Annotated in this window: 52 protein-coding genes (2 of these 52 only partly in view); 19 read left to right on the top strand and 33 right to left on the bottom strand. The window is 63.0% G+C overall.

What is annotated here, in order from left to right:
- Window positions 1–1,622: the 5' portion of an NAD(P)H dependent flavin oxidoreductase family protein gene (locus HV793_RS17240; protein WP_175213648.1), read on the bottom strand. The gene continues 79 nt to the left of window position 1, outside the view; the window shows 1,622 of its 1,701 coding nt (coding positions 1–1,622); it begins with the start codon at window positions 1,620–1,622; its stop codon lies beyond the left edge, outside the window.
- Between the two features lie 90 nt (window positions 1,623–1,712).
- Between HV793_RS17240 and pdxR the strand changes: the two genes are divergently transcribed.
- Window positions 1,713–3,740 carry a MocR-like pyridoxine biosynthesis transcription factor PdxR gene (pdxR, locus tag HV793_RS31245; protein ID WP_175213647.1) on the top strand — a complete coding sequence of 676 codons (2,028 nt, stop codon included), beginning with the start codon at window positions 1,713–1,715 and terminating at the stop codon, window positions 3,738–3,740.
- The gene (locus HV793_RS17230; RefSeq protein ID WP_119451287.1) at window positions 3,737–4,153 is read left to right on the top strand and encodes a VOC family protein; all 417 of its coding nucleotides are present in this window, start codon (window positions 3,737–3,739) and stop codon (window positions 4,151–4,153) included. Before pdxR ends, HV793_RS17230 begins: the two co-directional genes overlap by 4 nt.
- Window positions 4,154–4,181: 28 nt before the next feature.
- Here the strand turns inward: HV793_RS17230 and HV793_RS17225 are convergent, their stop codons facing one another.
- Window positions 4,182–4,613, bottom strand: a complete 432-nt coding sequence (locus HV793_RS17225) for a VOC family protein (protein WP_054456277.1) — start codon at window positions 4,611–4,613, stop codon at window positions 4,182–4,184.
- 112 nt (window positions 4,614–4,725) lie between these two features.
- Window positions 4,726–5,064 (bottom strand): hypothetical protein, encoded by a 339-nt coding sequence (locus HV793_RS17220; RefSeq protein ID WP_175213646.1) that lies wholly within the window; start codon window positions 5,062–5,064, stop codon window positions 4,726–4,728.
- A 162-nt stretch (window positions 5,065–5,226) separates the two neighbouring features.
- Here HV793_RS17220 and HV793_RS17215 point away from each other — a divergent pair, with 162 nt between their 5' ends.
- The gene (locus HV793_RS17215; RefSeq protein WP_054456279.1) at window positions 5,227–6,372 is read left to right on the top strand and encodes an alpha-hydroxy acid oxidase; all 1,146 of its coding nucleotides are present in this window, start codon (window positions 5,227–5,229) and stop codon (window positions 6,370–6,372) included.
- A 253-nt stretch (window positions 6,373–6,625) separates the two neighbouring features.
- Here HV793_RS17215 and HV793_RS17210 read toward each other — a convergent pair whose 3' ends face one another.
- Entirely contained in the window at window positions 6,626–7,141 is a 516-nt protein-coding gene (locus HV793_RS17210; protein WP_244958661.1) for a hypothetical protein, read from the bottom strand.
- A 166-nt stretch (window positions 7,142–7,307) separates the two neighbouring features.
- Here HV793_RS17210 and HV793_RS17205 point away from each other — a divergent pair, with 166 nt between their 5' ends.
- From HV793_RS17205 to HV793_RS17190, 4 genes are all read left to right on the top strand, one after another.
- Entirely contained in the window at window positions 7,308–7,691 is a 384-nt protein-coding gene (locus tag HV793_RS17205; protein ID WP_054456281.1) for a hypothetical protein, read from the top strand.
- Window positions 7,692–7,938: 247 nt separating this feature from the next.
- A complete protein-coding gene (locus HV793_RS17200; RefSeq protein WP_175213645.1) occupies window positions 7,939–8,583 on the top strand; it encodes a hypothetical protein in 645 nt (214 codons plus the stop codon).
- Between the two features lie 67 nt (window positions 8,584–8,650).
- Window positions 8,651–9,031, top strand: coding sequence for a hypothetical protein (locus tag HV793_RS17195; protein ID WP_119451295.1), 381 nt, complete (start codon window positions 8,651–8,653; stop codon window positions 9,029–9,031).
- Window positions 9,032–9,076: 45 nt separating this feature from the next.
- Entirely contained in the window at window positions 9,077–9,649 is a 573-nt protein-coding gene (locus HV793_RS17190; protein ID WP_125472351.1) for an HD domain-containing protein, read from the top strand.
- A 25-nt stretch (window positions 9,650–9,674) separates the two neighbouring features.
- Here HV793_RS17190 and HV793_RS17185 read toward each other — a convergent pair whose 3' ends face one another.
- The 9 genes from HV793_RS17185 to HV793_RS17145 all read right to left on the bottom strand — a co-directional run bounded on the left by HV793_RS17185 (window position 9,675) and on the right by HV793_RS17145 (window position 18,667).
- Window positions 9,675–10,559: a DMT family transporter gene (locus HV793_RS17185; RefSeq protein ID WP_125472350.1), complete on the bottom strand. Its 885-nt coding sequence runs from the start codon at window positions 10,557–10,559 to the stop codon at window positions 9,675–9,677.
- A gap of 60 nt (window positions 10,560–10,619) precedes the next feature.
- Entirely contained in the window at window positions 10,620–11,543 is a 924-nt protein-coding gene (locus HV793_RS17180) for a bifunctional helix-turn-helix transcriptional regulator/GNAT family N-acetyltransferase (protein WP_175213644.1), read from the bottom strand.
- A gap of 127 nt (window positions 11,544–11,670) precedes the next feature.
- Window positions 11,671–12,531, bottom strand: coding sequence for a hypothetical protein (locus HV793_RS17175; protein ID WP_175213643.1), 861 nt, complete (start codon window positions 12,529–12,531; stop codon window positions 11,671–11,673).
- Window positions 12,532–12,759: 228 nt separating this feature from the next.
- A complete protein-coding gene (locus HV793_RS17170; protein ID WP_175213642.1) occupies window positions 12,760–13,983 on the bottom strand; it encodes an LLM class flavin-dependent oxidoreductase in 1,224 nt (407 codons plus the stop codon).
- The gene (locus HV793_RS17165) at window positions 13,980–14,738 is read right to left on the bottom strand and encodes an LLM class flavin-dependent oxidoreductase (RefSeq protein ID WP_175213641.1); all 759 of its coding nucleotides are present in this window, start codon (window positions 14,736–14,738) and stop codon (window positions 13,980–13,982) included. The genes HV793_RS17170 and HV793_RS17165 overlap by 4 nt, the downstream gene beginning before the upstream one ends.
- The gene (locus tag HV793_RS17160; protein WP_175213640.1) at window positions 14,731–15,768 is read right to left on the bottom strand and encodes an aliphatic sulfonate ABC transporter substrate-binding protein; all 1,038 of its coding nucleotides are present in this window, start codon (window positions 15,766–15,768) and stop codon (window positions 14,731–14,733) included. The genes HV793_RS17165 and HV793_RS17160 overlap by 8 nt, the downstream gene beginning before the upstream one ends.
- Window positions 15,761–16,615, bottom strand: a complete 855-nt coding sequence (locus tag HV793_RS17155) for an ABC transporter ATP-binding protein (protein WP_244958660.1) — start codon at window positions 16,613–16,615, stop codon at window positions 15,761–15,763. The genes HV793_RS17160 and HV793_RS17155 overlap by 8 nt, the downstream gene beginning before the upstream one ends.
- Window positions 16,612–17,439 (bottom strand): ABC transporter permease, encoded by an 828-nt coding sequence (locus HV793_RS17150; protein ID WP_244958659.1) that lies wholly within the window; start codon window positions 17,437–17,439, stop codon window positions 16,612–16,614. Before HV793_RS17150 ends, HV793_RS17155 begins: the two co-directional genes overlap by 4 nt.
- A gap of 277 nt (window positions 17,440–17,716) precedes the next feature.
- A complete protein-coding gene (locus tag HV793_RS17145; RefSeq protein WP_175213638.1) occupies window positions 17,717–18,667 on the bottom strand; it encodes a GlxA family transcriptional regulator in 951 nt (316 codons plus the stop codon).
- 151 nt (window positions 18,668–18,818) lie between these two features.
- Between HV793_RS17145 and HV793_RS17140 the strand changes: the two genes are divergently transcribed.
- Window positions 18,819–19,436 carry a cysteine hydrolase family protein gene (locus HV793_RS17140; protein WP_175213637.1) on the top strand — a complete coding sequence of 206 codons (618 nt, stop codon included), beginning with the start codon at window positions 18,819–18,821 and terminating at the stop codon, window positions 19,434–19,436.
- Between the two features lie 43 nt (window positions 19,437–19,479).
- On the opposite strand, the gene HV793_RS17135 is transcribed toward HV793_RS17140, so the two are convergent.
- Genes HV793_RS17135 through HV793_RS17120 form a run of 4 tightly spaced genes read right to left on the bottom strand, consistent with a single transcriptional unit; the run spans window position 19,480 to window position 24,251 of the window.
- The gene (locus HV793_RS17135) at window positions 19,480–20,373 is read right to left on the bottom strand and encodes an NAD(P)-dependent oxidoreductase (RefSeq protein ID WP_175213636.1); all 894 of its coding nucleotides are present in this window, start codon (window positions 20,371–20,373) and stop codon (window positions 19,480–19,482) included.
- A complete protein-coding gene (ilvD, locus tag HV793_RS17130; RefSeq protein ID WP_175213635.1) occupies window positions 20,370–22,112 on the bottom strand; it encodes a dihydroxy-acid dehydratase in 1,743 nt (580 codons plus the stop codon). Before ilvD ends, HV793_RS17135 begins: the two co-directional genes overlap by 4 nt.
- Window positions 22,113–22,146: 34 nt before the next feature.
- The gene (locus HV793_RS17125; protein ID WP_175213634.1) at window positions 22,147–22,926 is read right to left on the bottom strand and encodes an SDR family NAD(P)-dependent oxidoreductase; all 780 of its coding nucleotides are present in this window, start codon (window positions 22,924–22,926) and stop codon (window positions 22,147–22,149) included.
- On the bottom strand, window positions 22,923–24,251 hold the full coding sequence (locus HV793_RS17120) for an MFS transporter (RefSeq protein WP_175213633.1): 1,329 nt from the start codon (window positions 24,249–24,251) through the stop codon (window positions 22,923–22,925). The genes HV793_RS17125 and HV793_RS17120 overlap by 4 nt, the downstream gene beginning before the upstream one ends.
- A 286-nt stretch (window positions 24,252–24,537) precedes the next feature.
- On the opposite strand from HV793_RS17120, the gene HV793_RS17115 reads away from it, so the two are divergent.
- Entirely contained in the window at window positions 24,538–25,509 is a 972-nt protein-coding gene (locus tag HV793_RS17115; RefSeq protein ID WP_175213632.1) for a LysR family transcriptional regulator, read from the top strand.
- Between the two features lie 12 nt (window positions 25,510–25,521).
- Here the strand turns inward: HV793_RS17115 and HV793_RS17110 are convergent, their stop codons facing one another.
- Window positions 25,522–27,789, bottom strand: coding sequence for a PHP domain-containing protein (locus tag HV793_RS17110; RefSeq protein WP_175213631.1), 2,268 nt, complete (start codon window positions 27,787–27,789; stop codon window positions 25,522–25,524).
- A gap of 92 nt (window positions 27,790–27,881) precedes the next feature.
- On the opposite strand from HV793_RS17110, the gene HV793_RS17105 reads away from it, so the two are divergent.
- From HV793_RS17105 to HV793_RS17095, 3 genes are all read left to right on the top strand, one after another.
- Entirely contained in the window at window positions 27,882–28,808 is a 927-nt protein-coding gene (locus HV793_RS17105; protein WP_119451312.1) for a LysR family transcriptional regulator, read from the top strand.
- A gap of 113 nt (window positions 28,809–28,921) precedes the next feature.
- Window positions 28,922–29,902 carry a Bug family tripartite tricarboxylate transporter substrate binding protein gene (locus tag HV793_RS17100; protein ID WP_175213630.1) on the top strand — a complete coding sequence of 327 codons (981 nt, stop codon included), beginning with the start codon at window positions 28,922–28,924 and terminating at the stop codon, window positions 29,900–29,902.
- A 97-nt stretch (window positions 29,903–29,999) separates the two neighbouring features.
- Entirely contained in the window at window positions 30,000–30,800 is an 801-nt protein-coding gene (locus tag HV793_RS17095) for a hypothetical protein (protein ID WP_175213629.1), read from the top strand.
- An 82-nt stretch (window positions 30,801–30,882) separates the two neighbouring features.
- On the opposite strand, the gene HV793_RS17090 is transcribed toward HV793_RS17095, so the two are convergent.
- Window positions 30,883–31,212, bottom strand: a complete 330-nt coding sequence (locus HV793_RS17090) for a YciI family protein (protein ID WP_175213628.1) — start codon at window positions 31,210–31,212, stop codon at window positions 30,883–30,885.
- Window positions 31,213–31,599: 387 nt separating this feature from the next.
- On the opposite strand from HV793_RS17090, the gene HV793_RS17085 reads away from it, so the two are divergent.
- The 3 genes from HV793_RS17085 (at window position 31,600) to HV793_RS17075 (ending at window position 34,142) form a co-directional block, all read left to right on the top strand.
- On the top strand, window positions 31,600–32,685 hold the full coding sequence (locus tag HV793_RS17085) for a type I restriction endonuclease (RefSeq protein ID WP_175213627.1): 1,086 nt from the start codon (window positions 31,600–31,602) through the stop codon (window positions 32,683–32,685).
- A 200-nt stretch (window positions 32,686–32,885) separates the two neighbouring features.
- Complete coding sequence (locus HV793_RS17080; protein WP_175213626.1) at window positions 32,886–33,539, top strand: hypothetical protein; 654 nt, start codon at window positions 32,886–32,888, stop codon at window positions 33,537–33,539.
- 129 nt (window positions 33,540–33,668) lie between these two features.
- Window positions 33,669–34,142, top strand: a complete 474-nt coding sequence (locus HV793_RS17075; protein WP_175213625.1) for a hypothetical protein — start codon at window positions 33,669–33,671, stop codon at window positions 34,140–34,142.
- 364 nt (window positions 34,143–34,506) lie between these two features.
- Here HV793_RS17075 and HV793_RS17070 read toward each other — a convergent pair whose 3' ends face one another.
- Window positions 34,507–35,172, bottom strand: coding sequence for a hypothetical protein (locus tag HV793_RS17070; RefSeq protein ID WP_173147534.1), 666 nt, complete (start codon window positions 35,170–35,172; stop codon window positions 34,507–34,509).
- Window positions 35,173–35,401: 229 nt separating this feature from the next.
- Between HV793_RS17070 and HV793_RS31125 the strand changes: the two genes are divergently transcribed.
- On the top strand, window positions 35,402–35,542 hold the full coding sequence (locus HV793_RS31125) for a DUF2280 domain-containing protein (protein WP_244958658.1): 141 nt from the start codon (window positions 35,402–35,404) through the stop codon (window positions 35,540–35,542).
- Between the two features lie 118 nt (window positions 35,543–35,660).
- Here HV793_RS31125 and HV793_RS17060 read toward each other — a convergent pair whose 3' ends face one another.
- The 4 genes from HV793_RS17060 to HV793_RS17040 form a co-directional block, all read right to left on the bottom strand.
- Window positions 35,661–40,169, bottom strand: coding sequence for an NACHT domain-containing protein (locus tag HV793_RS17060; protein WP_175213624.1), 4,509 nt, complete (start codon window positions 40,167–40,169; stop codon window positions 35,661–35,663).
- Window positions 40,170–40,909: 740 nt separating this feature from the next.
- Entirely contained in the window at window positions 40,910–41,344 is a 435-nt protein-coding gene (locus tag HV793_RS17055) for a hypothetical protein (protein WP_175213623.1), read from the bottom strand.
- Window positions 41,345–42,425: 1,081 nt separating this feature from the next.
- Window positions 42,426–43,001 carry a hypothetical protein gene (locus HV793_RS17045; protein WP_175213622.1) on the bottom strand — a complete coding sequence of 192 codons (576 nt, stop codon included), beginning with the start codon at window positions 42,999–43,001 and terminating at the stop codon, window positions 42,426–42,428.
- A gap of 109 nt (window positions 43,002–43,110) precedes the next feature.
- Complete coding sequence (locus HV793_RS17040; RefSeq protein WP_175213621.1) at window positions 43,111–43,971, bottom strand: class I SAM-dependent methyltransferase; 861 nt, start codon at window positions 43,969–43,971, stop codon at window positions 43,111–43,113.
- A 230-nt stretch (window positions 43,972–44,201) separates the two neighbouring features.
- Here HV793_RS17040 and HV793_RS17035 point away from each other — a divergent pair, with 230 nt between their 5' ends.
- Both HV793_RS17035 and HV793_RS17030 read left to right on the top strand, forming a co-directional pair.
- Window positions 44,202–44,606 (top strand): VOC family protein, encoded by a 405-nt coding sequence (locus HV793_RS17035; RefSeq protein ID WP_119451224.1) that lies wholly within the window; start codon window positions 44,202–44,204, stop codon window positions 44,604–44,606.
- A 34-nt stretch (window positions 44,607–44,640) separates the two neighbouring features.
- Window positions 44,641–45,270, top strand: a complete 630-nt coding sequence (locus HV793_RS17030) for a LysE family translocator (protein WP_175213620.1) — start codon at window positions 44,641–44,643, stop codon at window positions 45,268–45,270.
- Window positions 45,271–45,357: 87 nt separating this feature from the next.
- Here HV793_RS17030 and HV793_RS17025 read toward each other — a convergent pair whose 3' ends face one another.
- The 9 genes from HV793_RS17025 to HV793_RS16985 all read right to left on the bottom strand — a co-directional run bounded on the left by HV793_RS17025 (window position 45,358) and on the right by HV793_RS16985 (window position 55,815).
- Window positions 45,358–46,527, bottom strand: coding sequence for a CMD domain protein (locus HV793_RS17025; RefSeq protein ID WP_175213619.1), 1,170 nt, complete (start codon window positions 46,525–46,527; stop codon window positions 45,358–45,360).
- A gap of 18 nt (window positions 46,528–46,545) precedes the next feature.
- Window positions 46,546–47,841, bottom strand: a complete 1,296-nt coding sequence (locus HV793_RS17020) for an acyl-CoA thioesterase/bile acid-CoA:amino acid N-acyltransferase family protein (RefSeq protein WP_175213618.1) — start codon at window positions 47,839–47,841, stop codon at window positions 46,546–46,548.
- 3 nt (window positions 47,842–47,844) lie between these two features.
- Window positions 47,845–49,416: an ABC transporter substrate-binding protein gene (locus HV793_RS17015; RefSeq protein WP_175161502.1), complete on the bottom strand. Its 1,572-nt coding sequence runs from the start codon at window positions 49,414–49,416 to the stop codon at window positions 47,845–47,847.
- Between the two features lie 65 nt (window positions 49,417–49,481).
- A complete protein-coding gene (locus HV793_RS17010) occupies window positions 49,482–50,495 on the bottom strand; it encodes an ABC transporter ATP-binding protein (RefSeq protein WP_175213617.1) in 1,014 nt (337 codons plus the stop codon).
- Complete coding sequence (locus tag HV793_RS17005; protein WP_054456313.1) at window positions 50,492–51,499, bottom strand: ABC transporter ATP-binding protein; 1,008 nt, start codon at window positions 51,497–51,499, stop codon at window positions 50,492–50,494. Before HV793_RS17005 ends, HV793_RS17010 begins: the two co-directional genes overlap by 4 nt.
- On the bottom strand, window positions 51,496–52,410 hold the full coding sequence (locus HV793_RS17000) for an ABC transporter permease (RefSeq protein WP_042793948.1): 915 nt from the start codon (window positions 52,408–52,410) through the stop codon (window positions 51,496–51,498). Before HV793_RS17000 ends, HV793_RS17005 begins: the two co-directional genes overlap by 4 nt.
- The gene (locus HV793_RS16995; RefSeq protein ID WP_054456315.1) at window positions 52,407–53,381 is read right to left on the bottom strand and encodes an ABC transporter permease; all 975 of its coding nucleotides are present in this window, start codon (window positions 53,379–53,381) and stop codon (window positions 52,407–52,409) included. The genes HV793_RS17000 and HV793_RS16995 overlap by 4 nt, the downstream gene beginning before the upstream one ends.
- Window positions 53,378–54,841, bottom strand: coding sequence for a flavin-containing monooxygenase (locus HV793_RS16990; RefSeq protein WP_175213616.1), 1,464 nt, complete (start codon window positions 54,839–54,841; stop codon window positions 53,378–53,380). The genes HV793_RS16995 and HV793_RS16990 overlap by 4 nt, the downstream gene beginning before the upstream one ends.
- A complete protein-coding gene (locus tag HV793_RS16985) occupies window positions 54,838–55,815 on the bottom strand; it encodes a LysR family transcriptional regulator (RefSeq protein ID WP_175213615.1) in 978 nt (325 codons plus the stop codon). The genes HV793_RS16990 and HV793_RS16985 overlap by 4 nt, the downstream gene beginning before the upstream one ends.
- Before the next feature lie 296 nt (window positions 55,816–56,111).
- Between HV793_RS16985 and HV793_RS16980 the strand changes: the two genes are divergently transcribed.
- Window positions 56,112–56,225 carry the start of a putative phage tail protein gene (locus HV793_RS16980; RefSeq protein ID WP_175213614.1) on the top strand. It continues 1,356 nt past the right edge of the window, so 114 of the gene's 1,470 nt are visible here — the first part of the coding sequence; its start codon is at window positions 56,112–56,114; the stop codon falls past the right edge of the window.

The raw sequence follows: 56,225 nt of genomic DNA, 5'->3' as shown, positions 1-56,225 counted from the left end.
CCGTCGGCGGGTACGAAGTCCGCCTGCGCCAGCAGATGTTTGCCGTACAGCGCATGCGGAAAATCCGATACCCGGTGCCCGGGAATCTCGCGCACCAGTTCGCAGCCCAGCTCGCGCGCATATTCCGAGGCGCGGTCGTACAGGGCGGCGCCCGTCAGGCCTTCCAGCCACGCCAGGCGGGCGCGCCGGAAGACCTCGCGCGCGGCTTCGGCGCAGCGCAGGCGGTCTGCATCGGCGCCCAGCACGAAGGTGTCGCCATAGTCGCCCTCATGGCCGTCCCACACCGGGCCGATGTCCAGCACGAAGATGTCATGTTCCTGCAGCTTGCGGTCATAGTCGGTGCGCTGGATGGGCGGGGACTGCGTATCCGGGCCGAAGCGCACATAGGTCGGGTGCCAGTTGTTGGATGCACCCATCCGGCGCAAGTGCTCGTCCGCCACGGCGATGGCCTCGCGCGTGGTCATGCCGGGGCGCATCAGCGCGGCGATTTCCGCCACCGCCTGCATGGAGCGCTGGCGCGCGTCGAGGATGCCTGCGAGCGTGTAGCGCGGACTGAGGCGCTCCCAGGGATGCGCCTCGCGCCGCGGCGCGGCGCCGGCCGTGCCTCCCGCCGCGGGGTGGAAGGCCTCGGACCGGTAGCGGTCGGCGGGCAGGCCGGCCGCCAGCAGCCGGTCGCGGGCCGCCTGCACCATTGCCGGATTGCCGCAGGCGTAGACCAGGCTGCGTGACCAGTCGTGGTCCGCGGAGATGGCTGCGTCCTGCACGTGGCGGGGCTGGCCATCTGTGCGATCGGCCTGGGACAGCACCGCATGCCACTGGAACCCGTCGCCCTTGCCCTGCAAGGCATCCAGCATCTGCCCGGCGTAGCAATCGTCCGGCGTGCGTCCGCCCCAGTACAAGGTCACCGTCTTCAGCGCGCGGCTTTGCAGCGCTGCCATAAGGATGGGAGCCACGCCCGCATAGCCCGTGCCGGTGGCCAGCAGCACCAGGTGGTCGATGCCGGCAGGCATCTCCGCAGGCCAGGTGCAACTGCCTTGCGCGCCGTCCAGGGTCAGCATGTCGCCGGGCTGGAGGCCGGGCAGGATGCCATCGGTGAAGGCGCCGCCGGGCATGCGGCGGATGTGGAACTCCAGCCGGGCAGGCCCCGCCGCGCCGGGCGCATTCGCAATCGAGAAGTTGCGGCGGGCGCCGCCGTCCAGGATCAGTCGGGCATGTTGGCCGGGCAGGTAGCCGTAGTCGTCCTCGCCCTGCATTTCGACGATGAGCTGGGTGACGTCGGGGGCCAGCGGCAGGCGCGACGCGACGCGGGCGCGGCGCGGCGGACTGGGTTCTTCGGGGGCGCGCCAATGCGGGAAGCGCAGCGTCAGGTCGCTGGCGGCGCGGCACTGGCACATCAGCAGTTCGTCGCTGGCCGTCTGGTAGCCGCCGTCCGCGGGCGGCGCCATGCGTTCATAGCTGCCATCCATGACCACGGCGCGGCATGAGCCGCAGGCCCCGCGCTGACAGGAGAAGGGTACGGGTATGCCCTGGGCCAGTGCCGCCTCCAGGATCGAGGTCGTGCCGTCCGTGAAGAAGGGGCCGGTCTCCAGGGTGATGGTGTGGCAGGGCGTAGTGGCGGTCATGGCGGGTTCCAGGAAATTTGCCCCGCATGGGGCTCAGGCAGCCAATCTACCGATAGAATGGCTACATGAAATAGAGCCATTTCTCTCAATATGAACAAGCCACTTTCCGCAGGGCAGCCAGGAGCGAAACGCCAGGAAGCCAGCCTGGACCTGCCGATGGACGCCGCGCGGCCAGGGGAGTCCAAGCAGGCCTGGGTCTACCGCGAGATCCGCGAACGCATATTGAAGGGCGCGCTGCCGTCCGGCGCGCGCCTGCCGTCCACGCGCAGCCTGGCCGCGCGCTGGCACATTGCGCGCTCCACGGTCGAGGCTGCCTACGACCAATTGCGCAGCGAAGGCTATACCGCGGGCACGGTGGGTTCGGGCACATACGTGGCGGCGGTGATTCCGGACAACTTTTTCCGGGCGGGGTTGCCGGGCGAGAGTGCCGCAACGTCCAAGGCCCCGGAGCCGCGGCCGGCAACGCAAGCAGGCGAGCCGCAGCCCGCGCCCGCTGTCAGCCCGCCTGGGGCCGCGCCGCATATGGCCGCGATCTACGCGCCGTTGCAGCCCAACTCCCAGTTCTACTCCCGCAGCGCCGACGCCGCGCTCTTCCCCATGGAACGCTGGCGCAAGGGGCTGATGGCCAGCGCGCGGCGCGTCACGCCGGCCCAGCTTGCCAACGATGAACCGCAAGGCTGGCGCCCCTTGCGCGAGCAGATCGCCCGCTATCTGGGCGCGGCGCGCGGCATCAGCTGCGATCCGGAGCAGGTCATCGTCCTGGGCGGCATCCGCGACGGCCTGGACCTCTGCGGCCATCTCCTGCTGCAGCCGCAGGACAAGGTGCTGATCGAGGATCCGGGCTACCTGAATGCCGAACCGATCTTCGGCCAGTACACGCGGCACATCGTTCCCTTGGCCATCGATGCCGGCGGCTTTCCGGTTGCGCAGGCCCGGCGCCAGCGCGGCGTAAAGCTCGTGCACGTCACGCCCGCCCACCAGGCGCCTACCGGCGCCACCATGCCCGTGTCCCGCCGCCTGGAGCTGCTGGACTGGGCCGCGCAGGCCGGCTGCTGGATCGTCGAGGACGACTACGACAGCGAATTCAGCTACGACGGCGCGCCGCTGGCCGCCCTGAAAAGCCTGGATACGGCCGATCGCGTCATCCATTGCGGCAGCTTCAACAAGACCTTGTTCAACGCGCTGCGCATCGGCTATGCGGTGGTGCCCAAGGAATTGGCGCCCGCTTTCGTGCAGGCGCGCCGCCGCGCGGGGCGCTCGCCCAGCATCATCGAGCAAATGACGCTGGCGGCGTTCCTGCAGGACGGCAGTTTCGCGCGCCACGTGCGCAAGGCGCGCGGCGTGTACGCGCGCCGGCGCGACGCCGTGCTGCGCGCCTTGCGCCAGGCCGTCGGCAGCGATGCATTGCGCGTCGGTGGCGAACACGCCGGCTTTCATCTGCTGTGGTGGCTGCCCCCGGGCTGGGATGTGGCGCAGGCCGTGGCGGCGGCGCGGGCCGCGGGCGTGGGCATGCAGCCGGTGGCGGACTTCTGCCGTAAGGTGGAGCTGGCGTCGGGTGTGGTGGTGGGCTATAGCACGGTGCAGGAAGACGCCTTGCTGAAGCTGGGAACGCTGCTGGCACAAGCCGCGCCAGGCGCAGGCGCGCAGCAGGATCCGGGCTTGCTGCGCCGCCTGCTGCGCGTCAAGGACCGGATGGATGCGGCCTCGCACGAAGCCTGGCCGGTGGAGCGCCTGGCCGAGGTCAGCGGCATCTCCAAGGCCCATTTCGCGCACTCCTTCAAGCGCGCCTTCGGCCTGCCGCCGCACCGCTACCTGTTGACGCGGCGTATCGAACAAAGCGTGGCCATGCTGCGGGACACGGAGCAGAGCGTCACTGAAATCGCCTATGCGACCGGGTGGGAAAGCCTCGGCACCTATAGCCGCATTTTCCGCGACGTCACCGGGCTCAGCCCCAGCGCCATGCGGGTGCAGGCGCGGGCGGGGACGCCGCCACTGGACAGCATGCCCGGCTGCGTAGCGAAGGCCGCGCAGCGCCCCGACCTCAACATCGCTGTTTTGGAGAAGCGCCGCCGCGAGACCGACGGTAAATTTCCGCCATCAACCAAGGAGGTCTCATGAACTCAGGCATCAACGTGGCGGGTATATACGTGGACGATCAGGACGCGGCGCTGGCGTTCTACGTGGACAAGCTCGGATTCCGCGTCCATACGGACGTGCGCAACGGGCCGTACCGGTGGCTGACGGTCCAGCATCCGGACCAGCCCTCGTTTCAGCTCGGCCTGTTTGCGCCCGGCCCGCCCATCCACGACGAGGCCACGGCGCAGACGCTGCGTGCCATGGTCGCCAAAGGCGCGATGCCGCCTCTGGTCCTGCATGTGGCCGACTGCCGCGCAGACCATGCCCGGCTGCAGGCGTTGGGCGTCGAGTTCACGCAGGAACCCATCGAACGCTACGGTAGCGTGGACGCGGGCTTTCGCGATCCGGCGGGCAATGGCTGGAAGATGATCCAGGCGCCGCGGGGCGCGGCCTGACGTCCAGCCCCGGGCGCTGGCGGCGCGTTCAGTAGGTGATCCGCACCGAGGCCGCGCTGCGTTGGGCGCCCGCGCGGGTGACGGCTTCGATATTGTTGCCGTCCGGGTCCAGCACGAACGCGGCGTAGTAGCCGGCATGGTAGTTTGCGCGCTCGCCCGGCGGACCGTTATCCCGGCCGCCATGCGCCAACGCCGCCTGGTAGAAGGCATCTACCATGGCCCGGTCTTCCGCCTGGAACGCCAGATGGATGCGGCCGGTCAGTTCGCCCTGCACCTCGGCGCTGCCGCGCGAGGAAATGAACAGCTCGTCCGTCCAGAAGTCCGGGCCGTCGGAACCGCCGATGGGAATCTTCAACGCATTGAAGACCGCCGTGTAGAACGCCTTGCTGGCGGGCAGGTCGCGCACCACCAGCCCGATGTGATCGATCAAGCGGCCCTTATGTCGTTCTTTCTGCGCCATGAATCGCTCCCGGCTATGGCAGTGGGGGAAGAATCAGCGGTGTCAGACTACGCTTGCCGGCGCCATGTTTCAAGGCGCCGCGCAGCCACTTCGGGCGCGTGGCAATGAGGGCTCAGTCCTTGCCGGCCATGGCCCGCATGGGCTGGCAGGTCAGCTCCTTTTCTTCCTCCCCGAAATCCGCCATGTCCTTGCGCGCCTTGGCGTAGGCGCGCAGATACTCCGCATCGAACACCAGCGACGACACGCCGGACTCGCGCGTGGCGGACTGCTGCCGCTTCTTCAGGACCTCCAGCAGTTCGGGGGTCAGCACCTCGCAATACTCCATGATGGCGTGGATCTGGGCCAAGGAGGTGGCGCGCTCCAGGTTCTGTTGCGCCGAGACGGTTGCGGCGGGCAGCGACAGGACGGTGGCCGCGATCAGCGTGGCCGGTTTGAGCAGGAGGTGAGGCATTGCGGAGTACTTCCGTTCGTAGGGCGAAAGCCCGCATTTAACACGATCTGCGCTGGGGTCCATTTTGATGGCCTTGGAAATGTGGCTATCGGTCTACAATTCCTCCCGCTCCATCCGGGGGCTCAGGCTGTCTGCACGTGTAGTTTCGATAAAGGTCCACCCATGCGTCTGCATCAGTGCCAGAACTTCCACGACTTTCGCCGCATGGCCCGCCAGCGGCTGCCAGGCCCCATCTTCAATTACATCGACGGCGCCGCCGACGATGAAACCACCTACCGCCGCAACACCGCGGCCTTCGAATCCTGCGATCTGCTGCCCGACGTGCTGCGCGGCGTGGCGGAAGTGGACATGTCGGTGACCGTCATGGGCCAGAAGCTGGCGCTGCCGGTCTATTGCTCGCCCACCGCCTTGCAGCGGCTGTTCCATCATGACGGCGAACGCGCCGTGGCCGCCGCCGCGGGCAAGTTCGGCACCATGTTCGGCGTCTCCTCGCTGGGCACCGTCAGCCTGGAAGAAGCCCGCAAGATCAGCGGCGGCCCCCAGGTCTACCAGTTCTACTTCCACAAGGACCGCGGGCTGAACCGCGAAATGATGGCCCGCGCCAAGGAAGCCGGCGTGCAGGTCATGATGCTGACCGTGGACAGCATCACTGGCGGCAACCGCGAACGCGACAAGCGCACCGGCTTCGCCATTCCGTTCAGGCTCAATCTTGCCGGCATCGCGCAGTTCGCCATCAAGCCAGCCTGGGCGCTCAATTACCTAACCCACGAACGCTTCCGGCTGCCGCAGCTGGACACCCACGTCGACATGGGCGGCGGCGCCATGTCCATCAGCCGCTACTTCACCGACATGCTGGACCCGGCCATGACCTGGGACGATGTCGCCGCGATGGTGCAGGAATGGGGCGGGCAATTCTGCCTGAAGGGCGTGATGTCGGTGGAAGACGCCAGGCGCGCGGCCGACATCGGCTGCACCGGCATCGTGCTGTCCAACCACGGCGGCCGCCAATTGGACGGTTCGCGCAGCGCTTTCGACCAGCTCGCGGAAATCGTCGACGCGGTTGGCGACCGCATCGACGTGATGATGGACGGCGGCGTGCAGCGCGGCACTCATGTGCTCAAGGCGCTGGCGCTAGGCGCCAAGGCCGTGGGGCTGGGCCGCTACTACCTGTTTCCGCTGGCGGCCGCCGGCCGGCCGGGCGTGGAGCGGGCGCTGGAACTGATGCGGGTCGAGATCGAGCGGGCCATGAAGCTGATGGGGTGCAGGACCGTTGCTGAATTGCAGCGGCGGCACCTGCGGTTCCGCTGATCGTCTCTTCGCCGGTATTATCGGATGCGTTGAGACCACTTGAGTTTCCGATCGGTGAGGTCGCTGACAAACATGTCACCGTGCGGGCGTGGGTGCGATATTCTTTTGGAGATATCGTCTGCAAGGGGCCGTGGCGTCGCCAGAATGTGCAGATTGACGAAAACGATATGACCCGAGAACGAGCCTATCGTTGCGTCCTCGCGCAGCGTGGAGAACTTCTGGAATGGCGCGGCGGGCTTTACTCTCCCTTGATTTAGCGCTCCGGTCTTTCTTCCGGTTTAAGGCCGGCCGCCTGCAGACGCCAGGACGGAATGCGGTACTCGTACCACGCTTCCTCCAGAGTCTGATAGCGCTGAAACCATGGAGCCAGATGGTTTTCGACATCCGCCGCCAAGGTCGACAGCCAGTCCTTCAGGTCCTGAGCACTGCTGATCTTGAGCACCGCGCCGCTGCCCAGGGTCGGGTCCTGGATCAGCCCTTCTCGCGGTTTCAAATAGGCGCGGCGGTACATGCGCCCCTTGTTCCAGACTTCTGCCGGCACGTAAACCGGCCATTCCTTTTCATACGGAAACGACACGTAGACGCCCAAGGATACGTGCTGCGCATCGTCGAACGAGCCCTTGTAGCGGATCAGTTCCACGCCTTGCTGCAATTCGCCGCAGGCTCGCCACAGGCAACGCTTGCCCTTTTTCTTCCAGCCAGCGAACGCGGGCTGTGCGCGCAACAGCTCCATGACGCCTTGCTCCAGATCGGCCAGGGCTATCGGCATGCGAGCCTCCAGGGCTTGCGGGCAAACTTCTGGCTGCAGTATTGCGTAGGTGTGTTCATCGATCGTCCATGTGTGAACGCTTCAGGCTTCAACGGTGCGCAAGGTCGCAAGGTATCATGCGCAGGTTTTCACGGATTGACCTCCTTCACGGTCAGAAGGCTTTTCAATGAAAAAAAGCATTCCGCTGGTATTGCTGTCGTCCATGCTGCTGACGGCTTGCGGTCCCGACAAAATCATCGCCGATCTCCCTTCGCCTGGCGGAAAGTATCACGTCGAGGTCCGCAAATGCCCGCAGCGCGGGTCGCTGACCTGGGACGAGCAGACCCAGGTATCCGTGGTCGAGACCGGCGTGTCGGAAAAGTGCAATGCGTTCATCGTGGCGCTGACGCAGTTCCGGTCGTATACGCCTGATGAGCAACTGCAGCTTGAATGGATTTCCGATACGGAACTCAGGGCCTGGCATCCCGCGTTCGAACCGAAGAATGGCCCCTGGGCCAGCACGGTCAAGCAGGGCGCGCCGGTCAAGGTGATATTCGCGCCTAAGCGTTAATCGGAGGCCGGTCATACGGCGATCTGCCAGGGCCGTATCGTAAACGTGATAATTTGTTGCCCCGCTGGCGCAGTTGTTACTGCTTGAATCCGCGGCTTCCAGTGAATGCGAAGTATCCGCAGGCGTATGCCGGTGAATTACCGATTTTTTGCCCATCCGTGCAGTGCCATCTATGTTTGAATACGCTCCGTTTGCGCGCGAGGTTTGGCCCGCGGCAAAACCCATATTCGACGGAGCCTGATCCAGTATGTATTTCAGAGTTTTGGCCATGGGGCTGCTGATGGCCGGCGGCAATATTGCGCAGGCCGCCACCGTGCAGGAAGTCTTCAATGGAAAAATGCTGGGCAAGAGCCAGGCGCATTTCGAAACGATAGCCGGCGTGCCGCAGGAATCCTACGGCGACGATCGCGTGTTCGATGTGCAGGGTTGCCTGGTCACCGCGACGATCAAGTCGGGCAAGGTATCGGCGCTGAGCCTGGAACCTTCCGAAACCTGCAAGCCCGACCTCGCCAGCTTCATCGGCGAATATGCGCCCAAGCCTGGGCAGAAAATCACCCCCGCCGCCTTTGGCTCTGACCTGACGTATACGGCAGATTGCCTGACCGACTGCGGCAACGCCGCCGATCCCTGGGTGTACGCAAGCTGGACCGCGCCTCGCGCAGCCGGCGGCATGGAAATCATGCTGGGCTTTGTACAGGCCGGAGACCAAGCGCTGGATGCAGCCGAGAAATGGGCCACGCAGATGGAAAAGGCGGAAGGCAAGGATTACCTGCTCAATAACAAATTCAATTGCGACGCCCGCTACAACAGCGTCGCCGACGCAGCTTTCAAGAACGTGATCGCGACCAGCGTCAAGGTCGGGTTCGATCTGCCGAAGGAATCTTGCCGCTAGGCCGCACTGCGAGCTGCTGTCTTTGCAATCCACGGCCATGTCAGGCCGATCCCAGGGGAAAAAATAAATGAAGAAGCTAATCTTGACGGTTCTTGTGGCTCAACTGCTTGCCGGGTGCGCGGGTTCCCCGCTAGGCAATATGATCAACAATGAACGCCAGGAAACCAGGGCTGACATGATGCAATCGTGGGTTGGCGAAAGCGAAGAAAAGCTGGTTTCCAAATGGGGGCCGCCCACCAACAGCTATACCTTGTCCAACGGCGGCAAGATCATTTCGTACGAATACGTCCGTGGCATCATCAACAACACCATCTACCGATGCACGGAGAAGTTCAGGATTGATGACGGCACGGTCACCAAGTGGGGCCTTAGCTCCGGGTGCGACACAAGGATTCAAGACGGCGACCTGATATCGAAGGATATCCCCATTCCGCAGCCGACCTTGTGATGGCCGGCGAGGCCCATGGCTGCGCCACATTGGGTTGGAATTGAAATGAATATCGAGAACATCAAAGGCCGGCTGGCCTTTCTGCAGGAAGCCGAAAAACTCAAGAGCGTGCTGCGTAGCGGATTCACGTCCACCGGCCGCCCCGAAAGCACGGCTGAACACAGCTGGCGCCTGTGCCTGATGGCCATGGCCTTCGAAGACGAGTTGGCCGGCCTGGACATGCTCAAGGTTCTGAAGCTGTGTGTGCTGCACGATCTGGGCGAGGCCATCCATGGAGACGTACCCGCGATCGAGAAACACCATCATCCGGACAAGGCCAAACAGGAGAAAGCCGACCTGCTGCACCTGACCCGCTCCCTGGATGAGCAACAGCGCGCAGGAATCCTGGCGCTTTGGCAGGAATATGAGGATGCCGCCACGCCGGAAGCCAAAGCCGTCAAGGCCCTGGACAAGCTGGAAACCATCCTGCAGCACACGCAGGGTTTGAATCCGCCGGATTTCGACTATGGGTTCAATCTGACCTACGGCCAGAAGCACACCGACGCGGATCCTTTGTTTGCGCTGGTGCGCAGCATCCTGGACGAGAAGACGCGCGCCCGGATCAATCCAGAAACCTGAACGGTTTGATGCTCCAGAGGCAGAGTCAAGCGGCGCTCGCGCGCCGTTCATGCGTGCCGAACCAGACGCCCGATAACACCAGAACAAAAGCCCCCGTCAGGCGCCAGGTCAGCGGATACGAGCCGCTCAGCAGCTCGATCAATACTGCCGTGATCGGCGCCAGCGCCTGAAACGACATTACCCGGCTTGCCTCCAGGCGGCTCAGCGCCCACAGCAGGCAAAAATAGCCCACTGCGCTGGAAAGCCCGATGAACACCACGTTCGCCCATTGAAAGCCGGACAGGCTGGGCAGCAATGGCGCGCTTCGCGCCAGGCAGACGCCCGCCAGGAACAAGACCGACACCAGCATCGCCACCACGCTGACATACATGGATGGATAGCGACGCAGGTACGGACGATATAAAAGACTGCAAGCCGCGCCGATGAAGGTCGCGCCCAACAAGGCGGCCCATGCCCAGCCATCTGCGGCGCTGCCCACCGCGGCGGCAGAGGGTTGCAGCAATAGCGCAATCCCCGAGACCGCCACGACCGCGCCGATCAGCCGCGGCCAGCTGAACTGCTCGCGTCCCGTGGCAATCGCCAGGCACAGCGTTACCAGCGGCAGCGTGGAAAACACCAGCGCGCAAGTGGCGGCCGGCAGCCGGGCCAGCGCGTAGTTCAACAGCAATATCAGCATCGCGAATTGCAGTATGCCCAGGCCCGCCACCGCGCAGAAATCCTTGGCCGTGAACCGTACAGACCATCGCCGCAGCATGGGCGCGGCAAGCACGAGCGCCCCGATGGCATAACGCAGGAAAGCCAGCGTCTCGGGCGACACGTCGCTCGACACCGCGCGGGTGGACACCATCGCGGCCCCCACAAGCGCGCCTGTGACGGCGGCGGCGCATATGGCCTGGGCGCGTTCACTCATCGGAGTCGAGCCTGTCCGTGGAAACGGATTTGATCTGGCCGCAGGGATGCATCGCGTGGCCTACAGATCCCGCGCCCAATACTGTCCCACAAGATCCTTGCCGAAGCTGTGGTGCTGTTCTTCCTCGACCAGTTCGAAGCCGGCCTTTTCATAGATCCGGCGCGCGTCCGTCAGCACGCTATTGGTCCACAACACCATGCGCTTGTAGCCCGCCTGCCGCGCAAAACGCAGGCACTCGTCGACCAGCCGATGGCCTATGCCCAGCCCGCGCGCGGAGCCGTCCACATACAGCAGGCGCAGCTTCGCCGTGGTTTCGTCCTGCCGCACCACGAAGACAGAGCCCACCATCTTCCCGTCCTTCTCCGCGATCCAGCAGCGCTCTCGCTCGCGGTCGAACTCCCGGATGAACTTCGCCACGATCTCGGCCACCAGCGCCTCGTACTCCGAGTTCCAGCCGAATTCTTGCGCATAGACCATGGCCTGGTTTGCCACCACCAGCCCCATGTCGCCCGGGCGCGGATCACGCAGCACATAGGGCATGGGGGCTTTGTCGCCGAGCAGGTTCTGAATTTCGTTCATGGCATTGACCAGCTGCGCTTGCGCTGGCTCCGATAGCTGTTTGAGGATGCCGATGATCTCGTTGCGCGACGCCTCATTGAGCGGAGCAAACGCCGCCCGGCCGGCCTCTGTCAGTTCCAGCAGGCCGACGCGGGCATCCGCGGCCGAGCGCGTCTTGGCGATCAAGCCTTTCTTTTCGAAGCCCGAGATCACGCGGCTGACATACCCGGCGTCCAGGTTCAGTTCCCGGCACAGGTCCGAGGTGCTGAGCGCCGGCCTGTGGGCCAGTTCATAAAGAATGCGGACTTCGGTCAGCGAGAACTCGCTGGCCAGCAGGTGCTCATGCAGGACGCCGATCTGGCGGGTGTAGAAACGGTTGAAATGCCGGACCGCTTCGGCGCGGTCGTAGAGCGATTGCTCTGTCATGGGGGAGTTCCAATTACTTGCTTAAGGCATATTATTGTTTGCTATAAGCAAGTAATTTTATATATTTTGCTATGATTATTTCAAGGCTATAGATGTTTTCTATCAAATGATTGGGCCATTTTCCGCCTTAGTTGTCGGTGTTGGGAGTTTCAATCAACTCTTTCAGCGTCATTGCGGAAAGGCCGTGTAAACGCAAGGAGCTTCCCTCGGTCGGCTCTATCGTCACATTGCCGCTTACCGGATCAAAAAGGATGATGGTGCTTCCGGTTGACGCGACATGTCGGCCTTCTGCAATCATGGAACCGTTTCTCCAGAGAGCGAGGCATGGAGTGGCCTTGCTTTTGTTCTCTTGCTGGGCAGATGTCTTTGGAAGGTCGGAGAGAATCAATCTCTCATTTCTGCTGCCGATTGGGGTGCAATGCTCAGCGGAAACTATCCAGGTTTGGAGCTGTTTCATTGCCCCCACGTATCCCAAATAGGGAAGGAGGGCAAATAGAATCAGCACGATCTTCATGGCGAAAATAAGTAGCCAAGGTGCAATGCTGAGTGCGGCTAGTGGAATGAAGCTGATTATTTCCTTGCGCAGCCATCTCCGGCCTCTTTGAATGAACTGCCAGCCAGGAATTTTGGAGAGCATGAGTGCGATGCCGCTTCCGGCCTTTATCACGGGTTCGCGCACTTTCGGCGTGTGCGAGCCAATGAAAACCAGAGTGATGGCGAGGCCTATGGCCGCCATGACGATGGCCAACAGTTTGAAGTTTTCGAGGGTGTGTATCTCGTCCGCAATTTCTATCCAGCCGGAAAACGCGTGACTGGAGAGATGCAGAAGATCTAGTGGCGTGTCATACGTCAATTCCGTAGGCACGCCAAAGCGGCTTTCAATGGCACTGGCTGCACCGTACCCCAGCATGGAGAGGGAAGCGGCTCCCAAAACCACCAATGAGGGTACGCCGATCACAAGTCCACGGATCAAGCCTTTTTCTGCCACATCAAACTCCTGTTTTCAATAAACCAGACTTATCTAGATTTACGGCAGGAGCGGATGTAAATGTACTGATATGGCGGGATTTTCTTCGTGCCTCTGGAGTAGGGGGGCAGATGCTCGTCGATTGCGGGCGATAGCGCCGCTTTTGTCCCATTTCATAGGCCCTTGGCCTACTGCGGCAGACGAATGCCTTTTCAGACCCTCATCTGGGGGGCATTGCGCAGATATTTCCTAGATTCGCTCGCCCAGCCCTTCCACCGGCAACCCCAAGCGTTCACGCAAGCCCGCTTGCCGCTCTCCATCCCGCAGCAAGCCGCGTCGGCGTAGCAAGGGCACGACTTCGTCCACGAACAACTGGAACTCGCTCGGGAAAGCATGCGGCATCAGCATGAAGCCATCGGCCGCGCCCTGTTGGAACCACTCGGCAATCAGGTCCGCGATGCTCTCCGGCGTGCCGCTCAGGCTGGCATGGCCGCGACTGCCCGCAAGTAACTGGAGCAACGCACGGATGGTCGTCGGGCGGTGGCGTTCGATTACCGAAGCGATCACCCCAAAGCGGCTTTTTATCCCTTCGAATCTATCGATGTCACCCAATATCGGCGGCAGGGGACCGTCCAGGTCGTGGGCTCCTAGATCGATTCCAAAGCCAGCCAGCCACGCCAGCGAAGCTTCCGGCACGATCAACTCGTCAAGGTCGCGCTTTTTGCGGCGCGCCTCTTCAACCGTGCTGCCGATGGCGGGGCTGATGCCGGGTATGAGCTTCACAGCACCAGGCTTGCGTCCATGCGCCGCGGCGCGTGTCAGCAAGTCGTGACGAAACGCATGTGCCTCCCCGATGGTGTTTTGCGCGGTGAATACCAGTTCGGCATAGCGCGAGGCGAAGTCGCGGCCATCCGATGAGGACCCGGCCTGCACCAGAACCGGATGCGACTGGACTGGCGCTGGCACGTCCTGTCCTTTGCGCCAAAGCTGCAGCACGTCTTGAACAGCCTGCGCGCCGATCTGGTAGCGCTGCTGATGCGGTACGGGCTTGTTCTGTCCAAAATTGGCGGCTGCCGCGGGATCGCCATTGGTCACGATGTTCCAGAGGGCGCGTCCGGCGCTGACATGAGCCAACGTGGAAAAGGTGCGCGCAATTTCTTCCGGCGTGCTCAGCGTGGCCGATCCTGTTGCGATCAAGCCCAGCCGTTCGGTCGCCTGCGCGACACCCGACAGGAGCGTCAGCGGATCCAGTTCCCAGCGCGGGCTATGGCGCGCGCCCGGATTGAACACGAAGAAATCCGCGACGAACATGGCATGGAAGCCCCCAGTCTCGGCGAGGCGGGCGATCTCCTGGTGATAGCGGATGTCACGCAGGCGTTCTGGTTGAGCTTGGGGCAGCCGCCAAGCCCCCTCGTGGTGGCCCGCGACAAAGGCGTTCACGAGCAGAATCAACGATCGATCTTGAGCGGTCATGGATTTGGGGCGGCGGCAAGACGGTTGGAGTACTGCGGGGGAATGTCCGATAGGCCTAACTCGCGCCGCAGCGTCCGAGGCGGCCGTCCGGCGGTATCCGCGACGCCCGGTTCGAACCGGGCGCGCAGCTTGCGCCATGCGGTCGGATCTGCCACGACGCCAATCCACTCACTGAAAGAGACATCCACAGTGCTGTCATCGCCCACCCTGGGCAGGCGGCCCTGCGGCGGTCGAGGAATATCGAGCGGGCCTGCCACGCGATAGAACGGCCCTGCGTGGTCCGCTGCCGCGATCCGATCCGTATCGATGTAGACGCCGCTGCGCTTGTCGAATCGATGGGCATCGTCATCCCAACTATCCCAGAGCGCATGCACCGCATCGACGTAGTCCCGAATGCGGCCAGGTTCGCGAGCGCCTGTCAGCGACCAGCCAGTCCTGCCGCCACTGATGTGATCGAGCGCCGCCAGTCGGCGGGCAGCGGTATAGGGATGGGTTTCGGCAGCGTCGACTTCGGCGAGCAGGCCTATGCGTGCGGTCAGCGGCGCCAGCGCGCCTACGACGGTCAAAGGTTCCAGCGCGCCGCGTCCGCCTGTGATCAGCGCCGCGCTTGCGCCCAACGCTTCAGCTTCGAGCACGATGTCGCGAACGGCTTGGAAATCAGGGCGCGCCGCAGGCCGAAGCACCAGCCGCGCCGGCAAGGCCCGGGGTTGATCATCCGTGTTTTGGGGCGCTATGCCTTTGTTTGATTCAGGCATGGGGCACTCCCGCCGGGATCGGGTTGGAGGGGTCACGGGCGGATCCCAAATATCCCGTCAGGTCTGTGGCTGCGGCGTCTGCAGGATCGACAAACTTGTCCAGATCCAGGGGCTTGCGGATCATTCGATTACCCAACAGGAACTCGACTGAACGCCTCAGTTCGGCCAACGCTTGCGCGTCCAGACGCGGGACCCAGGTGGAACGGCTGAATGCGGTCAACGTCTGCGCCGGGCTCAATCCGAAAACAGGAGCCAGCTCGGCGGCCGTTTCCTGGGGCCGGCGTTTCAGCGCGTCGGCGCCGCGGGCGATACCGCGCAGGTAGGCCTGGACATACTCGGGCTTCTGCTGGATGAGCGATGCGGAGGCGATGATGGGAATCAGATTGCTCTTGAGGCCCTTGCCATCGCGCAGCGTGCGTGCCTGGCCTTCGGTCTCCAACTGTGTGAAGACGGGGTCCCACACCAGCGCGGCGTCAATATCGCTATTGAGCAGCGCCGTGTTCATGTCCTGCAGAGACAGGTTGAGAAACTGCACGTCCGACAGTTTCAGGCCGGATTCGGCAAGGATAAGCGCCAGCAGTTCATGCACGTTTCCCCCGCGCAACGTCGCCACCTTCTTACCCTTGAGCTCTGCCACGCTCTGGAATGGCGCATCCTTGCGCACCATCAGCGCCAGCGTTTCCTCTCCCTTGTATGACAGACCGATAATGCGATGGTCGATTCCGGAAGCGCGGCCGATCAATGCGGCAGTGTCACCGAGCGCGGCGATGTCCAGGTCGCCGGAGGCAAACGCCTCATTGATCGACGGGCCGCCGGAAAATTGCGTCCAGATGACTTTGACGTCGTCGTGGCCGGCCTTTTTCAGTTCCTCTTCCACCCAACCGTATTGCCGGGCCAGCAGGCTTGCCGAATACGGCACGAAGGGCATGACGCCCAGGCGCAGCGTATCGGTGGCGTGGGCCGCCATGGAGCAGAGCAAGACTGCGCCGAAGACCGCCGCTGTCATGAGGTTCCGGAATCGTTCATGCATGGGTGCCACCTGCTATCGGGGTGTAAGCCGTATCGCCACGCTCTGGCACGTTGCTTGGCGGCGCTCCGGAGGCATGTTGTAGAAATTGCTCGTAAAGCGATTGGCGCAAGGCCGCGAAGCTGGCGCCTGTCCTCTTGCGCGGGTGAGGCAACTCGACATCGACCACGGCCCGTACCGTGCCCGGCCTGCTCGACAGGACGGCAATCCGATCGCCCAGATAGACGGCTTCCTCGATGTCATGGGTGATCAGCACGGTCGTCACCCGTTCCTTCTCGCGGATTCGGAGCAACTCATCCTGCATCTGCAGCCGGGTGATGGTGTCCAGCGCGCCGAACGGCTCGTCCAGCAGCAGCACGCGCGGCTCATGCGCCAGCGCACGTGCAATGGCTACACGTTGGGCCATGCCGCCCGAAAGCTGTGCAGGATAGGTGTCGCGAAACGCCAATAGCCCAACCAACTCCAGCTTCTGGTCCACGATCTCCCGGCGTCTCTGGGCGGTCTCGCGGTGCAGGCCCAGTGCCACATTTTCCGCAATCGTCATCCAGGGCAGCAGGCGATGGTCCTGGAACACCACGCCGCGTTGGAGCGATGGCCCGGAGAAAGTCTGTGCGCCTAGCGTGACGCTGCCGCCATGATCGCCATCCAGCCCCGCCAGGATCCTGAGCAACGTGCTCTTGCCGCAACCGCTGGTCCCCACTACACAGGTAATGCTGCCTTCGGGAAAGACGAGATCTATGTTCACCAACGCAGCCACATGCTGGCCATGGGGACCCAGGTATTGCTTGCTCACATTCAGGGCTTGCATGCCGTTGCCTGCCCGTTGCTGCGCTTGCGATAGGACGTTCATGTGCGTGTCATCCCCTTGAACTGAGGACGCCATAGGACCAGCGGTTGTTCCACAGCCCGTAGAACGTCGTCAGTGATCTTCCCAAGCACACCCAGGGTCAGCATGCCTGCCAGCACCAAATCTGCCTGGGACATCGCCCGGCCGTCCATGATCAGAAAGCCTACGCCGCTGGGCGCTGCTATCAGCTCGGCGGCTACAACGCACATCCAGGCCATGGCCAGGCCTACGCGCAGACCGCTCATGATCTGCGGCGTAGCGCCCGGAAGCATGATCTTGCGGATGAACAGATGGCGGGGCAGCTCCAGCGTCCGGGCCAGCTCCACGTAGCGCCGGTCCGTCTGGCGGATGGCGTCCACGGTAGTCGTCAGAATCGGAAAAAAGCTGCCGAGCACGATGATGAAAATCTTGGCGCCTTCGTCAATGCCAAACCAGAGGACCGACAGCGGAATCCAGGCGATAGGGGGAACCGGCTTGAGTATTTGAATCAGGAAATCCACGAATCGCTCCAGGCGGTTGAAGATTCCCATGGAGATTCCCAATGTCAGCGCCAGCGCGGCAGCCGCGACGAAGCCCTGTATCACCCGCAGGCCGCTGGCGCTGACGTGGCGCCAGAGTTCTCCGCTGTCGATCAGGTACGCCACCGTCTCGGCGACATGGAGCGGGGAGGGCAAGAGGGTGGGCGAAATCAGGCCTGTGACGGAAGCCGATTGCCAACCCGCGATAATGATGAGCGGCAGGCTGAGGCGTCCTGCAAGGGCGTGTGCGCCGCCGCGCAGCGCACGCATCGCCCGCAAGAAAAAGACTCCCTGTGTCTCATTGGACATTCTTTTCTTCATCGCTTTCCGGTGTGATGCCGCTGGATGATTAATAAGCGCCGCGACGATTGATGGCCATGGGCGGTTTGATCCGGCTCTGTGCGAGGCGCGGTTGATGGAAAAAATATAGCGTGGGGAGAAGGGAGGCTAAATCTTGTTTTTGACTATGCTTAGTTGGCGAGCGCCAGCTTGAAAAGACGAACTCTGTTTGAATTATTTGTTGCCCCGCGCGCATCGATCAAACCTGGCCAGCATCCGAGCCTTGGTTCGTCGATACAAAACTCCATCACCGCTGCCGGAACTGCTTCCGATAAGCGGCAGGCGACACCGAAAACGCCGCCGTGAAATGCTGCCGCAGCGACACCGTCGACCCGAACCCCGTAGCCTCGGCCACCCGGTCCACCGACAGCCCGCCCGTCTCCAGCAGGCGTTGCGCCGCGGCCAGCCTGTGGTTCAGCACCCATTGCGTCACCGTCGTGCCCGTCTTCAGCTTGAAGCGCCGGGTGAAATTGCGGCGGCTCAGTCCGGCGTGGTCGGCCAGGCGGTCCAGCCCCAGCGGCTCCTGCAAATGCTCGATGGCCCATTCCATCGCGACGCTTATCGGGTCGCCGCCGTCCTCCCGCGTCAGCGGCCGTTCGATGTACTGCGCCTGCCCGCCATCGCGGTGCGGCGCCATCACCATGCGGCGGGCCACCCGGTTAGCGAGTTCTGCGCCATGGTCGCAGCGCAGCAGGTGCAAGCAGCAATCGATGGCGGCCGCGGTGCCGGCTGAGGTCAGGATATCGCCGTCGTCCACGTACAGGGCCTTGCGGTCGAGACGGATCTGCGGGTACTTGCGGGCGAAGTCGTCGCTCCAGACCCAGTGCGTCGAAGCCGGGCGGCCGTCGAGCAGGCCGGCCTCCGCCAGCACAAAGGCGCCCAGGCACAAGCCTATGACCCGCGCGCCGCGCGCATGCGCCTCGCGCAGGGCCTGCAGCATGGTTTCCGGCGGGCGCTCGTCCGGATCGCGCCAGGCGGGCACGATCACCGTGTCGGCCCCGGCCAGGGCCGAATAGTCGTGCGGCACATGGATATCGAAACCCGACATGGTCGCGACGGGTCCGACCGCTTCGCCGCAAACCAGCAGGCGATAGCGCGGCACGCCCAGCCGGGCCAGATCGTCGCCGAACACCATGCAGGGCACGGACAGGTGGAAGGAACTGATGCCCGCGAAGGCGACGACGGCGATGGTATGCATGGCGCAAAAGGCAGGAATGCGGATTTGGCCCGATCCTATCACTAATTGGTATTCGGGCCACTTTCGGGTTAATGCCCGATGGCGCATCCTTGATGCCGTTCGCCCTCGTGCGTGAACGGCACACTAAACGCCTACAGATCAAGGACCTACGATGAACCACCCGACCATCCGCGCCATCGCCGGCGCCACCGCCCCGCAGTCCATCGACCCGGCCAGCACCGCCTTGCTGGTGATCGACTTCCAGAATGAATACTTCAGCGGCAGGCTGCCCATCCCTGAAGGCCCCGCGGCCCTGCGCAACGCCGCGCAGCTCGTTGCCCACGCCGATCAGCATGGCATCCCGGTCTTCCACATCCAGCACGCCACGCCCGCCGGCAGTCCGGTCTTCGCTGACGGCAGCACGGGCATCGAGTTCCATTCCGACCTGCGCCCCGCGCCGGGCCATACGGTGTTGCGCAAGTCCACGGTCAGCGTGTTTCCCAGCACCGACATCGACCAGCGCCTGAAGGCGGCTGGCGTACGCACGCTGCTAATCACCGGTCTGATGACGCACGCCTGCGTCGCAGGCGCGGCCCGGGACGCGGTGCCGCTGGGCTACCAGGTGATCGTGGCGGCGGATGCCTGCGCCACGCGCGACCTGGATACGGGCGCGGGGGAACAGTCGGCGTTGCCGCATGCGATGCTGCATCGCGCCGCGCTGGCGAGCATCGATGACACCTTCGGCGACATCATGACGACGAAGCAGGTGCTGGAGTTGCCGTTGGGTTGACGGAGGAGGGGGGGGCGCCAGGCGCTCCCCATCGTGCAGTCCATTACGCGCCGGCCTGGCTCTCCGCTTCACCGATCCGGAAAACTTGAGATAGATCCCAATCTCCCATGCCGCGCTGCGCGGCATCCTGCAGCAGGCGCTGCACTTCCGGCAGCACGCGTTGGATTGTGGCGCTCGCTTCGGCCAGTTCGGCAATCGCGTCCAGATCCTTGAGCAGCACGCGCACCGTGCCGGTGGCTTGCTCGGGCGGGTTCACCATGCGCGGCCACAAGGTTTGCAGCAGCACGGAATCGGCCCAGCCGCCTTGCAGGGCCGACGGCAGGGCGGCGGTATCGATGCCGCTGCGCTTGGCCAGCACGAAGGCTTCGGCCAGGCCGGCTAGCGTGGTCGCGACGATGGCCTGATTGGCGAGCTTGGTGGTCTGGCCCGCGCCGACCTCCCCCATGCGCGTGACGCGCGCGGCGTAGGCGCGCAGCACGGGCGTTACGGCTTCGATCGTGTCGGCCGGTCCGCCCGCCATGATGGCCAGCCTGCCGTTCGCCGCGCCTTCCGTGCCGCCCGAGACAGGAGCATCGATCCACACGCCGCCGGTCGCCGTCGCCCAGCGCCCAGCCAGGGCGCGAGTGAGTGCGGGCGACAAGGTCGAATGGTCGATGAGACAAGCGGGCGGCGTGGCGGCTTGCGCCAGCCCGTGCGCGCCGAACACCACGTCCTCCACGGCTTTGCCGTCGCCCAGGCAAAGCAGGGCGATGTCCACGCTCTCGCCCAGCGCCTGCGGCGTGGCCTTTGCCACGGCCCCGGCAGCGGCAAGGGAGTCGAGCTTCGCGCTGGAGCGGTTCCAGACGGCGACCTCGTGACCAGCGGCCAATAGCCGCTGAGTCATGGGTTCGCCCATGCGGCCGATGCCGCAAAAGCCGATGCGTGGCGTCTTCGTCATTCTTGGCTTCCTTGGGCAGGAGCTTCCCCGAGCGACGCTTCGTAAGGCCAGATCACGCCTCCGGAATGGGTCACGGCGCCCAGCTTGGCCGGACGCACCAGCGCTTCATACTTTTCAAGCACGCCGCCCAGCTTGCCGCGCGCGAACGGCTGGCTGGCCGCTGCTCGTTGCGCGAGTTCCTGGTCGGAGAGTTCGACGTCCAGGCTCCCCTTGATCGCATCGATGTGTATGCGGTCGCCGTCGCGCAGCAGGCGTATCGGGCCGCCCGCCGCCGCTTCGGGGCCGACATAGCCGATGCACATGCCGCGCGTGGCGCCCGAGAACCGGCCATCGGTCAGCAGCGCGACCTTTTCTCCCATGCCTTGCCCGTAGATCGCGGCGGTGACGCTCAGCATTTCACGCATGCCCGGGCCGCCCTTGGGCCCTTCGTTGCGTATCACGAGGACATCGCCCTCTCGATAGGCGCCGGCCGCAACCACCGCCATACAGTCCTCTTCCGTCTCGAACACCCGCGCCGTGCCCGAGAACACCAGCTGCTTGAGGCCGGCGGTCTTCAGCGCGGCGCCGTCCGGGGCCAGATTGCCGCGCAGGACCACCAGCCCCGCGTTGGGCGAGAGCGGTTCGTCATGCGGCTTGACCACGCGGCCGTCCGGGCCGGGGAAGGCGCGCAGCGCCGTTTCCAGCGTTTCGCCGCTTTGCGTGAGCGTGTCGCCGTGTATATGCCCGCCCGCAAGCAGGGCGTTGAGCACCGCCGGCACGCCGCCGACATGATGCAGGTCCACGGCAAGATAGCGTCCGCCCGGCTGCATGTCGCCGATCAGCGGCGTGCGCGCCAGGACTTCCGACACGTCGTCGAGCGTGAATGTGATGCCTGCCTCGTGGGCGATGGCCGGGATGTGCAGCATGGCATTGGTCGACCCCCCGGTGGCGGCGACGGCCGCGCAGGCGTTCTCCAGGCTCTTGCGCGTCACCAGGTCGCGCGGCAGCGGCCCGCCGTTGCGCAGCGCGCGCATGACGTTTTCACCGGCGCGGCGGGCGATCGCGATGCGTTCGCTGTAGACGGCCGGCACCATTGCCGAGCCCAGCGGAGCCAGCCCCAGCACTTCGGCGACCATCGCCATGGTGTTGGCCGTGAATTGCCCCGGGCAGGAGCCGGCGGTCGGCGTGCAGCGCTTTTCTATGCCGCGCAGCGTTTCGGCCGACATATCGCCGCGTTGCGCCGCGCCCACGGCCTCGATGGCCGTCAGGATCGTGGCCTGCGAGCCGTCCGGGGCCACGCCCGGCAACATCGCGCCGCCGAACAGGAACACGCCGGGGACGTTCACGCGCACCATGCCCATCAGGATGCCGGGCAGGGTCTTGTCGCAACCGGCCACGCCGACCAGCGCGTCGTAACAGTGGGCGCGCACGAACAACTCGACGCTGTCGGCGATGGTCTCGCGCGAAACCAGCGAGAACCGCATACCCGAGTGATTCATCGACGTGCCGTCGGAGACCGAGATCGCCGAGCCGCGTATCGGCACGCCGCCGCCCGCCGCGATCCCGAGACGGACGTTGTCCGAGATCTGGTTCAGCGACATGGAACAGGGCGTGTTCTCGCCGAATGTGTCGACGATGGCGACGAACGGCTTGTCGATGGCCTCGTCGTCCAGGCCCGTGGCGCGCAGGAAGGCTCGGTGCGGGGCGCGCGTCACGCCCTCGGTGACCGTGCGGGAGCGGTGTTTGTGCAGATCTTTCATGGATGGAGTTCCTAGTATCAGTATCGGAGGAGGCTCAGGTGTTGAGCATCAAGCCGTTTTCCAGGGCCAGCACCTGGCCGGTCATCGCCGGGGCGCGGGCGGTGATGAACCAAGCCAGGTCCGCGACTTCCGACGGCTGCGACACCCGCTTGAGCGGCGCGTTCTCGCGCATGCCGTCGACCACGCGCGCGTAGGCCTCGTCGCCGAGCACGCGCCGCAGCAGGCCGTCGTCGACCATGCCCGGGGCGATGGCATTCACGCGGACCTGCGGGGCGAGACTGCGCGCGAGCGACAGCGTCAGCGAATTGACCGCGCCCTTGGAGGCCGCATAGGCGATGGACGATCCCGTGCCATTCAGGGACGCCAGCGAAGAGATATTGATCACGCAGCCCGACGCCGCGCCTGCCGGACGCTCGCGCAACAGGGGAGCCGCGGCGCGCGTCATCTGGAACATGCCGATGAGGTTCACGCGATAGACGCGTTCGAACTCGCTGGCGTCGACCGCTTCCAGGTCGCCGTGCGGAATCACGCGCGTCGTGCCCGCGCTGTTGACGACAGCGTCCAGCCGTCCCCACTGCGCCGCGACCGCATCGACCATGCCGCGGCAGGCAGCGTCGTCGCCGACGTCGGCATCGACGACGATGGCCTGGGCGCCGGCCTCGCCGCACTGCGCGGCCACTGCCTCGGCCGCCGCCCGGGTGCCGTGGTCGAAATTATTGATGGCCACGGCCCAGCCTTCACGCGCGAAACGCAGGGCCGTGGCCGCGCCGATGCCGCTGGCGGCGCCGGTTACCAGACAGACGGGTACGCTCATGCCTGCCCCCGCTTCGTGCGCAGCGACAGCGCGATGAAGGCCCCGCCGACCAGCGCGCAGGCCAGCAGGATCATGCCGGGCAGCAGCTGCCCCGTGGTGTCCTTGAGAAAGCCGATGACATAGGGGCTGACGAAGCCGGCCAGGTTGCCCACCGAATTGATCAGCGCGATGGCCGCTGCGGCGCCCGCGCCGCTCATCATCGCCGTGGGAATGCCCCAGAAGACCGGCGCGATCGAATTGATGCCGATGGCGGCGACGATGAGGGCGGCCATCGACCACCACAGGTGCTCGGCAAGCAGCACCGATACCAGCATGCCGACGGCGCCCAGCACGCAGCACACGGCAACGTGGACGCGGCGTTCGTTAGTGCGGTCCGCATGGCGCGCGATGAGTATCATCGCCACCGCGCTGACCAGCGACGGCACCGCCGACAGCAGGCCGATATTGCCCAGGTTGGCCACGCCCGCGGCCCGTATCATCGTCGGCAGCCAGAACACCAGGCCGTAGTTGCCCATGGCGATGCAGAAATAGAGCAGGCCGAGCAGCCACACTTTGCGGTCGCCGAACACCTGCCGCACGCTATGGCGGGCCCGGGTGCTGTCGTCGGCCGCCAGATCCTGCGCCAGCAGGCGCTTCTCGTCCGCGTTCAGCCACTTCACCGTCTCGATCCGGTCCTGCAGCATGAAGAAGGCGGCAATCCCGACCAGCAGCGACCCCAGGCCTTCGACCAGGAACAGCCACTGCCAGCCGGCCAGGCCATGCATGCCGCCGAACCGCTCCATGATCCAGCCGGACAGCGGACCGCCGATGGCGCCCGACACAGGGATGGCCACCATGAACAGGGCGATGATCTGCGAGCGGCGGCTCGACGGGAACCAGGTCGACAGGTACAGCACGATGCCCGGGAAGAAGCCGGCTTCGGCCACCCCCAGCAGGAAGCGCAGCAGATAGAACGACAGCGGTCCCTGCGCGTACATCGTCAGACAGGAAATGATCGACCACGTGACCATGATGCGCGCGATCCAGATGCGCGCGCCCACGCGATGCAGGATCAGATTGCTGGGCACCTCGAAGATGAAGTAGCCCAGAAAGAAAATGCCGGCCCCCAGGCCGTAGACCGTTTCCGACATCGACAGGTCGGCCAGCATTTGCAGCTTGGCGAAGCTCACATTCACACGGTCGATGTAGGCGACGATGAACGACAGGAACAGGAACGGCATGATGCGCCAGGCCAGCTTGCGGTACAGCGCGTCAAGCTGCGCAGGATTCTGCGCGGCCTGCGCGCCGGCATAGGCCGGCGCGCCGCCGGAAAGGGACGAGCTCATGGGTGTTGTCTCCGTGGGTGTGTGCCATGGGGCACATCGAGTTATTCGGCAGTCTGCGAGTTCGGTTATGCGGTGCGGCATCGACGTGGGATCAATCATTGTTCCCGGTTGATCGTCGATGCTTCACGAAAGGCCTGCGCTACAGTGCTGTCCGTTCGAAGGGTACGGGTTGCTCGCATTCGGCGGCAAATCACACTTTGCGCATTTGGCATTACCATTTGGTTATGATTGGCGGCTTGCGCCATTACCCGATGGCGATCGATATCCCCGTCTTTCCATTCACGACATGTCCGCCAGCACGCCGTCCGACAATTCGATAGAACGCTTCTTCCGCAGCGGCCTGAAGCTTGGGCATCTGCGCATCCTGGTGGCGCTGGGCGAGCTGCGTCAGGTGACGCGGGTGGCCGCGGCCTTCCACGTCACGCAGCCCGCCATCTCCAAGCAGATTGCGGAGATCGAGGAGGCGCTGGCCACGCCGGTCGTGCGCCGCGTGGGCAACGCCATTGAATTGACGCGCATAGGACGCGTGCTGGTCGAACGCGGGCGCGAGATCCTGCGCCAGATCGAACTGGCGCGGCGCGACGTCAAGGCGCTGGCCTCTGGCACGGCAGGCCACGTCAGATTCGGCGCCGTGGTGACGATTCCCCAACCCCTGATCGCGCATGCCGTCGAACTGTTCACGCGGCGCGCGCCGAACGCCTCGTTCTCGTTCGTCGAAGCCACGCTCGACCGCCTGCTCAAGATGATGGACGAAGGTAACCTCGACCTGGCCTTGGGCCGCAACCGCGTGACCGGGTATCTGCCGGTGATGCGCCACGAGTCCTTGCATCACGAGCCGTTCGTATTCGTGGTGGGCACGCGCCACCCATTGGGCGGCCCCGACACCCCCGTGACCTGGGCCGACCTGCAGGACGTGCGTTGGATCACGCCCATGCAGGGTTCGCCCGCTTTTGCGACCATGGTCGAGATCCTGGCCGAACATGGCGTGACCCTGTTGCGCCCGACCATCGAGTCCAGTTCATTGGCGCTGAACCTGTCCCTGCTGCGCGACGGGGGATACGTCTCGATCCTGCCGCTGTCGCTCGCGCGCCGCTACGTGCAGCGCGGAACGATGCGGATGCTGCCGCTGCCGCCGCTGGGCCCCTTGGGCGAGGCCATCCTGTACTGGCGCGAAGACACCACGACATCCACCACGGAGCTGTTCGCCGAGTGCTTGCGGGAGTCCTCGGCGGAGTTGATCGATGCCGCCGGCGTCTAGCGGACAGCCATCTTATTTCGGCCCGGACCCGGTCCGCTCCACATAGATCGGGCTGGAGTAGATGAAGAAGCCGTCCTCGGTCGTGATGCGCAGGTACACCGCATTGTCGGAGCCTGTGTGCAGCGGCACGCGCACCCGGGCCTGCATTCGTTGCACCGGATTCTCGTCAGGCAGGCGATAGACCTGAAGCCGGCGCCGGATACCGCCGTTTTCCACGACGACCGGCTCCAGTCCGATCTGGTCGACGGGGATCTCGGTACGCACGACCGGGGTGTCGATTTTCAGCACGCCGGCGCGCGGATTGCTCAGCCGCACATCGATGCCGCTATAGCCGCCGGTGGTCAGCGAGCGCCAGCTCAGCATGTCGGGGCGAGGTTGCGCCAGGGTCTTGTCCAGGTTCCAGAAATTGATGGGCAGCGGATCGACGAAGGTGTTGCCTTCCAGGGTCGCGCTACCGTCCCAGACCGTCTGGCGGCCACGGCCGCGGTACTCGGATCCTTCCCAGACGATGCGGATCCGGCTGCCCAGCGCGGCCTCATCGTAGGGGTACAGCGTCTGCACTACGTCCATGCGGTTGCGGACTTCCACGCGCTCGATGGCGCCATGGGTCAGGACCTCGAAGGACAGCTCCAGCGAGTCGCCGTCGTACGACAGGATGGCGCCCATATCGGCCTGCGTGACGGGCTCGCGCGTGACCGGGGCGCCCAGCTTGGGATCATCGGAATAGCGCTGTGCCGGCCTGTCGAAATGCGCCTGCACGTCCAGGTAGGCGCGGCATCCGGTGGTGGCGTAGTGCCGGCGCTGGCGCAGGCATTCGGCGATCGACTGGCGGGTCAGCTGGTCGGCAATCAGACAGCTCAGGCCGCCATACGCGCCAAACAACGATGCGCCCGGATGGCTGGCGCCATGCCTGCCCTTGTGTCCATCGCTATTGGCCAGGATGCCCACGCGGTAGCCCAGCCGGAAGGCATCCTCCAGCAGCCATTCGAAGGTGCCCCAGTCGGAGTGGATCTCGATGGAGCGCTCCAGCCGCGCGTCATGGGACCGCGTAATGTCGGCGTAGCGTCCGCCGATGTGCGCGAACACCACCACATCCTCGTCCGTCAGCGCGTCGAACAGCGCATCGGCATCGTTGGCGTCCAGCGCCAGGTCCGACAGGTCGTCGATCAGGGCGTGCGAGGAACGATGGATGGGGCGGCCTTCCTTCAGGTACAGCACGTTGCGGTCGCCGCCCAGGCCGGTGTTGCCCGACCATTCATAGCCGGGAAAGATGATGAACGACCCATCCTGGTTGTATTGCGCGGTCAGCTGGTTCAGCTGTTCCCAGAACGGCGTGGTGATCTGGAAGTCATTGCCCTGGTGGCTCATGACGTCCAGAAAGGCGCGGTCGCGCGCGAACAGGATCAGGTCCTCGGCGGAATTGGTGCCTATGGTTTCCTCGGACTGCCCGTGCAGGTCGGCCCAATAGTGTCCGCGCGTGCCTTTGCCTGCCGCGACGATGCGGCAGGGCGTGCTTTGCGCCACGGGCAGGCCGTCGCGCAGCACCTCGATGCGCAGCTCGCCGGGCGCTTCGGCCACCAATCCCTCAAGCCGCGTGGCAAACTCGCCCTGGCGCATAGTGAACGTGGCGGGCAGGCCGCGCAGCGGCAGGCTGCTGCGCAGGGTGAACTCGCCGGATACCTGGTCGCAGGGGTTGCCCCATTTGTCCTCGCCCTTGAAACCCAGGCTGAAGGGCCCGCCCGCCACCGCCTGGCTGGGCAGGATGGCCTTGTAGGCGACCGGCGGCCCGGCCACCACGGCAATGGTGGGCGAGTGTTGGAGTTCGGTGTAGTTATAGGTGGCGAAGGCGTCCACCAGCACCTTGAATTCGAACGTAGGTTCGCTGAACGTCTGCACCCGCATGCCGGGCGAGCCCTGCCGCGTATCGCCGAAGCGCACCACGATTTGATCGCCTTCCTCCAGGTAGCCGCGCATCACCCGGATGAATAGCGTCTTGTCCCAAGGCCGGATGTTGCGCTTGCCGTCGTACTCCACCTGCAACACCGCGCCGTTGGAAGCCTCGACCGTGGTGTAGTTCCAGCCGTCCGGCTGATCGAACTGCGGCTTGCCCATGTCGCTGGCGAAGCGGTGCACGATCTTGAGCGAACCGGTGTCGTCGATGCCGAAATAGCCGGCGGTGTACGTCAGTGTGAACGACGCGAAGCTGCCCGCTTCGAAGCGGCCGGTGGGTTCGACGATGGCCGATCCCATGCGGTCGGCGGCGTAGGAAGAGTGGGGCATTGCGGTTCCTGGCGGGTTAGGGAAATCCCATCTTAGGGACCGCACATCCATATAGCTATAGTATGCAAACTATTCCATCATGACGTCGCTACATGACCGAGCCGATCGAATCCGTCTCCTTGCGCCAGTTGCGCGCGCTGGTCGCTATCGGTGAAACGGCCAGCTTCACGGCCGCCGGCGAACGCCTGGGCCTGTCGCAACCTTCGGTCAGCCACCTGATCCGCCGCTTGGAGGCCGAAGTCGGCCAGCCGCTGGTGGTGCGCGGCCGCGAGGTCTCCTTGACCCGCGACGGCCAGGCCATGGTCGACGCGGCGCGGCGCGCCATCCTGGCCATCGACAGTTCCATCCAGGAATGCCGCGAACACTCCGACCTGAAGCGCGGCAAAGTCATGGTCGCCGTGGGCCACGTCAGCGCGGCCACCTTGTTGCCGCACATCCTGATGGAGTTCCGCCAGCGCCACCCCCAACTGGACCTGATCGTGGTCGACTGCATGGTGCAGCAGATCCGCACGCGCCTGCTCTCGCACGAGGCCGACGTCGGCCTGGGCGCGGTCATGCAGGACGACGACTCCCGCATCATGGTGGAACAGCTTTCGGACAGCGGCGTCGCGCTCTTCGCGCGCATGGATCATCCCCTGGCCAGGCTGGACGAGGTCGACGCCAAGGTGCTGGCCGAATTGCCCTGCATCCAGCTGAACCCCGAAGCGCCAGCCTGGCTCAACATCAGCCGCCGCTTGATCGCCGCGAACATCTATCCACGCGTCGAACAGCGCGTCGTCCTGCTGTCCACGGCCATCGGCCTGATACAAGCGGGCATGGGCGTGGCCATGCTGCCGCAGATCGCGCGCGGGCAGATGCCCGCCGGCATCAAGGGCATCGCCTTGCGCAACCCGGCGCTTGAATGGCCGATCTCCATCGCGCGCCTGGCCAACTACCCATTGTCTCCCGCGGCCCAGGCCTTCGTCGCCGTGGTCCGCTCGGTCTCCCAACGCCTGCGCCGCGACGCCGCCATGCCGTGATGGCATGACGCTATAGCACCCCGCCTATTTTTCGGGGTTGCCTGCTCCGATACGCTGCTTGGCATCATGCAAGCCCGCATGGTTTCCATCGATCGCGCCAGCGCGGAGGCATCATGAAAACACTACAAGGGGTTCTACTGGGGGCTGTACTGGCCTGTGCGTCGCTAGTCGCGACGCCAGCCGAGGCGACGCCGTTTCCGGATCGACCCATCACGCTGGTCGTGCCGCTGGCGGCGGGTAGCACGGCCGATATCCTGGCGCGCTCGATCCAGCCCGGCCTTAGCCAGCAACTGGGGCAAACAGTCGTCGTCGAAAACAAACCCGGCGGCGGCGGCCAGATCGCCATGAGCTACGTGGCCAAGGCCTCGCCCGACGGCTATACGCTGGTGCTGGGCTCCAACAACACCTGGGCCATCAACCTGGGACTGTTCTCGAAGCTGTCCTACGACCCGACCAAGGACTTCGTGCCGGTCGCCTATCTGGCGGGCGGCTCCAATGTGCTGATCGTGCCGTCCGATAGCCCGTACCGCTCCGTGCCCGAACTGGTCGCGGCCTTGAAAGCCCAACCCGGCAAACTGATGTACTCATCCGGCGGCAACGGCACCACGCACCACCTCTCGGCCGAACTGCTGCTGTCGATCACCGGCACCCAGGCCGCGCACATCCCCTACCGTGGCGCCCCGCAAGGCGTGGCCGCCGTCATGGCGCATGAGGTCGCCTTCGCGTTCTACAACACGCCCAGCGTGTCCGGCCTGGTCAAGGAAGGCAAGCTGCGCGCGTTGGCGGTCACGGGCGAGGCCCGGTCCCCCTTGCTGCCAGACGTGCCGACCATGATGGAAGAGGGCGTGCCGGGCTACGTGATCACCGTCGACCTCGGCCTGATGGCCCCCGCCGGCACCCCGCCGGATGTCGTGGCAAAACTCAACGCCGTGGCGCGCAAAGTCATGGATAGCGCAGAACAGCGCCAGCGGCTGCAGGGCTTGGGGTATGAAATCTTCCACGACGGGCCACCCAGCGGCTTGGCGGCATTTATCCAGGCGGATATCGCCAAATGGGTGCCGCTGGTGCAGCGGTCGGGGGCGAAAGTGGATTAAGTGTTCGCGTTGCCTGATTCCTCTGCCTGCCAAAAAACGCGGGGCGCCAGCTTACAATTCGCCGGCCCCAACCACCTCAGCAGAGTGAGTCCCGCCCATGTCTGAACACCACCAGTTTCTGTGCCCCCGCGACATGCATTTGCCGCCGCCTGATTGGCGGGCGCTGGAAGTCAAACTGCTGGAAGGCGGATATGTGATGGAACCGCGCGGCGACGGCATTCCGTATCGCGCGCTGTTGAATCTGAGCTTCGACCTGGCCAGCCTGAATGAAGGTTCGTACCAATATCAGGAAGGCCTGCGCACTACGGGAGACGTGATCGCCATGTACGTGGGGGCGGGGTATCTGCCGGCGGATATGCCGATACGCCACAACGACACGATGGAAGAGGCCATGGCGTTGCTGGCTGAGCACGGTATTACGCCGGGGGATCGGTATGCGGATAACGAGAGCAGCGACTGGAGCAGCCCGCAGTATTGCCTGGGGCCGGCGGCTCGTGCCTATCTGACTGACGATACGCGGGCTTCCTATGATGCAGACCCCAAGAATTTTCCATTGATGCTGTTGGCCTATGACGGCCCTGAGCCGCATGTGGCGGTGGGGGAGAATCTGTCCGAGCCTAGCTTGCCGGGGTCAGATGAACTGCTGGAATCTTTGCCGCCGTTTGACTCGCATGTTGATTTTATTGGGGCGGCTTACGAGGATCCGGCGGCGCAATGGCATTGCGCGGAGAATGGGCGCGATTACCGGATACTGGAGCTGGATTGGCAGTACAGCTTGGCGATGGGGTTTCGGATGGTTCGGACGGAATGGCTGGATGACGGCAGCGCGAGGGGGCTGGCCAGGTTGATCGAGGGGCTGACTGGGCAGACTATGGTTTGCAGCCATCGGCATTTGTGAATGTAGGGCAGGGGATAGGCGCTGGGCTGTTATTCCCTGGTTCTTGCGAGACGTAAACCTACGGTGCGGATGAGAGGTGTCGCTACAGCTGTTCCAGCGGCCACACCTCAACGACCCCGTGCGCGACGGCGCAGGGCGTTTGCGACACCATCGCTATAGCCTCGGCCATGTCGACGGCTTCGATGATGGCAAAGCCGGCCACTGGCAAGGGCGACTTCATGAATGGGCCGTTTGTCGTTTCAACCCGTGCGGCTTCGTGGTTGCGAACTTGTACTGGCTTGCCTGCAATGCCCATCAGTACACCGTCGTTCTGCAGTTTTGCGTCGTGCGCATGCGCTGCGTTTCGGATGGCCTGTGGGGTGCGATCGTAACCCTCTTGGTCGCCATATCCGATCGTCACGAACTTTGGCATGGATCGTCTCCTTAACGTGGATGAGATTCGGGGCTGCCTGCAATACCAATATACGGAAAATGGTAAAGCATGGGATGGGCCTTTAGGCACCAGCCCGAGCATGATTTCTCACCTGGCGACGGATCCTCAGGTCTCGGAGACTTACTAGCCGCACTATCGCTTGAGCGGTGTTGGTGGCACAAGACGCTGCTTGTTCTGGTTGGCCTATCTTTTTGTGTTGCTCCAACGCTCCGTCCTCGCTCTGGCCCTAAAGTAAAGTTCGGGTAATATCTGTAGATATTTGTCACGAACTGGCTTGTTCGCGATCACTTTTACTGGGCGTTTAGATACTTTCTCGAGATTGTGAACCAACGCGAGCGATAGCTCGTACGCATATTGGAGCAGAGCATGGAGTTGATGGAAAAACTCAGAGGCCTTTCCGAAAAAATTCGTCAACAAGGCCCCGGAATCAAGACCGAAGAGGCGACGAAGAATGCGTTTGTGATGCCGTTCATTCACAACATATTGGGATACGACGTCTTCGATCCCAATGAGGTGACGCCCGAGTTCATTGCCGACGTTGGCACCAAGAAGGGCGAGAAGGTCGACTACGCGATCCTTCAGAATTCACAAATCCAGATCTTGATCGAGTGCAAGAAGTTCGGTGATCCGCTGAACATAAATCACGCCTCTCAGCTGTTCCGCTACTTTCATGTCACGACCGCGAGAGTCTCCATTCTTACCAATGGGCAGGTTTATCAGTTCTACACTGATCTCGATGCGCCCAACAAGATGGACCAGAAGCCATTTCTGGAGCTTGATCTACTCGATATCGATGACTACATCGTCCCGGAACTGAAGAAGCTGACCAAAGGCGCGTTTGACCTGGAATCGGTCATTAGTGCCGCCGGAGAGCTTAAGTATCTAAGTCAGATCAAGAAGATTGTCGCCAATCAATTCGTTGCCCCTGAAGAAGATTTCGTCAAGCTGTTCGCTTCGCGAGTCTATGAGGGCGTGATCACACAACGAGTTCGAGATCAATTTTCCTCATTGACGAAACGTGCACTTGGTCAGTTCTTGAATGATCAAATCAACGAGCGACTCAAATCAGCCATGAATAGCAACGCCGTTGCATCGGTAGTGGCAGATACGCCGGAAGCTGAAGAGATTGGAGATAGACCAGACGACTCCATTACTACGACGCTTGAGGAAATCGAGGGCTACCACGTGGTTAAAGCAATTGTCCGAGCCGTAGTCGATGTCAAGCGCGTCGTTCAGCGAGACACGCAAAGCTATATGGGCATACTTTTGGATGACAACAACAGGAAGCCCATTTGTCGTCTTCACTTCAATCGTGCGCAGAAATACGTGGGAATATTTGACGAGAACAAAAATGAGACTCGGCATCCCATCTCGTCTATCGACGAAATTTACAATCTCTCCGACGCGCTTAGAAAAACTGTGGGCTTCTATGGGACAGATGTGGCAGCTTGAAGAGAGGCGCTGCGCCGTTTTTATCGCGTATCTAGATTAAGGGTTTTAGACCAGAAATTAGCTCACGAATTTGGTCTGGCACCTTTTCTTCCTACCTTTTTTCTCAATCCGCATCGTTGGTCGGAACTCGGAATGACACGCGCAAGCGCCGCCGAGAGAGATTTCTATCCTACAACCCCATAATTCATAAAGAGACTTTGATGTTCCGTATCAGTATCGCCGCAGCAGTTGTCCTCACGCTTGGTGCTTGCACGACCGTCAAGCATGCACCCATTTCCCAAGATTCTCTGAGCAAGCTGGAAGGCAAATCCATCGTGTCCGCACGCTACGGGCAACCGGACTTCACGGCCTTTACCGCTGGCAAGGCGGCGTTCGCGATGCTTGGCGCCGGCGCCATGGTCACGGAAGGCAATGCCATCGTGAAAGAAAACGGTATTGAAGATCCCGCGATTGCTATCTCTGCCGGACTGCAAAACAAGTTGGCTAGCTTGAAGAACACGACAGCCGTGCAGGCGTCTGGCGTGGCAGCTAAGGATGATGTAGCGACCGTCGTCGCCGCCAGTCAAGGTGGCGATTTTGTTTTGGACGTGAAGACGCTGACATGGATGTTCAATTACTACCCGACGGATTGGGCACACTACCGCGTTAGCTATACGGCGAGGTTGCGGCTGATTGACGCGGCGACAAAGACCGTGGTGGCGGAATCGGCCTGCGCGGGGGTGCAGGGGGATGACGAGAACCCGCCGACGAAGGATCAGTTGCTGGAGAACGGGGCGGGGTTGTTAAAGGATTATTTGGCGAAGGCGGGGGAAGCTTGCACGGAGGTGCTGGCGCGGGATGTTCTGGGGCTGTGATATTTTTTGAAGGTTTTCCGTCAAAATGAGAGGGGTGCTGCAGTTTCGGAAGCAGAATTGCAGTCTGACACTATTTTTCGTGTGATCTGATATTTTAATTTCGCACGCTACCAATTTCAAGGAATCTTCGTGGTCGAAGTTGTTGCACCCAAGATCGCAGATATATCAAGCATTAAAGGTGTTAGTGCATTACTTGCATTGCCGATGCTTTGTGTTGCTTATTTTCTCCAGACTGGTGCCGCGATTTCGTGGGGCGACTCAATTTGGTTTGATCTGGGAGAGGGCCTACCGCCCGAGGCCGAGCTTCGAAGATTGGTAGCAATCTTCGTGCTCAAGTCTGTATGGGCATCGTTCTTTGGAGTTGTCGGCTACGCCGTTCTTACCATGGTCCATATCCATGTCGACTTTCCGGTAATACAGCTAACGTCGGTTGTTCTTATTGCATTCGCATTGTTTGGAATATTCTGTTCAGAGCTATTTGATCAATTGAAATTGATTGCGCCGTTTTGGTTTTACGGTCTTGTTGTTTGGGGTGTTTTTCTTTCAAGTATGAAGGAACAGCTTAATGCTGAGCGCCGCAAGATCGAAGAGGGAAAAAAATAGATAGTGAGGGTATTCGGCCAAAATCTCATTAAGTATTAGTAAAGGAGTCAGGCCGCAATTTAGCTAGCCAAATTGTAGTCTGGCTCCTTTATTTCGGTGCCAACACAAAGTTGGCAAATAGTAAGGGTGGTTCGAAAGATAGGTGCCAGACTACAATTTCGCAGCGCCTAAGCTAGGCGGCGAAATTGTAGTCTGACACCTTGTATCTGACACCTTGTATCTTGGGGTGGGAGGAGGGGGCGGGCCCTCTGCCGATGTTGAATGACCTGTCAAGGCAGCGGGCGCTGCGCAATAGTGGCCCGGCCGGAAATTGTGTGGGCCTACTGCTATTGAGCCAACGCCGATTGTTCGCACAGTTGTGAACTCAATTGCTGCTCGTTGCGCCTGCTGGAAGTGGAGATGATGGGGCGGCATTCGCCTCCAGAAAAGTGAGGAGACGCTTGTACAAGCTCCGGCCTTCGCGGAATAGCCGTTCCCGGCTACCTGTGAGCGTCGCGCCGCCGACAACCATGCTCATCGCTGCAGTCCCTATCACGTGCGCAATGTGTACGAGAGAATTTTTGGAAGGTGGGTAAATCGCGGTGAACTCCAGTTCTTCGCCTCCCTCGTTGGGGGTTGATCGCGTATGGCGTGCAACGGCGAGCCGGTTTGGATGTGCGCCGCGAGCGATCAAATCTTCGTAGGAGGCCTTCAACTCGCGGTGCTCTTCAATCCCTTCTTTCTCAAGAAGCCTGAACGCCTCTGACGCGTGGACCTTTTTTTTGAAATCTCTCGGCGGATTTGTCCAGCGGTCGAAATGCTCATCGCCCCTGGAGACCACATATCCGAACAGCGCGGCTTCGAGCGCCGCACGCGTCGTCGCGTGGACCGCTGCCGTGTGGCCGCTAAAAGCTAGGTGGAACGCGCACATAAAGGTCGTAGTCGAAACTTGAATTAGTAGCTGCGGTGCGGGATTCCCATCAATATCAAGTGCAAGGACGGGAACCATAGTCTCGCAGTATTGCTCTGCCATTTTGAACAGTTCTTGCATTTGGGGATGCTGAAGATGTTCCTGAAATGAAGCATTAGAGGTACTTATGAACCGCCGAAGCTCGGACACGGAATTTTCCTGATTAACGGTGGAAGGTAGGGATTATTGCGCATGGCAAAGCTCACGGGCGCGCACAAGCGCTACATTGTCCAGGCCCTGGCCTGCTGGGATACCCCCAAGTCAGGTCGCAGAGACTGTCAAGGACGAATTTGGGCTGGACGTGCCCCGCATGCTGGTCGCGCAATACGACCCGACCAAGGTGGCCGGCCAGAAGCTGGCGAAGAAGTGGGCGGACCTGTTCGACACCACGCGTAGAAAAGGGTGTCAGACTACAATTCCGCAGTTCCTAGGTGGCGAAATTGCAGTCTGACACCTTTTTACCAAAGCGGCCATCCATCACATCAGATGGCTCTTCGCGGCTAGACGATGCCCTTCGACAACTGAGACTGATCCCGTTTATCGCCTATGGCTTGGGATTTGGAAAAAAGTCAAGATACCTCGGGCGGCCAAGGCTGGCCTGATGCAAGATCAGGGTGACGCGGTTCACCCATCGGTCTGCCATACTCCAAGCGCCATTCCTCGAGTTGACCGAGAAGCATGAAAGCAGACTGCTGTCGTCTCTCGTCGCCAAGCGCCATTTTGAACAGCAAGACTCGCAGTTCGTTTGACGTTCGTGCATGTTGTGTGAAGACGTTGGGACTTTGTCCTTCGGGTCGCCGTTCGACGAATGCCGCTTCGAGTTGAACCCAAACGCCCTGCGGTACTGGTGATGGCTTAGCGTCATCAATCAGGTTCAGATTTAGGGCGAAGGCTTCGGGCGTACCGAGCCGGGCCATTACTTGCGAGAGTAGGTGCCGATTGTGTTCCGGTAGGTCGCGTTCGCATAATTCCCCTAGTCGCGTGGCCACACTAGGGCTTCGCTGGGCAAGTTCCGCGATCCGAGCGACCAGCATGTGCTCGCGATGAGGGCGGCGCGTCAGCGTGATCCCGCGGATATCCGGATCGACTGAACCCAGCAGCAGTTCACTTGCACGCGGCGTATCGAGTGCAGCGAAGGCATTGATAAAGTTGTCTTCGCATTGATCGAGCACCAAATCATCGGAGGCAAGTTCACAGAGGAAATCGACGGCGGCATCCGATCGACTCTGGCCGAGAGAGGTGATGACCTCGCGCAATTCGTAACCTGGGAGTCTGTACTTACTAAGCACATCGCGCATCGGGGCGATCCCCTCCGCTGGGGGCACGACGAAGGGGCAGAGGGCAAGAACGCGACGTAGAAGGTACCTATCCGAATCCTGAAGCCACTTTTCGGTCCGTTCGACGACAGAGGCGACTAGAGTCAATGCCGCAGTCGGTGGCAAGGCGACGCCGGCAATCAACAGGCGCTCGGCGGCATCTAGGCATGTGTACTGGTCCCATTGGTCTGGCATGGCAATTACGCTGAGCACCACGTCTGAGGAACCGAGGCCGTCAATTGCGGCAAGTGCCTTTGCTAGCACTTTCAGTTGAGCAACAGGTTTCCCGTCTTGATTCTGTTCTCGCAGGCGATTGATTTCGCCATTGAGCGCGGTAGCGAACCGTGTGCGCCGCTTGGTGTTAATGGGCGGCGGGCTGAGGCCTTCGCGTGCGGCCCATATCATGTCGTATGGGAGCGCCTGGTTGAAGGCACGTTCCGGTTTTGGCACGAAGTCGCGCGCCATCGCCGCGGCAGCGCTCGAGATGTACTCCGGCTCGGGAAGCAGATCAATGAGCACCTGCTCGGCTGCGGTCGGGTCCAGGTACATGACCGCAGCGATGTGCCAACTGGCGTAGCTCATGGTGCCGCCATTGCCGAGAGGCCCACGGTCGCCGGCCGCGCGCGCAGCGCGCCCGCGACGCATTCTCTCTACGTCGGAGCGGGTAAGCTTCACCAAGTCTGTCATATCTTCGGATGTTCCGACTTGCGCTATTGATGAGGCCAGGTTCGCTTTCTCCTGGCCGCCGAAATCATCCTGTGCCAGGACGATATCGACGCTACTTTTCAGGTAGGCGCGAATGTCCGCCTTCAGTCCCTCATCGGCGATGCGCAGCGGCTCCATGTCAGGCCTGGCGACTCTGCTTAGAAGTCCGGTTGAAACCTTGATATCGAGCGGATCTCCGCTGGTGATGGAGGATAGAATGCCAGCCACTGCGACGTCGTCGGGAAGGGCGCGGAACACGGCTTCCAGCTGGCGCATTTTCTGCCACTCGAGTTCGTGTCGCACGTTAGGCTCCGCATTCTCCGTACCTCGCAATTCGCGCAGTGTCGCAAACACGCGCGCCGCAAGACTAGCGTCCGCGCGAGTAGCAATGATGGAAACTATGCCTCCGAAATGCTCGTTCTTGAGGTCTTCGGTTTCGATACGTCTTAGGCATTTCTCGACGAGGCCGTCTGGAATGGCGGTTGCAAACGACAACCAATACTCGTGCTCATAGAGGTTGCCTTCGGCAACCCGGTTCGCCACCCACTCACTCACCCAGGCAGGATCGACTCGGCGCAGATATTCGAGCGCCGGCTCGATATGATGCGAGCCCTGATTGCGCACGTCATCGCCGGACAGCGCCGCCATTGCATCTTTGATGACCTCGTCCAGGCCAGTCTCGCCGATTTCGATAAGCTTGAGCGCGGCTTGTAGGCGCGCGGGATGGTCGCTGGAGATCTCGATGAAATGGCGTATTGTGGCGAGGGTCTTGGGTCTGAGCACCGCTGGAAATTGGTCGGCGTTCCGGCGCGCGACCTCCTCAAATGCTTGTGCATCCATCGAATCGAGGATGGGGACCAGCGCATTGTCAGACCTAGTCCACATGAGGCCGGAGACCGCCGCGTTCTTCACCTCGGTACTGTCGTCCTCCGCTGCGAAGGCCGCGACCTCGCCGTCGGCACGATGATGCAGCAGTTCGGCTACAAAATCCGCACGCGCCTCCTCGCTCCAGCCGTGTACTTGCTCGCGCCAGTTCGGTCCAAGCGACGAGACCTGGATATCCGGCCAGAGCCGGTACGTGCTTAGTCGAGTTTGCCGGTCTTGGCCTGACAGAAGTGGCACGAGGATGTCGCCGAAGTCGGCCGCGCCAGTGGCGAGCATGGCAGCGACGGCATACTGACGAAAACTGCCGTCGCGGATTGCATAGACCGCGCGGATGCGCTCGCCGACGGTCGTGCGAACTTCACTCCAGACTTCTGTGCCACAAAGCCTTGCGAGCTCGCCGGCGAACACCAGGTCTACGGGTAGCGCCATCGCCACCAGCTTCCCACCGGCGCTGGTATTTCTCCTGTCGGTTTCGCCGTCACCGGTCTGCTCGGCAAACGTCTCGGCGATCATGCGCAGCGGTTCAGCCCATGCTGGATCGTTGACGTAGTCAGCGGTAAAGCGGGTGGTCGCCTCATGGTCGTCATCCTGCAGGTCGAGAAGCTGCGCGCGGACATCGAGTGCCGCGTAGTATTCTTGAAGCTGTTGATGCTCGAACAGAAACGCCGTTTGCGGGTAGTCGACGCGCTCAAGTACGTGGTGCGCCGTCAGCGTCGCGAGGACTGCTGGCGGCCCCACCGGCTCGATCTGCCCACGGCTCAGAAGCTCTCGTGCAACGAGGGCAGAAACGGCACGGGCTTCAGCCTCGGACGACGTTACTGCTCCGCTGCGGGTCATCTGAGTTGCAAGGGCCTTCAGATAATCCGTTTGCCGACCGAAGATTGGTCCTGTCTGCAGGGCGTTTTTGTGTTCATCTCGTTGTTCTTGCAGACGGAGAACCTGGGATAGGACGCCGATTTTCGTGGAAGGGATTGTAGCGTCGGCTTCGAATAGCGAAGCGACTTCCGAGAGGATGAACGGCGTGCGAGTCAGCTCGTCGAGGGACGGGTCGGTATCAATGTGGGTACAGAGGTCAGCGCCTTTCGCGCCAAGACGGGCTGCAAGGTAAGCTGCCCGCTGTTCGCGTCGAAGGCGCAACAACCGCAGACGCAATGCGCCGGGAAGCGGCGGGGTTAAGTGGTGTGTGCGGGTTGCGACGATGATGCCCGCACTCGGGAAATCCCGCTCGATTTCTCGGAGTGCATTGTTCGCCTGCTCGGACTTCGCATCCGGGATCTCATTCCAGCCGTTCAACAAGAACAGGAAAGGTTCGGCCTGCTGCACTCGCGCGAGGTCGGCGGGCGTAACACGCTCGGCCTGAAACGCCGGCATGCCGGTAATGTATTCGAGTATTCCTCTCTGCGATGACGTCCACGCCGGAAGTTCGACGATGAACGGTATGCCGGCGGCCCGTGTACGTTGTGCGAGCTGTATCAGCGTTGTGGTTTTTCCGCGGCCGGCTGGCCCTTCGAGAACAATACGGCCGCTCTGCGACAGCGCTTGATCGATCTGTTCAAGCGACAGAACGTCGGCAGACTCTGCGCCGTCCGGCGCAAGCCGATTCGCCGTGAGTTCAATGAGCGGATGTCCTTTGGTCTTGCCGGCCCAGGTGCGCGCGACAACTTGGACCGCGCGCCTTATTCTGTCGATGAGATCTGCGATCTGTGGTTCAACGTCGAGATCTAGGTGGAGGAAGCTCGCACGAAGCGAGGCGTTCTCTGGCATCATCATCAGCGTGATAATTTCTTCGCGCTCGATGACGTGAAGTTCGACGCCGTAGTCGTTATAAATTGCCTCTTCCCATCGCTTTCGATCGGCGTTGCCAATCTTGGCGGATGTCACGAAGATGAGCGCCCCTAGATCAGGAAAGTGCGCTTTGGCGGTCTCCGTGTCGTCAGAAATCTTCTTTAGCGTTGGTGTGATCGAAGCAGCCAGTCCCTTGCCGATTTTCTCCGGCGTCAGGCTCGCGGGCGCGTAGGCATCAAGGCCAAAATCCTTCTTGCGCTGGCGGGCGATAAGTTCGGGCCACCGCTTCTTGCCTAGTACGACCGCAAGTCCCTGAAAACGCATGCCCTCCTCTTGGGAGGAAAGCTCATTAAGAGCTCTTTCGATGTCGGTTCTCAGAATGGCCATTTGATGGAATTTTGGCAAGCAGTTGGGCTCGGACTGAACCGGCAGAGTTTCCGTTGCGTATGTTAGGTTCTCTCCGTACGGTCGCATAAGGACGCACCGATACATCCGCGAACCAGAACAGAGCTACGAAGAGGGACGGGCTCATTTTGCCAGTATCCGCTTGGGGTCGGAAGCGTTCTGTCGTCATAGATGGCTCCCGGCCAATTGCAGCCACTGGTGGCGAGTTAAGCAGACGTTTAAAAACAAGAAGCGGACCAGCTTCTGCGGTCCGCTTGAGTGACAGGTTTGCATGCGGCGTCTACGTAGGACTACTGAACTATTTCCCCAGAAAGTTACGGAAGCTGGCTAGAAATTCTTTCCAGATGCTCTTGTGCCTTCTTGATAATGGCAGGAGCACAAGCCAAACATATGTTCTTGCGGTTTCCTGGCACTTGATCATATGCGAAATGCCTTTCGCCTGCCATGATCTGGTGTTTTGAGCTCGCATCGCAAGTTCGTGTCCCTACTGCTACTTCATAACGGAAGCTTGATACGATATTTCTAGTTGCAGACATGCTCCCTCCAGTTCAGAAATTTTCTAACGTAATGCACTCCGCATTGCTGGCCAAAATATAGCTTTAAGAGCACGCGAAGCCAGTTCATTCACATGCAGTGCCCCCAAAAAGGTGTCAAACTTACTGTTCTGGCAGCGAAATTGTAGCCTGACACTCGAGTTTATTAGGAGCCGACTGAGCATAGCCTCATCTTGCTTCGGTACTGATGACACCGTCCTTGTTACGCTCAATCATGACAGAGTTCTCTGCCGGAAACGAGGGAAGTTCCGCTTGCGGAGGTGGATCAAAGGCGTGATTGGTACTGACCTCGTATGTTGCGGTTCCAGAGACAGGTTCAATCCAGATTCCCCACACTGAAAGAACTTCGCTTGAAGTGCCCGCGGCTTCATGCATCTGCCAGAACTCAGGCAGTTCGACGCGAGAGGCACGCTCCGCCTCCGATATGACTGCGGGGATCGCAGTCCAGATCGAAGGAAATTGCTGACAAGTCGCCTCGAGAGCGGCGACTTGTTGTTCTGGGCCGCCAAACAGCACCCATACGAGAGTCCCCCCGATCTGATATTCAAGACGGTCGGAGTACTCTCCAAGCAGCGAGGCTTGGCGTAGATCAGGTAATGACATATGGCACCTAACTTGATTGATGTAGACCGCGCGAAACCTTAGGCCATATCTTGCGCTTGTGGTCTAAACTGACGCAAAAAAATGCCGCGAAGGACTTGTAGCCTAACTTTGTGGCATGCATGTCGCATAAGAAACCAGTTTAACTTTAGCCGTCAAATCCGCCGACCCTTTCCCTGTTGCGCGCCACCGTTTCGGGATCATGTCCGTAAGCGCACAAGATAGGGTGTCAGACTAAAATTTCGTCTACCGCATCTAGTTAATCGTTGCCTGGCGCACTTTCCCCAAAGTTGGATTCGTCAAGATTTGACTCCACAAGGTTCGCCATGTGATCGCATAGGCTTTCAATTCCTCCGATTAAATTGGACATAATCCAAGCATCAAGCGGTTGCCTGCCACTAGCCTCAGGCTCATTCGCGCTATTCCCCACGATTCGAGCAATAGTCCAAATCGCGGAGCACGCCCGTTCCATCTTCCGAAGCTCAGCAGACCGTACCCTGACGAACTCCGGATCGTCCGGCGTAGTCCATCGGTCATGAGTCAAAGGGTGATCGCTCATCAGTCGCTCCAGTCTTGACGTAAGAAGAGAAGGCAGTCGCCATTGCAGCGACCATGTCGTCCGTCTTTTCCAGCTGTCAATCTGGGCGATCTTTGTGGGATTGCAATGCCAGTATCGAGGTCGATGGACATCGCAATCAAGCGCGACCCGTGCCAAATTGAGCACACTTGAGCCGAAATCGGCGCCATGCGTTGCAGCCGTTTGCAATTCAGGTTCAGACCACGCCGGCTAAGTCGTCATCTCCATCCCTTACACTTACCCCGATCACCAGGGAGCGATATGTCGATTCAAAGATTAGGCCGTTGCAGCATCCTCTTGTTCCTTGCCGCCTTGAGCTCCGGTTGCTCATTAGGCGGCGAGTGCGGATGGAATCGCAGCAGCTGCATGTATGAAGGCAAGTACGAAGAGGGCGAGGAAGACTACGCGGAAGACGAAGCGAAGCGCTTGAACAAGAACTCGTCCGATCGGTTGCGCCGCAGTTCTGGCAATTGATACGCGGATCGGGCGTTTCAAGCCCGTGAGGCCCTAGCCAGAGGCTTGCCAGTCGCGAAACTGCTTGAACAAGCGAAACCCGACATAGGTTTCGCTCCTGAGCCAGCGCCGCCGGTAGTAGCAATCCCAGTAGCTGGTCATGCGTTGCTGCGCCAGATCCAGAAAGGCCGGATTGTGTCGAAGAACCGTTCCATAGACCTGCTTGTCCAGCAAGGGCAAGCACGCCTCGACGTCCTGCAGGATTTCAACGACGTATTCGCTGCAGAGCTGCACCACGAACGGCACAACCCAAGGCTCGGACGCCCCAGCCAGCCGCTCAATTTGGCGCTGGCGCACGTGGCCGTCATGATGGCGTGACTGTATGCACGCGTAGATCAGGGCCTGGGGTTCGTCCAGCTTGGAAAGTAAGGAATCGCTGCCCCCATGCTGAACGCGATAGGGCAGCGTCAATGACTCTCCCTGCACGATGACGGACAATCCGCGGCCGCTCATGACCGAGGGGCAGATCTCCTCGGCGATATGTGCTGCGTCGGCTCGCAGTCGCGCTGGGAAGGCCGCTGTTAGCAGCGTCGTCTGCTCTGGGGATGCCTTGCACGGGCGAGAGGACATGTGGGGAATGCTGTTCGAATGGCGTTCACCGCGTCATGCGGTGCATCCGGCAGCAGACGACGGCCCGCACCACGGATACTGACGCTGCGGCATGAGGCACGACAGGCGCTTACGCCGCCACCTCTGCAGGTTTCGGCACAAAGAACCGATCCTTCAATTCCTGCAACCCAATCCTATCCAGCATCTCGGTCAGCCGATCAGCCGCCTTCCTGCGCGGCAAATCCTTGTACTGCGCAATGATGAGTTCATTCTTCATCGAATGCTCCCATCCCACCAGCTCGGTCACGCTGACCTGATACCCGTGCGCTTCCAGCTGCAAGCACCGCAGCACATTCGTGATCTGGCTCCCAAACTCCCGCGTATGGAGCGGATGCCGCCAGATCTCAGCCAGCGGATCGGCCAGCGCCTTCGCCTTGTTCTTGCGCAGGACCGACGCCACTTCCGCCTGGCAGCAGGGCACGACGACGATGTACTTGGCCTTCTTCTCCAAGGCGAAATGAATCGCGTCGTCGGTGGCGGTATTGCAGGCGTGCAGGGCGGTGACGACGTCGATCGTGGCGGGCAGTTTCTCCGACGTGATGGAATCGGCGACCGACAGGTTCAGGAACGACATGCCGCCAAACCCCAGCCGTTTGGCCAGTTCTTCCGACGACTTCACCAGCTCTTCGCGGGTTTCGATCCCGTAGATGTGGGAGCCGTTCTTCAGTGCCTCGGGTTGTTCCTTGAAGAACAGGTCGTAGAGGATGAAGCCCAGGTACGACTTGCCCGCGCCGTGGTCGGCCAGGGTGACGGCGCCGCGTTGTTGTTGGACGTCTTTGAGCAGCGGTTCGATGAACTGGAACAGGTGGTAGACCTGCTTCAGCTTGCGGCGGCTGTCCTGGTTCATCTTGCCGTCGCGGGTCAGGATGTGCAGGGCCTTGAGCAGTTCGATCGACTGGCCGGGGCGGATGTCGTGGATTTTGTCGGACATGGGGTAAGGCAATGCGCCCCGCGATGGGCGGGGCGCATAAGTAGGCGGAAAGCATCAGTTTAACGAAAACGCTGCCGATGCTGGCGAACCGGGAAAACCGGCCGCTGACTACGCAGTATCTTGCGATCCAGGTTATCCGGCAGGCGAGTAACATGCGCGATGCGATTGGAGCATGTCATGCATTTCTGAAAGCGCCTGACCATCAGGGCGGGCGCGTGGAGAGTCGTCAAATGTTCAGCCATATCACTGTCGGGACGCGTGATCTTGAACGCGCGGGCCGTTTTTATGACGCGGTGCTGCTTCCGCTTGGACTGAAGCGCCGCGTAGTCACGCCGGATGGCGGGCCCTTGGCGCTTTGCTGGGTGACTGGTCAGGCGCTGCTGCCGCGCTTCTATGTCTACATGCCCTACGATGGCGAGCCGGCGACGGTGGGCAATGGCAGCATGGTCGCTTTTCTGGCGCCTACGCAGGAAGCCGTGAGCACGGCCCATGCGGGCGGGCTGGCGCAGGGCGGGACGGACGAAGGGGCGCCGGGAGTGCGTCCTCATTATGGCGATGGCTACTTCGGCGCCTATCTGCGCGATCCCGACGGCAACAAGGTCCATATCGTTCATCGCGGAGACCTCCCGCTGTAAGGCGAAGAGGCCCGACATCCCTGGAGAAACGCAAATGCTCGTGAGTCAGCTTGCTCTTGTGTACGGCACCTATCTGATTGCCACGGCCAGTCCCGGACCCAGCAATATGGCGATCATGGCAACGGCGATGCGTCACGGCCGTGTGCCGGCGCTTGCGCTGGCGGCGGGCGTCATTACGGGTTCGTTGTTTTGGGCGACGCTGGCGGCGACTGGGATTTCCGCCGTGCTGGCGGCTTCCGCCCAGGCGTTATTCATCATCAAGGTGGTGGGGGGAGTCTATCTGCTCTACCTGGCGTTCCGTACCGCCAGGTCGGCGCTGAGGCCGGGCGCGGCCTTTGCGAAGGTGGAAACGGGCCGTGCGACGCCGCGCTATCGGGTGCTCTACCGCCAGGGCGTGCTGATGCATATCGGCAATCCGAAGGCGGTGCTGGCCTGGATGGCGATCATGTCGCTGGGGCTGGGGGAGAGCGCGTCGGACGGCACCTTGCCTGCGATCATCGGCGGTTGCGCGTTGCTCGCCGTGATGGTGTTTGGCGGCTATGCGATCGCGTTCTCGACTGCGCCGATGATTGCGCTGTACGCCAGGCTGCGGCGCTGGATCGAAGGGACGGTGGCCGTGGTGTTTGGCGTTGCGGGCGTCAAGCTGCTGACCTGGCAACGTTGATATAGCGGCTTGTCATCGCCGACACTGGTCGGCGATGACGTAGCCCAGGCAAAGCGTCCGGCACGCAAGCGGCCGGACGCCGCAGGATCAAGCCTTCGGGAAAACCGGCTCGCCCAGGTTCAGCATCAGGCGATTCGCCCAAGCGAAAATCGCATCCGAATGCAGCAGATCCAGGATCTCGCCTTCATTCAAGCCCGCATCCTTCAAAGCCTGGATGCTGTCCGCATTCACCGAGGCAGGCGCCTCGGTGATCTGGATCGAGAACTTGCCGATAGCCAGTTCCCGCGCCGTGGTGCCGGCGGTGGCGGGATCCTCGAACACCTGCGCGATGACCTCGTTGCGCTTGGCCAGTTGCTCGAAGCGCTGGGCGTGGACGGACGCGCAGTACACGCAGCCGTTGATGCGCGACACGTAGGTCGAACCCAGCTCACGCTCCGCACGCGACAGTCCGCCTGGCGCATACATGATGGCGTTGAAGGCCGTGGAGCGCTGGCGCAGGATTTCAGGCTGATGCACCAGGAACAGGTAGTAGTCCGAGACCTTGGCCTTGGGGTGGCTTTCTTCCAGGACGGCGACTTGTTCGGGCGTGGCGGTTTCGACGTTGACGACGTCGAGCCAGGCCTTCCATTCCAGCGATTCGTTGGTGAAGCCGTGGGCCTTGATCACCGCGCCGGGCGCGGTGGCGGCGGTGTTGGCGGGGAAGGGCGCGGGCGGGGTGCCGGCGGCACGCTCGGGCTGGCCTTCCAGCGCCTTCATGGCTTCCAGGCCGGCGACGAGGCGGACCTGGTAGGACAGGAAGGCGACGAGCTGGGACAGCGTGACCACGGCGGGCGTGGAGACGCCCGCGGCGGGCAGGGTCTTGAGCGCGGCTTCGTCGCCTTCGACGGGCTTCTCGATCAGTTTGCGCGTGAATTCCAGGATGGCGGCCAGGCGCGGGGTGGCGGCATCTGACGGCTTGCCGGATTCGGCGACGGCGATGTCGGCCGGGGTGGCGCCGGCGTCGTTCAGGCGAGCGCGGTAGTGCGCGGCCAGCAGCGGCGACGGGGTGATGCGGGTGGCGTACAGCGCGACCAGCAGGCGCTCGGCCAGGGACAGGCCGGGCAGCGCGGGGTCGAATAGGGCGTCGTAGCTGCCTTGGGTGGCGGCGGCGACCTTCTCGCGGAAGTGGCGCACTTCGTAGGTCTTGGCGCCCGGGGCCAGGCCGATCAGGCGGTCGACGAGGTCGTCCGTGACGTTGTAGACGATGGGTTCAGCCATGCGGATCTCCTTGATGCTTTACTTGGCGGCGCGCGCTGCGACAGCGGCGTCCAGGAACTGCTTCACGCCTTCCCAGGATTCCTGGTCGGCGCGGGCGTTGTCCTTGGGGTTGCCGCCGCTGGTGCTGATCTTGCCGGACACGGGGTGGGCGTAGACGAGCTGGGTGGTGGGCACGTAGGGGAACAGGATGGAGTGCCCGCCGTTCTCGTAGTCCAGCCATTCGACCGGATAGGGGTGGTTCACCTGGGCCAGCTTGTCCTGCACCATCTTGGAATAGATGCTGGACGGCCAGGAGCCGTCGTCGGTGCCGGACAGCAGCATGACGGGGCCCTGGATGTCCTCGACCTTGATGCGGGCGCGGGCCACGGCGTCGGGGTCTTGCAGGGCGGTGAGGATGGCTTTTTCGTGGCGGTGCGGCGAGGGGCCTTCGTCGAAGGGCGCCCAGGTAGCGGTGCGGTTGTTTTCCCAGACGTGGGGGATGGGCTTGCCGCCCAAGAGCCACGTGGGGCCTTCGCGGCCGATCTTGGGGTCGCAGGCGTTCTGGCCGCTGTGGACCACGGCGCCGGGCACGTAGGCGACCACGGCCGAGACTTCCTCGGGGAAGGTGGCGCCCAGCAGCAGCACCAGTTCGCCGCCGCGCGACTGGCCGCTGATGGCGACGAAGTCGTGCTTAGGCTGGACCTTCTTGCGCAGCCAGCGCAGGCCGGTCTGGAAGTATTCCAACGGGGTGTTGGAGATGTAGTCCGACAGGCCCGGCGCTTTGAAGTAGGCCAGCGCGAAGGCGGCGTAACCGCGCGATGCGTAGAGCGCCGCGCGCGGTTCGTTGATGCCGCCGCCGGAGCCGTTCAGGATCATGACTGCGGGGAACGGGCCGGGGCCGGGCGGCAGGTACAGCGTGCCGACCAGGCCTTCCTCGCGCACGTCCTGGCGCGTGACGCCGTCAGCCGCCAGGCGCTGGGTGAAGCTGGCCTGGGCCTGCGAGCCCGCGACGCGCGCCACTACGTCGGTGACCAGGGCCTCGGTCACCGGGTGGTTGAAGTGTTCGCGGCTGGACGAGTCCACGGGGGACTGCGACCAGACCAGGCCCATGGGCGCCACGCCTTCGTAGTCGCCGGACACGGGCGCGTCGCGGCCCAGGTCGACCGTGCCGTCGGCGCCCGCCACGAAGGCGGCCTGGCTTTGCCAGAGCACGCCGTTGCGGCGGGTCAGGGCGGTGATTTCCACCGTCTGGCCGGGCGCGACGTGTTCGACCCGGATCTGGCGCGGCACGTCGATCAGGTCGACGGCCGGGGTGATGGTTAGGGTGGGCGTCATGGTTTACTTGCCCGACTCTTTCGTCACCATCATGGCGGCCGTGCGGTCGCTGGTCATGGGGGTGACCTTCAGGCCCTTCTTGGTGGCCCAGATGTTCTTGTAGTGGAACAGCGGGATGATGCCGACGTCGTCGTACACGATCTTGACGGAGTCGCGCAGGATGGCTTCACGCTTGGCCACGTCGAATTCCGAGGTGGATTGCTCCAGCGCGGCGTCGACCTTGGGGTTGCTGTAGCGGCCCCAGTTGGACGCGCCCAGGCCCTTCTTGGCGTCGGCGGTGGCCAGGATGTTGACCAGCGCGTAGCTGCCTTCGCCGGTGCCGTTGCCCCAGGCCAGCATGCTGACCGCGAATTCGTTCTTGTTGGCGCGGCCCGAGTACACGGCCCATGGCACGACTTCCACCTGGGTCTTGACGCCGGCGCGGGTCCAGAACTGAGCCACGGCCTGGGCGGTTTCCGGGCCTTGCGGGTAGCGGTCGTTGGGCACGTGCATGGTCAGCTTGAAGCCGTCAGGGTAGCCGGCTTCGGCCAGCAGCTTCTTGGCCTGGGCGACGTCGTTGGGGATGTCCTTGACGTCGGGGTTGTAGCCGATGGTGCCCTTGGGCATCCACTGGTTGGCTTCGGTGGCTGCGCCTTGCAGGATGCGGTCGGCGATGGCCTTGCGGTTGATGGCCAGGTTCAGCGCCTGGCGCACACGCACGTCCAGCAGCGGGTTCTTGTCCAGCGGCTTGCCGTTGTTGTCGGTGATGTACTGGTTGGGCGCGGGGTTGAAGCTAGGCTGCAGCAGCATGACGCGCAGGCCGTCGTAGGGGTAGACCGACACGTTGGCGGCCTTTTGCAGCTTGGCCAGGTCGGACACCGAGACCTTGTCGATCACGTCCACGTCGCCCGCCAAGAGCGCGGCGGTGCGGGCGGCGGCGTTGTTGATGTAGCGGTAGTTGACCTTGTCCCAGATCTGCTTGTCGCCCCAGTAGGCGTCGTTGCGTTCCATGATGACGCGGTCACCGGGGGTGTAGGACACGAACTTGTAGGGGCCGGTGCCGACCATGGCCTTGCCCGAGTTGTAGTCTTCGGTGGTGGACTTTTCACCGACGTGCTTGCTGACCACGTGCACCGAGGCCAGGTTCAGCGGCAGGTCGGGGTTGGGAGCCTTGGTCTTGACGATGAGCGTCAGCGGATCCTTGGCGGTCATCGTGTCGATGGTGCGCAGGTAGCCGGCGTAGGTGGCCACGCTGCCCGGCACGGCGCGCGCGCGGGTGTAGGAGTAGATCAGGTCGTCGGCGGTGAAGGGCGTGCCGTCCTGCCACTTGACGCCTTCGCGCAGCTTGAATTCCCAGGTCTTGTCGTCCAGCGGCTTCCAGCTGACGGCCAGGCCGGGCTGCAGCTTGTTCCACTTGTTCTCGATCAGCAGGTCCCAGAAGTGCAGGGCCACCGAGCGGTCGCCGGCGTGGTTGTTCAGCTGCGGGTCCAGCGACGACAGCGGGTCGGCGAAGCCGATGGACAGGTCGTCGGCGCTGGCGGCGGCGGAAGCGCCGAGGATGGCGGCGGTCAGGGTGGTGAGAATCAGGCGTTTCATGTTCGGAGTCCTTGGTATAGGGGGAACTGGCGGTTGGTTCGGGCGCCGCGGCGCGGCGGCGGTGGTCACGCCATGTCGTTCAGGTGACAGGCGCTCAGGTGGTTGATGGCGATTCCCTTCAAGGTGGGAACCTCGGTCTTGCAGCGCGGCATCGCATGCGGGCAGCGCGGATGGAAATGGCAGCCTCCCGGCGGATTCAGCGGGCTGGGGATCTCGCCCTTGATCGCGGTAAAGGTCTTGTGGCGCGACTTCAGGCTGGGGATCTCGGCCAGCAGGGCTTGCGTGTACGGGTGGTTGGGATGGCGGAAGACTTCTTCCACCGTGGCCGTTTCCACGACGCGGCCCAGGTACATGATCACGACGCGGTCGGACAGGTGCTCGACCACGCCCAGGTCATGGCTGATGAAGAGATAGGTCAGCCCCAGGTCTTCGCGCAGGTCCATGAAAAGGTTCAGGATCTGCGCCTGGATCGACACGTCCAGCGCGGCCACGGCTTCGTCGCACACCAGCATGGTGGGCTGCACGGCCAGGGCGCGGGCGATGCCGATGCGCTGGCGCTGGCCGCCGCTGAACTGGTGCGGATAGCGCTGGCGCAGCGCCGGGTCCAGGCCGGCGCGTTCCAGCTGGGCACTGACGTAGTCGTCGAAGTCGCCGTTGCCGACCAGGCCGTGGATGCGGGCCGCTTCGCCCACGATCTCGTCCACGCGCAGGCGCGGGTTGAGGCTGGCGTAGGGGTCCTGGAAGATCATCTGCACTTGCAGGCGCGCGGCATGGGCCTGGGCCGAATTCATGTCGGCCGGACGCACGCCGTTGATGCGGATCTCGCCGCCGGAGGGCGTCAAGAGGCCGGCCGCGATGCGGCCCAGCGTGGACTTGCCGCAGCCGGATTCGCCGACCAGGCCGACCACTTCGCCGGGGTTGACGATCAGGTCCACGTTGTCGACGGCGCGGGTTACGGCGGGCGGCTTGGACAGGCCCAGGCGCTGCATGGCGCGCGTCGCGGGGCCGGTGGGGCGTTCGCCGAAACGCTTGCTGACTTGGTTCAGGGCGATCAGCGGGGTAGGGGCGGTCGCGCTCATGCCATTACCTCGCTGGTCTGGATCGTGGGATGGAAGCAGCGCACTTTGTGTTCGGGCAAGGCCTGGGTGATGCCGGGCTGCTGGCCGCAGGCGGCGGTGGCGCGCGAGCAGCGCGCCGCGAAGGCACAGCCCGCGGGCAGGTTGAGCAGGTTGGGCGTCATGCCGGGAATCTGGCGCAGGCGTTGGCCGCGCCGGTTGTTGCTGGGCAGGCTGTCGATCAGGCCCACGGTGTACGGATGCTGAGGGCGGTCCAGCACGTCGTCGACGGTGCCGTGTTCGACGATGCGGCCGGCGTACATGACCGCCACATCGTCGGCCAGGCCGGCCACCACGGACAGGTCATGGGTGATCCAGATCAGGCTGGTGCCGTGCTGCTGCGCGAGCTTCTGCACTTCGGACAGGATCTGCGCCTGGATGGTGACGTCCAGCGCGGTGGTGGGCTCGTCGGCGATGATCAGGTCGGGCCGGTGCAGCATGGCAATCGCAATGGCCACGCGCTGGCGCATGCCGCCGGACAGTTGGTGCGGGTAGGCCAGCAGCCGCTCTTCGGGGCTGGGGATGCCCATCATGCCCAGGGTGTCGCGCGACAGGGCGCGGGCCTGGGCCGCGCTCATCTTGTTGTGGGCGCGCACGGTTTCGATCATTTGCGCGTCGACCCGCAGCACGGGGTTCAGCGTCATCATCGGATCCTGGAAGATCATGGCGATGCGGTTGCCCTGCAGCTTGCGCAGCTCGCGCGGCGCCAGCTTGGTCAGGTCGCGGCCCTGGAACAGCACCTCGCCGCCGACGATGCGGCCGGGGGCGTCCACCAGGCCCATGATGGAGAAGCCCGTGACGGACTTGCCCGAGCCGGATTCACCGACCAGGCCCAGGATCTTGCCGCGTTCCAGCGTGAAGGACACGTCGTCCACGGCGGGCAGCACGCCCGCGCGGGTGTGGAAGTGGGTGCGCAGGTTGCGCACCTCCAGCGTCGGCGCGCCGGCAGTATGGCGGTCGGCGCTCATTTGTGGGTCCTTGGGTTCAGCACGTCGCGCAGGCGGTCGCCCACCAGGTTGATCGCCACGATGGTGACCAACAGCGCGATGCCAGGATAGAAGCTGATCCAGTATTCGCCGGACAGCATGGTCTGGAAGCCGTTGGAGATCAGCAGCCCCAGCGACGGTTCGGTCACGGGCACGCCCAGGCCCAGGAAGCTCAGGGTGGCTTCCAGCGTGATGGCGCGCGCAATCTGCAAGGTGCCGATGACGATCAGCGGCGGCAGGCAGTTGGGCAGGATGTGCTTCAACATGATGCGCCAGTTGGGGATGTCCAGGCAGCGGGCGGCTTCCACGTATTCGCGGCGGCGCTCGACCAGGGCCTGGCCGCGCGCGGTGCGGGCGTAATAGGCCCATTCCAGGATCACCAGCGTCAGCACCACGTTGCCCACGCCCTTGCCCAGGTAGGCCAGGATCATCATGGCCACGAGGATGGACGGGAACGACAGGATCAGGTCGACCAGGCGCATGATCAGCGCGTCGACTTTGCCGCCGGCGTAGGCCGCAAGCAGGCCCAGCAGCGTGCCGACGATGCCGGCGATGACGGCCGAGCCCACGCCCACCATCAGGCTGATGCGCAGGCCGTACAGAATGCCCGAGAGCAGGTCGCGGCCCTGGCCGTCGGTGCCCAGCCAGTAGTGGAAGGTGTCCAGGCCGTTCATGCTGCCCGGCGGCAGGCGCGCGTCCAGCACGTCGATCTGCAGCAGGTCATAGGGATTCTGCGGCGCGATCCAGGGCGCCAGGATGGCGGCCAGGATCAGCAGCGTGGCAACGGTCAGGCCCAGTACTGCCGTCTTGGACGACATGAACTCGGCCAGGTTGCGCCGCCACGGCGATTCGCGGCGCAGCGCGGGAGTGGGGTTTGTCGATACGGCGCTCATGCCGAGGCCTCCAGCCGCACCCGCGGGTCCAGCACTTTATAAAGAATGTCCACGATCAGGTTCAGGGTCACGAACAGGCACACCACCACGATCAGGTAGGCCACGATGACGGGGCGGTCCAGTGCGTTCAGGCTGTCCAGGATCAGCTTGCCGGCGCCGGGCCAGGCGAAGATGCTTTCCGTGACCACGGCGAAGGCGATGGTGGAGCCCAGCTCCAGGCCCAGCACCGTCACCAGCGGAATCATGGTGTTGCGCAACACGTGCACACAGACCACGCGCATGGGCGATAGGCCCTTGGCGCGGGCGAACTTCACGAAGTCCAGAGGCAGCACGTCGCGCACGCCGGCGCGGGTCAGGCGGATCACGAGCGAGATCTTGAACAGCGACAGGTTGAACGCCGGCAGGATCAGGTGGCGCCAGCCGTCGGCCGTCAGCCAGGACCATTGGAAGCCCAGGAACTCCACGGTTTCGCCGCGGCCGCTGGCCGGCAGCCAGCCCAGCGACACGCTGAAGGTCATGATCAGCATCAGCGCGATCCAGAACGTCGGCAGCGAGAAGCCGACGATGCTGCCCGCCATGATCATCTTGGCGAAACGGCTGTCCGGATACAGGCCGGCGTACAGGCCCAGCGGCAGGCCCACCACCACGGCCAGCATCATCGCGGCGATGGCCAGTTCGAAAGTCGCCGGCAGGCGCTGGATCACCAGCTCCACGGCGGGGATGTTGTAGACGAAGCTATTGCCCAGATTGCCGTGCAGGGCGCCGTTCAGGAACGCCAGGTACTGTTCCCACAGCGGCTTGTCCAGGCCGAGTTCGGCGATGATGCGGGCGCGGTCCACTTGGTCCACGTCCTGGCCGATCAGGATGTCCACCGGATTGCCGATGGCGTGCAGGCCCACGAAGACGATCAGCGTCATCAGGAAGACCACCACCGCGGCTTGCGCGATGCGGCGCAGCAACCAGCCCGTCATTGCGCGGTCTCCGCTTGCGGGGCCGGGGCCGGCGTCCATTCATCGCCGAACACTTCCGGCTCGCAGAACGCTTCCATGTTGGCGTAGTGCGTCTCCACGTCCTCGCGGTAGAACAGGCCGGCGATGCCTTGCGCCAGGCGCTTGGCGCCTTCGCTGATGGCCGGGATGTCGCCCGAGATCGTGCCTTGCGTCAGCGCGGCGGGGTAGGAGAAGCAATGCACGCGGTCCAGGCCGGGACAGGCGCCCGGGGTCTTTTCCTGAAGTTCGAACACGGCGCCCAGGTCGGGCGAGTCGTGCAGTTCCTGGTCTTCTTCGCCAGCCGGCGGCACGTAGCGGTCGCCCCAGGCGCGCACGTGCGGCGCCAGCGCGGCGAACTCCGGACGCACGGTCCAGTCGATGCGGAAACCCGTGGAGAAGATCAGGAAGTCCAGCACGAACACGCCCTTGGGCGTGGTGACGTGGATCTCGTCGCCGACCAGCGCCAGGTCCTGCACGCCGCAGCCCAGGTTGAAGCGGGCGTTGGGGTGGCGCGAGACGCGCAGCGTGCTGCCGCGGGGCGGCGGCACCTGGGCGGCGTTGATGTAGTGGCGGATCTTCCACTTCCATTCGTCGGGCAGGGTCAGGTGCCCATGGGTCAGCCCCGGATTGCCCGCGCCCTTGCCCTTGTTGATGCGCGGAATGTCGTTGCGGCGGATCAGCAGGTCCACGCTGGCGGCGCCGGCTTCCAGCGCGGTGCCCGCGCTGTCCATGGCCGAGGCACCCGCGCCCACCACGCCCACGCGCTTGCCGGCTAGCGTCCCGTAGTCCATCACGTCGGACGAATGCGCCCAGCGGTCGCGCGGCAGCTTCTTTGCAAAATCAGGCACATAGGCGCCGCCCAGGCCGTCGCGGCCGGTGGCCAGCACCACGCGGCGCGCCAGCACCGTGCTGCGTCCGGCGGGGGATTGGATGTCCAGTTGCACCAACTGGTCGGCGCGCGGCAGCACGGCCAGGATGCGGTGCTCGTTCCTCAGGTCCAGGTCCAGTGCGCGGCGGTACCAGCGCAGGTAATCCATCCATTGCAGGCGCGGAATCTTGTCCAGTGCTTCCCAGGCGTCAACGCCGAACTGCGCTTCGAACCAGGCGCGGAAGGTCAGCGCCGGCAGGCCCAGCGCGGGGCCGGTCAATTGCTTGGGCGAACGCAGGGTTTCCATGCGGGCGGTGGTGGCCCAGGGACCTTCGTAGCCTTCGGGCGCCTGGTCGAAGATCGGGGCGTTGATGCCCAGGTGCTTGAGCGAGGCGGCCGCGGCCAGGCCGGCCATGCCGCCGCCGATGATGGCCACGTCCAGCACCGGCTGGCCGTCGACGATTCGGGGCGTGACCCAGTTCTTGGCGGGCAGTTCCAGCCAGGACAGGTCTTGCCGCAGGCGCGCTTCCAGCGCGGCTAGGCCTTGCGGCGGGGTGGCGACAGGCTGATTCATATAGCAGGGGATTCCGTAAGAGGGGCGTCGTCGCCATAGATCGACTGCAGCAGGGCCGAATGCTCGGCGGCGTCGTGCAGGGCGAAGCCGGGCAGCAGGGCCGCGGCGGCTTGGGCGAGCGCGTCCGCCATGGCCTGGCAGGCCGGCGTCAGCGTTTGCGACTGCGGGGTGATGACCCCGAAGAAAAAGGGGATGTCCAGGTCGATGGGACGGATCGCCACGCCCGGCATGGGGGCGCCGTAGGCGGTGATCGGTTCCAGCACCGACACGCCCAGCCCGGCGCGCACGGCGGCCAGGGCGTTGACGGACGAGTTGGTTTCCATGGTGCCCAGCGTCTGGGCGTTCTGCGCCAGCGCGGCATCCAGGCGGCGGCGCAGGCGATAGGGATTGGCCATCGTGATCATGCGGCGCCCGGCCAGTGCGGCGACTGGCACCACGGCTTGTTGCGCCAGCGGATCGTTTTCCGGCAGCGCGACCACACAGGGCGCTTGCCCGATCCAGTGCACCGTCAGGCCGCGATGCTCCAGCGGCAGGCTGGTCGCGCCCAGTTGCGCGGCGCCGGATAGCACGGCGTGCACCACGCGCTCGGGCGAGGCGCTGCGCAACTGGATGCGCGCGGCGCCGATACGGTCTTCGATGCGCTTGAGCGCGTCGGGCACCAGGCCCGCCGCCAGGGCGGACGTGGCGGCCATCAGCAGCGGCTGGGCCTGGCCGCGCGCGATTTCATCGGCGCGGCTGCGGATCTGCTGCATGCCCGCCAACGCGCGCTCGACGTCGTCATACAGCAGGAAGCCCTGCTCGGTGGGCGTCACGCGCGGGCCGCTGCGCGCAAACAAGGGATAGCCGATCTCGGCTTCCAGTTCCTGCAACAACCGGCTGATCGCCGGCTGGGAGCGTCCCAACAGCCGGCCGGCAGCAGTGACGCTGCCCGTGGACATGACGGCCGCGAAGGCCTCGAGTTGACGAAGTTCCATCTGGTTTGATTTATGCCAAGGACGAATTCTTGCCCGGCAAGTATGCGCTTTGCAAATAATTAAAGAGCATAAGTAAATTCCCTGATGGGGTTTTCATCAGGGAATTTCATAACTGGTAGTTATTTCAAGGGCTTGCGGCCGGATGGGCTCGTCATCGCTGGCGGGAGGGCGGGGCAGGGAAGGAGGCCGACCGGGGCTCAGGCTCGGCAGCGGCAGGCGTGCAGCAACCTATGCGGTCTACATTCGCAGGACTCCAAGGGAGTTCCATCAACAACGTAGCGTGGAGAGGTGCACTAATGAACAGTCTTACCCCCGGCAATACGAATTCAGATCAGGGATCGGCCCTGGCCGCTGGCGCGGGCCTGGTGGTCCAGACAGTTGCGGAACTGCGCGAGCAGCTTGGTTCTGTG

Source organism: Achromobacter aegrifaciens (genome assembly GCF_902859965.1).
GTDB classification, from domain to species: Bacteria; Pseudomonadota; Gammaproteobacteria; order Burkholderiales; family Burkholderiaceae_B; genus Achromobacter; species Achromobacter aegrifaciens.
The sequence above is the reverse complement of the archived record's forward strand: the minus strand, read 5'-3'. Positions and strand labels throughout refer to the sequence as shown.

What these genes read in the sequence shown, in the direction of transcription:
- pdxR (WP_175213647.1), top strand. Translation starts at nt 1,713, where the DNA reads ATGAACAAGCCACTTTCCGCAGGGCAGCCAGGAGCGAAACGCCAGGAA.
- HV793_RS17230 (WP_119451287.1), top strand. Translation starts at nt 3,737, where the DNA reads ATGAACTCAGGCATCAACGTGGCGGGTATATACGTGGACGATCAGGAC.
- HV793_RS17225 (WP_054456277.1), bottom strand. Translation starts at nt 4,613, where the DNA reads ATGGCGCAGAAAGAACGACATAAGGGCCGCTTGATCGATCACATCGGG.
- HV793_RS17220 (WP_175213646.1), bottom strand. Translation starts at nt 5,064, where the DNA reads ATGCCTCACCTCCTGCTCAAACCGGCCACGCTGATCGCGGCCACCGTC.
- HV793_RS17215 (WP_054456279.1), top strand. Translation starts at nt 5,227, where the DNA reads ATGCGTCTGCATCAGTGCCAGAACTTCCACGACTTTCGCCGCATGGCC.
- HV793_RS17210 (WP_244958661.1), bottom strand. Translation starts at nt 7,141, where the DNA reads ATGCCGATAGCCCTGGCCGATCTGGAGCAAGGCGTCATGGAGCTGTTG.
- HV793_RS17205 (WP_054456281.1), top strand. Translation starts at nt 7,308, where the DNA reads ATGAAAAAAAGCATTCCGCTGGTATTGCTGTCGTCCATGCTGCTGACG.
- HV793_RS17200 (WP_175213645.1), top strand. Translation starts at nt 7,939, where the DNA reads ATGTATTTCAGAGTTTTGGCCATGGGGCTGCTGATGGCCGGCGGCAAT.
- HV793_RS17195 (WP_119451295.1), top strand. Translation starts at nt 8,651, where the DNA reads ATGAAGAAGCTAATCTTGACGGTTCTTGTGGCTCAACTGCTTGCCGGG.
- HV793_RS17190 (WP_125472351.1), top strand. Translation starts at nt 9,077, where the DNA reads ATGAATATCGAGAACATCAAAGGCCGGCTGGCCTTTCTGCAGGAAGCC.
- HV793_RS17185 (WP_125472350.1), bottom strand. Translation starts at nt 10,559, where the DNA reads ATGAGTGAACGCGCCCAGGCCATATGCGCCGCCGCCGTCACAGGCGCG.
- HV793_RS17180 (WP_175213644.1), bottom strand. Translation starts at nt 11,543, where the DNA reads ATGACAGAGCAATCGCTCTACGACCGCGCCGAAGCGGTCCGGCATTTC.
- HV793_RS17170 (WP_175213642.1), bottom strand. Translation starts at nt 13,983, where the DNA reads ATGACCGCTCAAGATCGATCGTTGATTCTGCTCGTGAACGCCTTTGTC.
- HV793_RS17165 (WP_175213641.1), bottom strand. Translation starts at nt 14,738, where the DNA reads ATGCCTGAATCAAACAAAGGCATAGCGCCCCAAAACACGGATGATCAA.
- HV793_RS17160 (WP_175213640.1), bottom strand. Translation starts at nt 15,768, where the DNA reads ATGCATGAACGATTCCGGAACCTCATGACAGCGGCGGTCTTCGGCGCA.
- HV793_RS17155 (WP_244958660.1), bottom strand. Translation starts at nt 16,615, where the DNA reads ATGAACGTCCTATCGCAAGCGCAGCAACGGGCAGGCAACGGCATGCAA.
- HV793_RS17150 (WP_244958659.1), bottom strand. Translation starts at nt 17,439, where the DNA reads ATGTCCAATGAGACACAGGGAGTCTTTTTCTTGCGGGCGATGCGTGCG.
- HV793_RS17145 (WP_175213638.1), bottom strand. Translation starts at nt 18,667, where the DNA reads ATGCATACCATCGCCGTCGTCGCCTTCGCGGGCATCAGTTCCTTCCAC.
- HV793_RS17140 (WP_175213637.1), top strand. Translation starts at nt 18,819, where the DNA reads ATGAACCACCCGACCATCCGCGCCATCGCCGGCGCCACCGCCCCGCAG.
- HV793_RS17135 (WP_175213636.1), bottom strand. Translation starts at nt 20,373, where the DNA reads ATGACGAAGACGCCACGCATCGGCTTTTGCGGCATCGGCCGCATGGGC.
- ilvD (WP_175213635.1), bottom strand. Translation starts at nt 22,112, where the DNA reads ATGAAAGATCTGCACAAACACCGCTCCCGCACGGTCACCGAGGGCGTG.
- HV793_RS17125 (WP_175213634.1), bottom strand. Translation starts at nt 22,926, where the DNA reads ATGAGCGTACCCGTCTGTCTGGTAACCGGCGCCGCCAGCGGCATCGGC.
- HV793_RS17120 (WP_175213633.1), bottom strand. Translation starts at nt 24,251, where the DNA reads ATGAGCTCGTCCCTTTCCGGCGGCGCGCCGGCCTATGCCGGCGCGCAG.
- HV793_RS17115 (WP_175213632.1), top strand. Translation starts at nt 24,538, where the DNA reads ATGTCCGCCAGCACGCCGTCCGACAATTCGATAGAACGCTTCTTCCGC.
- HV793_RS17110 (WP_175213631.1), bottom strand. Translation starts at nt 27,789, where the DNA reads ATGCCCCACTCTTCCTACGCCGCCGACCGCATGGGATCGGCCATCGTC.
- HV793_RS17105 (WP_119451312.1), top strand. Translation starts at nt 27,882, where the DNA reads ATGACCGAGCCGATCGAATCCGTCTCCTTGCGCCAGTTGCGCGCGCTG.
- HV793_RS17100 (WP_175213630.1), top strand. Translation starts at nt 28,922, where the DNA reads ATGAAAACACTACAAGGGGTTCTACTGGGGGCTGTACTGGCCTGTGCG.
- HV793_RS17095 (WP_175213629.1), top strand. Translation starts at nt 30,000, where the DNA reads ATGTCTGAACACCACCAGTTTCTGTGCCCCCGCGACATGCATTTGCCG.
- HV793_RS17090 (WP_175213628.1), bottom strand. Translation starts at nt 31,212, where the DNA reads ATGCCAAAGTTCGTGACGATCGGATATGGCGACCAAGAGGGTTACGAT.
- HV793_RS17085 (WP_175213627.1), top strand. Translation starts at nt 31,600, where the DNA reads ATGGAGTTGATGGAAAAACTCAGAGGCCTTTCCGAAAAAATTCGTCAA.
- HV793_RS17080 (WP_175213626.1), top strand. Translation starts at nt 32,886, where the DNA reads ATGTTCCGTATCAGTATCGCCGCAGCAGTTGTCCTCACGCTTGGTGCT.
- HV793_RS17070 (WP_173147534.1), bottom strand. Translation starts at nt 35,172, where the DNA reads ATGCAAGAACTGTTCAAAATGGCAGAGCAATACTGCGAGACTATGGTT.
- HV793_RS31125 (WP_244958658.1), top strand. Translation starts at nt 35,402, where the DNA reads ATGCTGGTCGCGCAATACGACCCGACCAAGGTGGCCGGCCAGAAGCTG.
- HV793_RS17060 (WP_175213624.1), bottom strand. Translation starts at nt 40,169, where the DNA reads ATGGCCATTCTGAGAACCGACATCGAAAGAGCTCTTAATGAGCTTTCC.
- HV793_RS17055 (WP_175213623.1), bottom strand. Translation starts at nt 41,344, where the DNA reads ATGTCATTACCTGATCTACGCCAAGCCTCGCTGCTTGGAGAGTACTCC.
- HV793_RS17045 (WP_175213622.1), bottom strand. Translation starts at nt 43,001, where the DNA reads ATGTCCTCTCGCCCGTGCAAGGCATCCCCAGAGCAGACGACGCTGCTA.
- HV793_RS17040 (WP_175213621.1), bottom strand. Translation starts at nt 43,971, where the DNA reads ATGTCCGACAAAATCCACGACATCCGCCCCGGCCAGTCGATCGAACTG.
- HV793_RS17035 (WP_119451224.1), top strand. Translation starts at nt 44,202, where the DNA reads ATGTTCAGCCATATCACTGTCGGGACGCGTGATCTTGAACGCGCGGGC.
- HV793_RS17030 (WP_175213620.1), top strand. Translation starts at nt 44,641, where the DNA reads ATGCTCGTGAGTCAGCTTGCTCTTGTGTACGGCACCTATCTGATTGCC.
- HV793_RS17025 (WP_175213619.1), bottom strand. Translation starts at nt 46,527, where the DNA reads ATGGCTGAACCCATCGTCTACAACGTCACGGACGACCTCGTCGACCGC.
- HV793_RS17020 (WP_175213618.1), bottom strand. Translation starts at nt 47,841, where the DNA reads ATGACGCCCACCCTAACCATCACCCCGGCCGTCGACCTGATCGACGTG.
- HV793_RS17015 (WP_175161502.1), bottom strand. Translation starts at nt 49,416, where the DNA reads ATGAAACGCCTGATTCTCACCACCCTGACCGCCGCCATCCTCGGCGCT.
- HV793_RS17010 (WP_175213617.1), bottom strand. Translation starts at nt 50,495, where the DNA reads ATGAGCGCGACCGCCCCTACCCCGCTGATCGCCCTGAACCAAGTCAGC.
- HV793_RS17005 (WP_054456313.1), bottom strand. Translation starts at nt 51,499, where the DNA reads ATGAGCGCCGACCGCCATACTGCCGGCGCGCCGACGCTGGAGGTGCGC.
- HV793_RS17000 (WP_042793948.1), bottom strand. Translation starts at nt 52,410, where the DNA reads ATGAGCGCCGTATCGACAAACCCCACTCCCGCGCTGCGCCGCGAATCG.
- HV793_RS16995 (WP_054456315.1), bottom strand. Translation starts at nt 53,381, where the DNA reads ATGACGGGCTGGTTGCTGCGCCGCATCGCGCAAGCCGCGGTGGTGGTC.
- HV793_RS16990 (WP_175213616.1), bottom strand. Translation starts at nt 54,841, where the DNA reads ATGAATCAGCCTGTCGCCACCCCGCCGCAAGGCCTAGCCGCGCTGGAA.
- HV793_RS16985 (WP_175213615.1), bottom strand. Translation starts at nt 55,815, where the DNA reads ATGGAACTTCGTCAACTCGAGGCCTTCGCGGCCGTCATGTCCACGGGC.